Origin of the sequence: Flavobacterium sp. GSP6 (assembly GCF_003984855.1) — a bacterium.
Taxonomy (GTDB): Bacteria; Bacteroidota; Bacteroidia; order Flavobacteriales; family Flavobacteriaceae; genus Flavobacterium.
In genome coordinates this window covers 1-57,671 of the sequence record NZ_RYDO01000012.1, presented here as the reverse complement: position 1 = coordinate 57,671, position 57,671 = coordinate 1, and the positions used below count along the sequence as shown (strand labels likewise).

Sequence of the window (57,671 nt, the reverse complement as noted above, 5' to 3'; positions counted from 1 at the left end):
TATATTATCATAGATTGTGCGCCATCATTGGGATTACTTACCTTAAATGCGTTGACGGCCGCTGACTCCGTAATTATTCCTATTCAGTGTGAATATTTTGCATTAGAAGGACTAGGGAAATTACTGAATACCATAAAAAGTATCCAAAAAATTCACAATCCGGATTTAGATATCGAAGGATTATTATTGACCATGTTTGACTCCCGTTTGCGTTTGTCAAACCAAGTGGTTGAAGAGGTTCAGAAACATTTTAACGACATGGTTTTTGACACTATTATTCAAAGAAATGTCAAATTGAGTGAAGCACCCAGTTTTGGCGAAAGCATTATAAACTACGATGCAACAAGCAAAGGAGCTACCAATTACCTGCATCTAGCTCAAGAAGTTATAAAGAAAAACAGCAAATAGTTTTATGGCAAAAGCACTAAAAAAACAAGCCCTGGGAAGAGGATTATCTGCGTTATTGAAAGATCCGGAAAACGATATAAAATCCGTAAATGATAAAAATGCCGATAAAGTTGTAGGAAACATTATTGAGCTTGATATTGAAGCTATTGAAATAAATCCGTTCCAGCCCAGAAGCAATTTCAATGAGGAATCATTGCGGGAATTAGCAACTTCTATCAAGGAATTAGGTGTTATTCAACCAATCACTGTTAGAAAACTAGATTTCAATAAATACCAATTGATTTCAGGAGAACGCCGTCTTCGTGCCTCTACCCTTGTGGGATTGACTACTGTTCCTGCGTACATTCGGATTGCAAATGACAACGAATCGCTGGTGATGGCCTTAGTCGAAAATATTCAGCGCCACGATTTAGATCCTATTGAGATTGCCTTATCCTACCAACGTTTGATCGATGAGATTCAACTGACTCAGGAACAAATGAGTGAGCGAGTAGGGAAAAAACGCTCTACTATTGCTAATTATTTGAGGCTTTTGAAACTGGATCCTATAATCCAAACCGGAATTCGAGATGGTTTTATCAGTATGGGTCACGGTCGTGCGATAATCAATATTGAAGACCAGGATATTCAAACTGATATTTATCAAAAAATTGTCAGTCAAAATCTATCGGTTCGTGATACGGAAGCTTTGGTAAAAAACTATCAGGAAAGTTTAAAACCTAAAGTCGCCGGAAAACCAAAAACTGCATCCTTTGAAATTGCAGATACTCAAAAGAGCGTTTTTACAAATTATTTTGGAACTAAAGTCGATGTGAAAGTAGCCGGAAATGGTAAAGGAAAAATCACAATTCCATTTCACTCTGAAGAAGACTTCAAAAGAATCATTAAACTAATAAACGAATAGTGCATAAAATCATTTTCATAAGTCTGCTCCTTTTCACTTTAGGAAATCACACTGTTTTTTCCCAAACGGGAACAGAGGCGGTTTTGGTGGCAAAAGACACTTTGAAATCAAATGACATTGATCCGTTGACCCCAGCAAAAGCTGCTTTTTTTTCTGCAATTTTACCAGGATTAGGCCAGGCTTACAATAAAAAATACTGGAAAATACCGCTGGTTTATGGCGCCATAGGAACCAGTCTGTACTTTTACATCGACAGTAATAAAAAGTACCACCAATACAGAGACGCCTATAAAAGTCGCCTAGAAGGCTACACCACTGACGATTTAGCATTCTTAGACAACAATCGATTAATTGCTGGCCAAAAATTTTACCAGCGAAATCGTGATTTGTCCGCTTTGATAACAATTGCCTTTTACGCCCTGAATATTCTTGATGCGAATGTAGATGCAGCTTTATTACAATTTAATGTTGATGAAAACTTATCCGTAAGACCCGTTCTTTATCCAGATAATGTAACATTTAAGACGAATGTAGGACTAACATTTAATTATCAGTTTTAGACACAAAACCGGAAAGCTTAAATACAAAAAAAAGAACCGCTGCTTATGTTATTAGTTACTAAAATAGGAAAGAAATATTTTTTTATCCTCACTACCGTTTTACTGCTGCTCACCTTAGTGAATTATTCAGAAATTAAAGCGTTTGATTCGATCCGAATGAATGATTTCTTTTCTGGTTTTATCGCCGGTCTTTTAATAGGATTACTACTAATAGGAATTGTACACTATTCAAAAAAAAATAAAAAATGAAAATTGCGCTTTTAGGATACGGAAAAATGGGTCAGGTAATTGAACGGATTGCACTGGAAAGAGGGCATGAAATCGTTTTGAAAAAAGAGAAAAAGAACACTTTTGATGGACTTTCAGCAGCTGATGTGGCTATTGATTTCAGTGTTCCAACTGCTGCAGTGAGCAATATTTCCAGTTGTTTCCAGGCCAATGTGCCAGTTATTTCAGGAACCACAGGATGGCTGGAACAGTATGAGGAGATGGTGGCACTTTGTAATCAAAAAAAAGGCGCTTTTATTTCCAGTTCTAACTTTAGTTTAGGAGTAAATATTTTCTTTGAACTCAATGAATATCTGGCTAAAATCATGTCGAAATTTGACACGTACAAAGTAGCGATTGAAGAAATTCATCATACCCAAAAACTGGATGCACCTAGCGGAACTGCTATTTCATTGGCCAACGGAATACTTGCAAATAGTTCTTACACCAACTGGACCTTAGAAAAACCGGAAGCAAATCACTTGAGCCCAAACGAACTGGAAAAACAAATTCCTATAAAAGCCAAAAGAATTGGTACAATACCAGGCACGCATACCGTTAATTACAATTCTGCTGTGGATGCAATCGAAATGAAGCACACCGCGCACAATCGTGAAGGATTTGCGCTTGGGGCAGTCATTGCCGCTGAATGGATTGTAGGAAAGCAAGGCGTTTTCACAATGAAAGATGTATTAGAATTAAAATAAAATTATTCACCTGTTTGAGTACATTTCTAGCGAAACAATCTTAAATCTCAAACTTAAAACAAAAAACTATGTCAGTATACCAATGGTTTGTATTTTTTCTGCTAGTCCAGATTGTTCACTTTTTAGGAACTTGGAAACTATATGAGAGCGCCGGCAGAAAACGTTGGGAAGCCGCTATTCCTGTTTACAATGCAATTGTTTTAATGAAAATAATAGGACGTCCCACTTGGTGGACTGTATTGCTATTTATTCCAATCATCAATCTCATTGTATTTCCGGTAATCTGGGTAGAAACGCTACGCAGTTTTGGAAAACGATCCGGATTAGATACTTTTCTGGGAATAATTACTTTTGGATTATATATATACTACATTAATTATACCCAAAAATTAAATTATAATGCTGACAGAAGCCTTAGTCCTGAAAACAAAACGGCAGACACTATTAGCTCCTTGCTTTTTGCTGTAATTGTAGCCACAGTAGTTCATACCTATTTCATTCAACCGTATACCATCCCTACCTCCTCCTTAGAAAAATCCTTATTAGTCGGTGATTTTCTATTTGTAAGCAAAATGAATTATGGCGCAAGAGTTCCCATGACCACAGTAGCATTCCCAATGGTACACGACTCTATTCCTTTGACAAAAAGTAAATCATACCTCATCTGGCCACAATTGCCGTACATGAGACTGCCCGGCATTCAGAATATTGATCGTACGGATATTGTTGTGTTCAACTGGCCGGTTGATACCGTTTATAGATTTTTTGATACTTCAAAAAGACGTGCCTACAAGCCCGTTGATAAGAAATCGAATTATGTAAAAAGATGTCTGGGAATCCCTGGAGACAGCTTGTCCATAAAGGATGGCATGATTTATATTGATGGCAAACTCTTGCAAATGCCCGAAAGAGCTAAACCACAGTTCTCCTATAAAGTAGCTCTGGACGGAAAAACACCTATCGATTTTGAATCAATATTTAAGGATTTAGATGTGACGGATCCTGCTGGATTTATAGATCAAACAAAAAGAGACACCCTTTTTCTGAGTGCCTTGACTGAAGCAGGTGCAGAACGATTAAAAAACACACCAGGTATCACGGCTGTAATCAGACAGATAGCAAAGGATGCGGACAACACAATCTTCCCGCATATCAATAAATGGAATCGTGATAATTTTGGCCCAATTTACATTCCGGAAAAAGGAAAAACGGTTGCGTTAACCACTGAAACGCTGCCTTTCTATAAAGCAATCATTACTGATTATGAAATGAATGAGGATGGTAAAAAAAATGATCTAAAGGTTACAGGAAACGAAATCAGATTGAACGGTGCCGTTGTAAAAACATACACCTTCAAACAAAATTATTACTGGATGATGGGAGACAACCGTCATAACTCTGAAGACAGTCGTTATTGGGGATTTGTACCCGAAAATCACATTGTAGGGAAACCTATATTTATATGGCTCAGTATCGATCCTAATGGCAAAGGATTAGAAAAAGTACGCTGGGACAGGGTTTTCACAACGGTTAGCGGTGAAGGGCAACCGCAGTCGTATTTTAAATTATTCCTGTTAGGACTCGTTATTTTCTTCGTAGGAGAATATTTTTGGAAAAAAAGAAAAGAGGCAAAAAATTAGTCCAAAGTTTCAAGGTCGAAAGTCATCAAGTTAGAATCTAATCTAACTTTATGACTTTGGACTTTATAACTTTAAAAACTTTAGACAAATATGAATATTCTCATACACCCAACTTACTTCCCCTCTATTAGCAATTTTGCTGCCATGGTACAATCGGAGAGCATCACCTTTGAGATTGCCGATAATTTTCAAAAACAAACCAATCGCAACCGCGCTTATATTTATAGTCCCAATGGGATTCAGCTGTTGAATATTCCCGTGAAGCATTCAAAAGAAAGTCATCAAAAAACTAAAGACATCAAAATTGAAACCGACTTTGACTGGCAAAAACAGCATTTCAAATCATTGGAAGCCGCCTACAGAAGTTCTCCTTTTTTTGAATATTTTGAAGATGACATTCGTCCCATTTTTGAAAAAAAACAACTATTTTTATTGGATTTAAATTTTGAAATTGTAGCCCTTCTATCCAAATGTTTCCGAATAAAACTGGATTACACTACAACCACGGAATACTTTCACGAGGTTGATACCGAGACAACTACCGACTTAAGAGCTTTGGTCAACGGAAAAAAAGATCTTTCGATATTTGAAAACTACACACAGGTTTTTGATGATAAACATGGTTTTATCAACAATTTGAGTGTTCTGGATTTGCTGTTTAATGAAGGAAAATACGCGATGGATTATTTAAAAAAACAAGAATTGATTATCAAATAAAGCATTTTTCTACTTGCTACTCATAAGACAATCGTGCCATAATAGGAAAATGATCCGAGTTAATAAATCGAGGAAAGTTTTCAAATTTCTTTACTGACATTTTCTCATCGGCAAAAATATAGTCAATTCTGGCCGGGTAATACCTGAATTTATACGTCTCTCCAAAACCGGTTCCGGCTTCTTCAAAACTGTCTTTCATGTTGCCCTTTATGTTACGGTACACGTAAGAAAACGCACTATTATTCATATCTCCGCAAATAATTGTAGGGTAAATACATTTCATTTTGTGTTCCTTAAAAATCTCTGCTTGCTGTTGCTGTTGTTTGAACGCTTTGCTGATTCTGATAAAAAGCATTTGCGATTTTTGTTGATTAATGACCTCAATATTTTCATCAATTTCATCTACATCGGGAGAAATTTTGATAGATTGTAAATGCATGTTATAGACTCTGATAATGTCCTTTCCTTTTTTTATATCAGCAAAAATCACATTATTACTGGAGTTAGGAAACGTTATTTTCCCTTGATTAAGGATTGGAAATTTTGAAAATATTGCTTGTCCTGTTTTAATTTTATCACCATTCATAAAAATATAACGATGTGGATATACCTTTAAATCAATATTACCCGAAGATGAAAATTCCTGAATACACACTATATCTGGATTCTTATCATTTATAAAGTTTAAAATATCTGAGGGCACATCATCTCTATCGATCCACTTAAAAACATTTAGCAAGCGCACATTGTAGCTCATTATAGTAAAATCTTTTTCTTCTTTAATTACTTCCGGTGCTGAAAACTTATAGAATTTATTTATAAAAGTAATGCCAATCAATAATACTAAACCCGATACAATCAACTGTTTTTTGAATTGTATGGCCCAATACATAAAAAACAAGCCGTTTAATATAAAAAAAAGAGGCATAAAAAGTGTCAAAACTGACAAAAAAGGAAACGATTTAGGGGCTAGAAAAGGCAAAACATAGGCAGTAAAAGTCACAAGGGTAAGGACTATGTTCAAAAAAAACATTCCTTTATTAAACCATGAAAGATTTTTCATTTTTTTCTATATTTTATATTTAAACAAAAATGTTAACCACTTGAAAAAGCTTATTTACCTACTTTAAACAAGAACTCTTTCTCTTCTTTAGTCAAACTATCGTAACCGGACTGGCTGATTTTATCTAAAATCTCATCAATCTGTTGCTGTGCTTTATCTTTTTCAATTATTTTTGAAGCCGTTTTTTCAACAGGTTTACGGTAATTTTTGTGTACTTTTTTGAACGGTGTAGTAGGTTTTTTACGAAACAAATTTGTAAAAAAATCTAAACTACGAGATACAATTGTAATTAAATCCGTTCCATTTTGAAGCAATTTAATAAAAATAAAACCAAAAAGAGCTCCGGAAAGGTGAGAAATATGTCCACCCATATTTTCGGAACGCAGCTGCATCAAATCAATAATAATAATTACAGCGGTTATATGCCATAATTTGACATTTCCAATAATCAAAAGCTGTACGCTCATCAACGGATAATAAGTTGTAACAGCTACTAAAATACCCATGATAGCAGCTGAAGCCCCTACCATTGGCGCATTGATATTTAAAACATAAAACACCAGAATATAACAAATCCCCGCAAAAATGGCACTCAGAAGATACAAGCCCAACAACTGTTTGGAGGTAAAAAACGTCATAAACAATCTGCCTGAAAAATTCAAAACAATCATATTAAAAACAATATGCATGATGCCGCTGTGAAAAAAAGCATACGAAAGCAACGACCATGGTTTCCAGAGCAAATCCAACGGATTAGACGACAAACTCACATATTGAACATAATCAATATGGACACTCAACACGGATAAAAGTGCAAAAAACAACCACGGAAGCACAAACAAAGCGACATTCCAAAAGAGTAGCTGAGTCACTATTCCTCCCATTTTGTATTGTAATTTCAGGTCGTCGATAATATTCATAAGTTAATTGGGATTTAAGAGCTGCTGTTTAGGTTATATACTACTTTAAAAGCTGTTAGACTTTTAATTCCAACGGTTCTTATTGAACTGATTTTTCTTCCAGTACCACGTAATAATAAAACCAAATAAGGCGCCACCAACGTGGGCAAAATGGGCAATTCCGCCACCACCAAAAATTGATTTTCCTGAAATACCCAGGTACAAATCGATTAACACTAAACCCGGAACAAAATACTTTGCTTTTATGGGTACAGGAATAAACATCAAAGACAACTCAGCATTAGGAAACATAAAGGCAAAGGCTACTATCGTTCCATAAATAGCGCCAGAGGCTCCCACTGCAGTACCTACATAGGCACTTGTGAAATTCTGAAAATCAGAAACCGCTAAGATCTCCTGCCATCTGGTATCAATCTTACCTTCGTTCAAAATTTGCAAAATTTCTTGTTTAGAAAAACCATTAGCCATTAGCGTATTCAATCCGTCTTGAAAATAGTAATAATTGACTCCGGTATGCAACAACGCTGCACCTAATCCGCAGGAAATATAGAAAAACAAGAATTTCTTACTTCCCCACATTTGCTCTAAAGCAGATCCAAAAGAATATAACGCAAACATATTGAAAAAAATATGCATAAAACCGCCATGCATAAACATGTGCGTCACCGGTTGCCACAATTGAAAACTTGGGTTTTCCGGAAAATACAATGCTAATATTTTATAGGCGGGCTCTTTTATAATCAGTGTCCCTACAAAAAACAATACATTGATAATAATTAATTGTTTTACGGTTTCAGTAACGTTTCTCATAATGCAAATTTTTTATCTAAATCTTCCACACGCATAGTGATGAAAGTGGGTTTATAGAATGGGGAAACATTTGGGTCTTTACAGGCAAAAAGTCCGTTGACCAAATTTTCCTGTTCTTTTTCTGTCAGGTGTGTTCCTGTTTTCACGGCTAAACTTTTGGCCATCGATTTGGCAATCGTATCGTTCTGGCTGAAACTGCTTTCTGGAATTCCGTCCTGCAAATCACTTAATAATTGTTCTAAAACCAGTGAAACTTCACTCTCCGTTACATTTACCGGTATTCCTGAAATAACAATATGATCGGTGTTATTTTCTTCAAAAACAAATCCGGTATTCATTAATGATAATTGTAATTCCCCGATAAGCTCCATTTCGATTGACGAATAAAATAGGTTCAAAGGAAATAATAACTGCTGACTTGAGGCTTGATTAACCGTCATATTGACCAAAAACTGCTCATACAAAACACGTTGATGCGCCCGCTGCTGATCGACAATTACCATTCCGGATTTGATGGAGGAAACAATATATTTTTTATGTATTTGATACGTTTTATGAACAGAATGCTCCACTTCTTCGTCATTAAATAAAGACGAGGTAACTTCTTCATTTTCGAAAGTCAAATGCCCTATTTCATCCGTATCCTGTTTTAAGCCTACGTATAAACTTTCCCAATTAGCGGTTGGTTCTGGTTTTCTATAACTGGAAAATTGCTTACTGGGTTTTTCTTCAGAAAACGGATTGAAGTTGCCATCTACCTGAATCGTCGGTGTAGCACCTTCTAAATCTTTGTAATGATACGGCGTATCTAAATTTGAATCGCGATCAAAATCTAATACTGGAGCCACATTAAACTGGCCCAAACTATGCTTTATCGAAGATCGTAAAATAGCATATAAAGCATGTTCGTCATCAAACTTAATTTCCGTTTTAGTGGGATGAATATTGATATCAATAGTGTTGGGTGGCACTGACAAATATAAAAAATAACTGGGCTGCGCACCGTCTTTCAAGATTCCGTCATAGGCAGCCATAACCGCATGATGCAAATAACCGCTTTTTATAAAACGGTCATTGACAAAGAAAAATTGTTCTCCACGATTTTTTTTGGCAAATTCTGGTTTGCTTACAAATCCTTGAATTGTTACAATTTCAGTTTCTTCCTGAACCGGAACTAATTTTTCATTGGTTTTACCTGAAAAAATATTCACAATTCGTTGTCGTAAAGTTGATGGAGGCAAGTTGAACATTTCACTGCCGTTGTGATAAAATGTAAAATGTATTTTTGGATGAGCCAAAGCCACACGCTGAAACTCATCCACTACATGGCGGTATTCTACGGTGTCCGACTTTAAGAAATTCCGTCGTGCTGGAATATTAAAAAACAAGTTTTTCACGGCAAATGAAGTTCCTTTAGGCAAAACAGCTACCTCTTGAGATACAAATTTACTGCCTTCAACAATAATATGGGTTCCAAGTTCTTCCTGATCTTGTTTGGTTTTCATTTCCACATGGGCAATTGCCGCAATAGATGCTAATGCTTCGCCACGAAACCCTTTGGTATGCAGTGAAAATAAATCTTCGGCATGACGGATTTTGGAGGTAGCATGGCGCTCAAAACACAAACGCGCATCAGTAACACTCATCCCTAAACCATTGTCAATGACTTGAACCAATGCTTTTCCGGCATCTTTAATAATTAGTTTGATATCCGTTGCTCTGGCATCTACCGCGTTTTCGAGCAATTCTTTGACTACCGAAGCAGGTCTTTGAACGACTTCGCCAGCAGCAATTTGATTGGCAACATGATCCGGAAGTAATTGAATTATACTCGACATTAAAAAAATTAGGTTTAAAGTTTATCCCTTTGACTGTACTTCGACTTCGCTCAGTATAGACTTCTCCGGGCGACAATAGTTTATTATAAAACCAAGAAGCACAAATTTAATGAATTTCTACGGGGAATGGTAGCGTATTTAATCATAAATAAAACAAAAAACCTATACTATATATGCAATAGTATAGGTTAAAGAATTATAAATTTTTATTCTTATTCTTTTAATTCCAATGGCAAATTTTCAATTTGCAAAGCACCGGAAGACAATAACTGTTGGTTATCAAACTGATGATTCAAAGAAGCCTGCTGGCGGATATAAGCCATTTTTATAGCAGCAATAGCTGCTTCAGTCCCTTTATTTCCATGAATTCCTCCGCTTCTATCAATTGATTGTTGCATGGTATTATCTGTCAAAACACAAAAGATAACCGGAACATCCGTTTGAACATTCAAATCTTTTATTCCCTGCGTAACGCCTTCACACACAAAATCAAAATGTTTGGTTTGTCCTTGGATGACGCACCCTATAACAATAACAGCATCCACATTTTGAGTTTGCAACATTTTTTTGGCTCCATAGACAAGTTCAAAACTCCCTGGAACATTCCACCGTATGATTTGTCCGGAAGGAACTTCATTTTCTAATAATGTCTTGAATGCCCCATCAAAAAGCCCTTCGGTGATGGTGTCATTCCATTCTGCAACTACAATTCCGAAACGAAATTTTTTCGCATCTGGAACCATATTTTTGTCATACTCGGATAAATTTTTATTTTCGGTAGCCATCTTATTTAGTTTTCAGTCACAGTCGCAGTATGCAGTTTCTGGAAACTAAAAACTGTGACTATTAACTTTTATATTATTGTGCCAATCCTATTAAAACGTCAACTGAAGCAGCTTCTGGAGCGCCCTCATAATTTTCTTTGATGTCAGTAAAATATTTCAATGCTTCTTCTTTATTTCCTAGAGCCAAAGCTGTTTTTCCGGCCTTCAATAAGAAACGTGGTGTTGTAAAATCATTTTTATTAGATCCTGCCGCTTTTACATAATTCTCTAACGCTTCTTTTGGTTGATTTTTTTGAGAATAAGCATCTCCAATTGCTCCTTTTGCCAACGCACTTAAAACAATATCATCCGATTTAAATTTACCTAAATAATCAATCGCTTCAGTATATTTTCCGGTATTCAAATAGGCAATTCCCGCATAATAATTAGCTAAATTTCCAGCATCAGTTCCAGAATATTCATCTGCAATTTTCAGAAATCCAAATTTACCTTCTGAACCATTCAAAGACAGCTTATATAAGGAGTCACTTGCTACTCCATCTGTTGCTTTTTGAAAATTTTGTTGTGCCACGAACATTTCATTAGCGGCTTCCTCTTGTTGTGGCGCAGCAATAAATCTTTGGTAGGCTAAATATCCAATAGTAAATAGGGTAGCAGCGGCAACTAATCCAATAATAATTTTTTGGTTTTTAGCTACCCAATCCTCCGTTATTGTAGCGGTTTGATCTAATTTAGAAAATACTTCTGCTGTTGTACTGTCCTTATCATCAATTACTACTGCTTCAACGCCGTCTTTTGTTTCTTTTTCTTTTGGTGCTTTATATCCTCTTTTATTGTAAGTAGCCATTTAAATTTAATTTAGTGAGTCGCAAAAATAAAATTTTTATTCAAACCCACACAAAAAATATGCTTTTATATTTAAAAAAAATATCTTATCAGATTCTTTGTTTCCAAAGACAAAATAATTCTCATAGAAAAAACAGAAAAGACGGTTTTATCGATATTTTTCAATAATTTGCACCCACTTTGAAAAGTCTGTTCAAAAACAGCAAAGTTCTCAATACCAGCAAGCCTTACCCATGTATTTAAAAAAAATTTCACTGTTCAATTATAAGAATTTTTCTGAAGCTAATTTTGATTTTGACTCTAAAATAAATTGCTTTGTAGGTAAAAACGGTATTGGCAAAACAAATGTGCTCGATGCAATCTACCATTTATCGTACGGAAAAAGCTATTTTAATCCATTGGCGGTACAAAACATCAAACATGGAGCCGAATTTTTCGTTATAGATGCTGCATTTGAAAAAAACGAAAGAACGGAACAAATTGTCTGCAGCCTTAAAAAAGGACAGAAAAAAATATTGAAACGCAACGGCAAAGCCTACGACAAATTCTCAGATCATATTGGGTTTATTCCTTTAGTGATTATTTCTCCGGCCGATAGAGATTTGATTGTGGAAGGCAGCGAAACCCGACGGAAATTCATGGACAGTGTGATTTCGCAACTGGACTCCCACTATTTACAGCAACTTATTCAATACCAGAAAGTAATGAGTCAGCGCAATGCTTTGTTGAAATATTTTGCGTTAAATCATGTTTTCGATACTGACACGCTCTCCATATATAATGAACAACTCAATGGTTTTGGAAACTATATTTTCGAAAAAAGAAAAGCATTTATAGAACAATTCATTCCTATTTTCAATACCCATCATCAAGCTATAACGGGTTCACAGGAAACCGTGCAACTCGTTTACGAAAGCCATTTATTCGAAAAAGACTTGTTGACCCTTTTACAGGAAAATATCAATAAAGACCGAGCGTTACATTATACGAGTGTAGGAATCCATAAAGACGATTTAGCCTTTGAAATTGACCAACATCCAATAAAGAAATTTGGCTCGCAAGGCCAACAAAAATCGTATTTGATCGCTTTAAAATTAGCGCAATTTGAGTTTTTAAAAAAACAAAGCGGTGTAAAGCCAATTCTGTTATTTGATGATATTTTTGATAAATTAGACGAAAGTCGCGTGGCCAAAATAATCGAAATGGTCAACAGCGATACTTTTGGTCAACTTTTCATTTCAGATACCCATCCGGAACGTACGGAAGTTATTCTAAAATTGACCCATCAGAGCTATAAAATTTTCAACTTATAACTTTTATTTAGTACTTTATAAGGCCTGAAAATTGAAAAAACACCTAATTTAGCGTATTCAATTATAAATCAAATTACAATGAAATTCAGTTCAATATTCGTATTAATCATATCTTTTGCTTTTTTATCTTGTAATGGACAAGCATCAAAAGAAAGTCAAACTATCGATGCAAAAGTTTTTAGCGAAAAAATTGCAGCAACACCAAATCCACAAATTCTGGATGTACGAACGCCTGCGGAATTTTCGTCAGATCATATCGACAAAGCCGTAAATGTAGATTGGCTCGGAGACAGCTTTGTTGCAGGCACCGAAAAACTAGACAAAACAAAACCTGTTTTCGTGTACTGCAAAAGCGGCGGAAGAAGTCAAAGTGCCGTTGAAAAACTGGAAGAACTTGGCTTTACTAATGTTTACCAATTACAAGGCGGAATATTAAAATGGGACGCTGCAGGACTGTCTAAACCAAGCAACAAAATCACTGGAATGACTTTGCAGGACTACAATAAATCAGTAGACTCTGATAAAAAAGTATTGGTTAGTTTTTATGCAGAATGGTGTGCGCCATGCAAAAAAATGACGCCCTACATCACAAAAATGCAAACTGAACTAGCAGATAGCGTAACCATCATACGATTGGATGCCGACAAAAACAAAACCTTAATGACCGAAATGAAAATCAGTGAACTTCCTACTCTATTATTATATGAAAAAGCAGCTGTAAAATGGAGAAAATCCGGTTTCATTAGCGAAGAAGAATTAAGAAAACAAATACAATAGTACAAGATGCTTTCAAAAGAAACACTACAATTTCTTGATGATTTAAAAGCCAATAATAATCGGGATTGGTTTCTGGAAAACAAAAAACGCTACGAAAGGTTCAAGAAAGACTACCAACAACTAGTTGGGGATTTACTGGACGCGATGAAACCTTTGGATCCATCGCTGGAAATGCTAGAAGTTAAAAATTGTACGTTCAGAATCAATCGCGACATTCGGTTTTCTAAGGACAAAACGCCTTACAAATCGCATTTGGGAATCTGGCTTTCGTCTGGTGCCAAAGGGCTGAATCGTTCCGGCTATTACATTCATCTGGAAAAAGGCGCGAGTTTTATTGCCGGCGGATTGTACTGCCCGGAATCCCATGACTTAAAAAAAATGCGCAAAGAAATAGCATTTTTTCATGAGGATCTGGAAGCTATTCTTGAGAAGAAAGATTTCAAAAAAGAATTTAACAACTTTGATCGTAATGAAAAAAACACCCTGAAAAACCCGCCACGAGGGTACGAAAAAGAACATCCGGCTATTGAATTATTAAAACTAAAAAGTTTTGAGTCTTCACAGAAAATTGATTTTTCGGCAGCTGCCAAAAAAGATTTTGTTGCCGTAATGAGTCAAAAACTGATTGTGCTAAAACCATTGAACGATTTCATCAATCGAGCCTTAACTTCCGAGTAATTCAAATGATATCGACAAAAAAGAGAAGGATACTTTTTTTGGGGGAATCCTACAGAGCCGATGCCATCACCTGGATGAATGGACTCAAGGAATTTGGTGATTTCGAAATTATAACATGGGAATTAAAAACGCCTAGCGATAGTTTTAAGAACCGAATACTACGGATTTTCGAATTTGAACTTGCTGTTTTAAAAATCAGAAAAATAATCCAACTGCAAAAACCGGATATGGTAATTGCGGAACGAACCACCAGTTATGGTTTTCTTGCTGCATTGTCCGGAGTAAAACCAGTTGCAATCGCACAACAAGGCGGAACAGATTTGTGGCCGGAAAAATCTATTTCACTTCCATTAAAAAAAATAATTCAACATTACGCTTTCAAAAAAGCCGATTTAATTCACGCTTGGGGGCCCGCGATGACTTTATCTATGCTGGAGGCTAAAGTTGACATGAGTAAAGTTTTGGTATTACCAAAGGGAATTGATTTGGTGCAATTTGGCAATCAAAACACTGCCAATCCTGAAAAAATTTGCGCTATCGTCACCCGCTCTTTGATGCCGGAATACTGCCATGCTATTATTTTAAAAGCGTTTGCTGTTTTAAACCAAAAAGGGATAGATTTCGTCCTTACTATTGTAGGAGACGGAACACAACTTTTTAAATTAAAAGAGTTAGCTAAAAAGTTAAACATTGAAAATAAAGTCAATTTTACCGGAAGAATTCTGAATACGGAATTGCCAAAGCTATTGCAAGAATCAAACATTTACATCAGTATGCCCGTAACGGAAGGCGTTTCGGCATCCTTATTTGAAGCAATGGCAACAAATTGTTATCCAATTGTAAGTGCTATTTCCGGAAATAAAAGCTGGATTAAACACCGCAAAAACGGGCAATTAGTCCCCGTAGATGATTACAATAAACTTGCCGAAGAATTAATTTGGGCATTTGAAAACGATAAATACCGAAACGAAGCTGTTTTTATGAACAGAAAAATTGTTGAAAAAAATGCTGATTATAGTATTAACATGAAGATTATTGCCCATAAATACCACGAATTAATCAACCAAAATCAATCCAATTAATTATGTGTGGAATTAATGGAATCTTGCATTTACAATCTCAGAAAAAAGTAAACGAATGCGTTCTTACTAATATGCGGGATTCTCTGAAACATCGCGGTCCGGATGACAAAGGATTATTTATAGCAAACAATATTGGTTTTGGACACCGAAGACTTTCAATCTTGGATGTTTCAGTAGCTGGACACCAGCCTTTCCTATCCGAAGACGGAAGATATGTGCTCATTTATAATGGCGAAATTTATAACTACAAAGAATTTTATCCAGAGTTAAAAAGTAATGGATTTGATATCAGAACGACCTCAGACACGGAGGTTTTGATGAAATTATTTCAATTGTACGGTTTAAAAATGCTCCACCGCCTAAATGGTATGTTTGCTTTTGCTGTTTGGGATACATTAGAAAAAAAGCTGACTCTTGTTCGAGACAGAATGGGCGTTAAGCCTTTATATTATTCTTTTTACAACGAAACATTTTATTTTGCATCGGAACAAAAAGCACTTTTCACGGCTGGAGTTCCGCTTAAAATGGCGCAAGACGGACTGGAAGAATATGTTTTTAACCGATTTGTAGCTGGAGAAAACACGCTGTACCAAAACGTAAAAAAGGTACTGCCTGGCAATAGCCTAATTATTGAAGAAGGCGGAAAAACCACTACAGAAAAGTGGTGGAATCTAAAAAATGAAATTCGAAACCAACCTGAAATAAAAAATCCAGTCGAATGGTTTCGGGAAACCTTTGATGATTCTGTTAAAATGCGCATGGTAAGCGACGTGCCTGTAGGTGTTTTATTGAGTGGTGGACTGGATTCCTCCTCTATTTTAGCCTCGTTACACCACCAGAAATACAACGGCATCCAGACCTTTAATATGGGTTTCAAAGAGAAAGAACACAATGAAGCACATCTGGCAAAAATGATGGCCGAGAAGTTCAATTATGGATTTCACACCATGCAATTAGAAGATGAGAATCTTTATGATCAGTTAATACGTTCCACTTATTTTCAGGATGAACCCATCATGCATTTAAGCGAACCACATATTTTAGCAGTGTCTCAAATGGCAAAACCTGCCGTAAAAGTATTGCTTTCCGGCGAAGGTGCTGATGAGTTAATGGGTGGTTATGTACGCTACAAAGCTTTGAAATATCCGTCTTTGTTAAATTCAATTGCAACCATCAGCAACATCGAATTATTTTCTAAAAAACCGAGGTATGAAAAGCTGCGTCGTTATGCTCAAATTAGTAAAAAATCTGATTTGGTTATTTACAATGGCTCTAATATTTATCCAAATGATATTGCGGAAACTTTTGGTATTAATACCCCTCCTGAAAACGAATACCGAAAACAAATTTACAAAGAAGCGAAATCTTTGTATCCTGACAACTTACGGAGACAAGCCCTTTATTTTGACCAACACACCTATTTATGCTCACTACTGGACAGGAACGATCGCTGTACAATGGGCGCATCCATTGAGTGTAGAGAACCATTTTTAGACCCAAGATTAATTATTGGTCTAGGATCATTGGATGACAAGTGGCTCTTCTCAGGGAAAAAATGGAAATTCATTCTAAAAAAAGCAATGGAAGAACGTTTACCAAATGAAATTCTGAATTTCAGAAAAGTAGGTTTGAGTGCGCCGTGGGGTGATTATATCACAAAGAGTCAAGCCTTTAAAGATGAACTAGAGTCTTTTGCAAAAAGTGATCTGTTTCAAATCCCTTATTTTGAACATATTCACATCCAGAAACTGATAATGAATTTACAAAAAGGAGACACCAGAATGACGCCGTACTTAATGCCGTTGTTTATGATGCATATCTGGATGAAAACGTATGCAACTAAATTTTAATCCTTACTTTTGGTGCAGGATTCAACAACACAAAACGCCCTTTCTTTTATGGAAATAGTACCTAATTTCTCTTTAAAAAAATACAACACATTTGGTATTGAAGCCAAAGCAAAACAGTTTGTCGCCATTCATTCTATACAGGATTTGGCAACTATTTTACAAGAAAATAAAACGCAGCAAAAATTTATTTTGGGAGGAGGTAGCAACATGCTTTTGACAAAAGACATTGATGCCCTTGTGATTCATATCGATTTGAAAGGCAAAAAAATCCTTGAAGAAAACGAAGACTTTGTGTGGGTCAGAAGTCAGGCGGGCGAAAACTGGCATGAATTTGTGCTTTGGACCATCGATCAAAATTTTGGAGGATTAGAAAACATGTCGCTAATTCCCGGAAATGTAGGGACTACGCCGGTCCAAAACATTGGTGCTTACGGAACTGAAATCAAAGATACTTTTGTTTCCTGTGAAGCAATGACGGTAGCAAATCAGGAAATAAAAATTTTCACAAAGGACGAATGTCATTTTGGTTACCGGGAAAGTGTTTTCAAAAACGAAATAAAAAACCAATACATCATTACATCAGTTGTTTTTAAATTGACTAAAAAGAACCATAAAATCAATACTTCTTACGGCGATATTTCGGCTGAATTAACCAAAAATAACATCAGCAATCCGACTTTAAAGGACGTCAGCAATGCTGTAATTACCATTCGACAAAGCAAATTACCCGACCCGGCAGTATTGGGAAACAGTGGCAGTTTCTTTAAAAATCCGATTCTGTTAAAATCCGATTTCGAAAAAATTTACAAGAAATTTCCTGAAATGAAATATTTTGATATTTCAGAAACTGAAGTAAAAGTTCCTGCTGGATGGCTGATAGAACAGGCCGGTTTCAAAGGAAAACGTTTTGGCGATGCCGGAATCCATAAAAATCAAGCGCTGGTTTTAGTGAATTATGGTCATGCAACCGGACAGGAAATTTTGAATGTTTCTAAAAATATTCAGGACACTATTTTTAAAATTTTTGGCATCCATATTGAGGCCGAAGTAAATGTGATTTAGGTGCTAGGCATTAGTCCAATAAATTTTAAAATCGTTTTACTAATCCCTATTCCTAATTCCCAAAAACCCAATCCTAAAATGTACACTCCAGAAATCTACAAAAACGAAAATCAGGAAGAAATCAAAAAATTTCTGCAAGAGAATAGTTTTGGTATTTTAATCAATCAAACCAATGGGAAATTGTGTGCCACACATATTCCTTTGGAACTGGAAACCAACAAAGAAGGCAAGGAAATTTTATGTGGGCACATTTCTAAAGAAAACCCACAATGGAATGGTTTTATAGACAACGACGAAATTTTAGCTGTATTTTCCGGACCTCACAGTTATATTTCTTCTTCTTGGTACGATCATGAAAATGTTCCAACATGGAACTATATTGCGGTTCATGTGTACGGAAAAATAAAAATTATTGAAGGAGAAGCCATCATTGAATCCTTAAAAAAACTGGTCGATAAGTACGAACAGAATTCTGAAAACCCGATTCGTATAGCAGATTTATCTAAAAAAACCATGATGCAAACTCGCGGTATTGTCGCCTTTGAAATTGAAATAACTGAAATTCAAGCCACAAAAAAATTATCTCAAAACAGAGACGAAAAAAACCATCAAAACATCATTTCTGAGTTAGAAAAAACAAAAGATTTTCAGTCAATAGCAGTTGCAAATGAGATGAAGAAATGCCTACTATAAATTCTTTTAAAAATCATAATTTATAATTTACAATTCATAATTCTATTCATACCTTTGCACTCTGCCGTCCCGAAGCTTCGGGATCGGGGATTTAAACACTCATTAAACTCAGATGCTTATACTAATTCTTTACTTTTTTATTTTTATTATTGCGGTTCAAATTTTATATTATCTAGGTGTTTTTGGGAAATTTGCTTTCGCCAAAATCCAAAAAATAACACCAAAAAGAATCCCCATTTCAGTTATTGTTTGTGCCAAAAACGAAGAAGAAAATGCAGCAAATTTCATCCCTTTACTGGCGGAACAAAACTATCCTGATTTTGAAATTGTCTTGATTGACGATGCCTCAAGTGATGCTACTCTGGCTATTTTTGAAGGTTTTGAAAAACAATATCCAAATATTCGTTTGGTAAAAGTACAAAACAACGAAGCCTTTTGGGGAAACAAAAAATATGCGTTGACATTAGGAATAAAAGCCGCAAAAAAAGAGTATTTACTATTCACTGATGCGGATTGTTATCCCACTTCAAAGGACTGGATAACAGCCATGAGTTCTCAATTTACGATGCAAAAAACTATCGTGTTGGGGTATGGGAAATATGAAAAAATTGCCAATTCTTTCCTGAATAAAATAATTCGTTTTGAAACTTTGTTAACCGCGATTCAATATTTTTCCTGGGCAAAAACAGGACATCCGTACATGGGTGTAGGAAGAAATTTAGCGTATAAAAAAGAAGAGTTTTTCAATGTAAATGGTTTTATTGATCACATGCAAATTCGTTCCGGTGACGATGATTTATTTGTAAACCAGGCGGCAAATGCTAGAAATACCACTATTGCTTTCACGCCGGAAAGCATTACGCTTTCCAGACCAAAAAAAACTTACAAAGACTGGCTGATTCAAAAAAGACGACATGTGGCTACGGCAAATTATTACAAACCTTTTGATAAATTACAATTAGGTCTGTTTTACTGTTCGCAATTGTTATTCATTTTATTGCCCATTGTATTGCTGTCTTTTCAATTCCAATGGATATTAGTGCTTAGTTTAATTGCGCTTCGGTATCTTGTAACATGGATTGTCATCGGATTTTCGGCAGGCAAATTAAAAGAAAAAGATGTTGTATATTGGTATCCAATAATTGAATTGGTATTGCTATTTACTCAAATCAATATTTTTATAACAAATACATTCTCAAAACCAGTCCATTGGAAATAAACGAACAGATAGAAAAAGCAAAACAAGGCGATCAAGTTGCCTTCACTTTTCTGTTGAATCATTACTGGAATGAAGTATATGGTTTTATGCTGAAACGCACCGAAAACGAAACCAATGCCGAAGATATCACCATTGAGACGTTCTCGAAAGCTTTTGATAAAATAGCCACTTACAATGCGGAATTCCAGTTCAACACCTGGCTTATTGCTATTGCAAAAAACGTTCACATCGATTTATTGCGGAAAAAAAAATCGAGTCTTTTTGTAGAAATTACCGATGAACACGACCAGCAAGCCTACAATATTGCCGACACTACTCCATCTGCGGAAGATGAATTGATAACGGAACAAAATCTTTCCCGATTACTGCAATTCATTAAAGAATTGAAACCCCATTATCAAGAGGTGATACAGTTGCGTTATTTTCAGGAAATGAGTTACCAGGAAATTGCTAACAAGATTGATGAGCCGCTAAGTAATGTCAAAATTAAGTTGCTTCGTGCCAAGAAATTATTGGCAGAAATCATTAAAAGTAGAAGGTAAATTTATCTTAAAGAATATAGCAAATCTATTTTTTGATTTTCAAATTTATTATCTAAACCAAAAGAATATAAAAGCCTCAAAATTATTATTGGAAATATCAAAAAGGGTAACTTACTTAAAAAGTTTATCTTGTTTTTTAAATTCAATATATGTCTATTATCAGACTCGTCACTATTCCAAAAAAAGTAAAATAAACTAACGGTCTTCCTATAATATCTCCTTCTTTATAATTACTTACATATCCTTGAGAATTTTCTACATCTTCACAACCATGAAAAACATATACTTCATTATTCCATAAAACTCTAACAAATTGAATAATTCCAAAAATGAAATAGAAAACAAATAGCAGATATAAAAAAGATTCCATTCATTTTGAAGCTTTTTTATACCTGATTTTTTTTACGAGTGTACCTTAATCTAATTGAGCTCTGATGGTAGTGGTATCCCTTGCCGCCATTTCGAGAAACATAGCAAAAAGCATGGATATACCGAAAATCAGAACGACTACTTCCTAAGAAAAGCGACTCTAGTACTGCCAAAGTATCCGTATCTCTTTATTCAAATAAACAACGAAACGAATCTACAAATAAACTCTATTCCTTATCTTTGTACTTTGAAAATTTAAATATGGAAATAGTTTTAGAAAATACTTTACCAACTGCAAAGCCAAAATGGTTGAAGGTAAAACTCCCAATAGGAAAAAAATACACTGAGCTTCGTGGCTTAGTGGACAAATATAGCTTAAATACAATTTGTGCCTCCGGAAGTTGCCCTAATATGGGTGAATGCTGGGGTGAAGGAACAGCAACTTTTATGATTCTGGGAAACACTTGTACGCGCTCTTGTGGTTTTTGCGGGGTAAAAACAGGAAGACCCGAAACCGTAGATTGGGATGAGCCCGAGAAGGTAGCGCGTTCTATCAAAATCATGAATATCAAACACGCCGTGATTACCAGCGTTGACAGAGATGACTTAAAAGATGGCGGCTCAATCATTTGGATAGAAACCGTAAAAGCCATTCGAAGAATGAACCCCAATATAACACTGGAAACGCTGATTCCTGATTTTCAAGGTATCGAAAGAAATATTGACCGTATCGTAGAAGCCAATCCTGAAGTAGTTTCGCATAACGTAGAAACGGTACGCCGATTAACCCGTGAAGTCCGCATTCAGGCAAAATACGACAGAAGTTTAGCCGTATTACGCTACTTGAAAGAAAAAGGAATTAAGAGAACAAAATCAGGTATTATGCTAGGTCTGGGCGAGCAGGAAGCCGAAGTTTTTCAAACCATGCGGGACTTGCGGGAAGCCAATGTGGATATTGTTACAATAGGTCAGTACTTGCAACCCAGCAAAAAACATTTGCCGGTAAAAGAATTCATAACACCCGATCAATTTGCAGTATACGAGAAATTTGGTTTAGAACTAGGGTTCCGTCATGTAGAAAGCGGACCATTAGTACGTTCCTCATATAAAGCACAAAAACATATTTTATAAATAGTTTATTCGTTTATTTGTTTAATCGCTTAACCAAATAAACGAATAAATGAATAAACGAATCCATTTGAAAACAAGAATTGCCATAAATGGTTTTGGAAGAATCGGCCGAAATTTATTCCGATTACTTTTAAACCATCCCTCAATAGAAGTTGTTGCCATAAATGATATTGCCGACAAGAAAACGATGGCCCATTTAGTGAAATATGATAGTATTCACGGGGTGTTACCCTTTACGGTCAGCGATGATGAAAAAGGAATTCTGGTAGACGGAAATCATTTTTTGTTTTTCCATGAAAAAACCATTTCCAATCTGGACTGGAAAAGTGTAGACATTGATTACGTAATCGAATCCACAGGTAAATACAAGACTTTTGAAGCGCTGAATGCCCATATCTTGGCTGGGGCCAAAAAAGTAATCCTTTCCGCACCATCAGAAGTAGACACTATCAAAACAGTCGTTTTAGGTGTCAATGACTGTATACTTGACGGAACGGAAACCATTATATCAAATGCCAGCTGTACTACCAATAATGCCGCTCCAATGATCAAAGTAATCAATGACCTTTGCGGTATAGAACAAGCCTACATTACTACGATTCACTCGTACACCACAGACCAGAGTCTGCACGACCAACCACATAAAGACTTGCGTCGCGCCAGAGGAGCAAGTCAATCTATTGTACCCACAACAACTGGCGCTGCAAAAGCGTTGACAAAAATATTTCCCGAGTTTGAAGGTAAAATTGGCGGTTGCGGCATCCGGGTACCTGTCCCTGACGGCTCCTTGACTGACATCACATTCAATGTAAAGCGCACAGTAACAATACAGGAAATAAATGCCGCCTTCAAAAATGCTGCACAAACTACTTTAAAAGGTATTTTAGATTATACCGAGGACCCAATTGTTTCAGTTGATGTCATTGGCAATAAAAATTCTTGTATATTCGATGCTCAACTCACTTCGGTTATTGATAAAATGGTAAAAGTAGTTGGATGGTATGATAATGAAATTGGTTATTCATCCAGAATAATTGACCTAATACTATTGACAGAAAATAACTACGAAAAAATTTAATTACAAATGAATTATTTTTTCGTGTTTATTATTGTTTTTTACTCCTCACTGTTTCCTCAATCTACAGAGAAAACGGACAGTATTTTATATTACACTAGTTAAGGAACTCCAGCATTCAAACTAACAATTAAAAGAGGCACTGCTACACCCTCAAAAAGCAATCCTTTATGCGACTCGAAATAAAAACATAGAAGATCAAGCACTTCAGAATTATAATCTGGGTAAAATTTATTTTGATTTAAAAGAGTATGATAACGCCATAGAAACGTTCTCTAAGAGCGCGACTTTATTTTCAAGTTTTAAACCCCTCTGAATGCCATCAACGGAATTACCCATTTGTTATTGGTAGAAAACCCAAATGAAATTTAATCAACAATGCGCTAAAATTTACACAAAACGGAGCCGTACACGTAATTACCAAACTGCATTCTTTGCAGAATGAAAATGCAACTTTATATTATGAAATTACTGATACCGGAATTGGAATCCCCGAAGATAAACTGGCAAGTGTTTTTGACAATTTTTCCCAAAGTCCCATAGAAGTAAATCAAAAACATGGCGTCACGGGGCTAGGATTAACTATCGTAAAAAATTAATTAAAATACTGGGCGGCCAAATTAAACTAAAAAGTACTGTTAGGAGAAGGATCTACATTTTCATTCCTGCTGGACTTTAAAATAAGCGAACAACCACTACAAGAAGAAACCAAACCAAAAGCAAACTATGATTCAAAATTGTTGAATAAAAAATACTTTGGTAGAGGACAATAAAATCAACCAAATGATCACTAAAAAGATACTCATCAATAAAGGAATCATTTGTGAATTAGTTGACAATAGGGAAGATGCCATTGATTTAGTTCGAAAAAGCAAATTTGACTTGGTTCTTATGGACGCTCATTTACCGGGTATCAACGGCACAATCGCTACAGAATTGATTAGAATATTTGATAAAACCACCCCATCATAGCGTTTACGGCGATCACATTGCATGAAAACCGCAAAATGCTCTTGTCTTTTGGAATGAATGAAGTCATTACAAAACCGTTCGCCCCAGAGGAATTTTACATAACAATCGCTGAATACATCTAGTCATTAATAGTTTAAAATCAATTCTTTAATAAGACTCCTCACTTGCGGTTCAGCTTTTTTTGCTGCTTCCAATACTTCATCGTGTGAAATAGTGCCAATACTTTCTTCATTACCCATATCCGTAATTACAGAAATTCCAAAGGTCTCCAGATCCATGTGACGGGCCACAATTACTTCAGGAACGGTTGACATCCCAACACAATCTGCACCAAGAATCTTGACCATTCTATATTCAGCCAAAGTTTCAAAAGTAGGCCCTTGAAGCCCCAGATAAATTCCTTCATGAACCTCGATATGAAGTTGCTTAGCTAATTCAGTCGCTTTTGCAATCATTTTTCTCGAATACGGCTCACTCATATTTACAAAACGAGGTCCAAAACGTTCGTCATTTTTCCCACGTAAAGGGTGCTCCGGCGTCATATTGATGTGATCCGTAAGCATCACAATAGAGCCTACTTTATAAGCCGGATTCACACCGCCTGATGCATTTGAAACCACTAATTTCTCAATCCCTAAAAACTTCATCACTCGCACCGGAAAAGTCACTTCAGTCATCGAATAGCCTTCGTAAAAATGAAACCGTCCCTGCATTGCCACTACTTTCTTACCGCCTATTGTTCCAAAAACCAAGGCCCCTTTATGACCTGATACCGTCGATACAGGGAAATTTAAAATTTCATTGTAGGGCAGTGTATATTCTACCTTCATTTCATCGGTAAAACTCCCTAATCCTGATCCTAAAATCACACCATATTCTGGCGTAAAATCAATCCTTTGCTTAATGTAACTAACGGTTTCCTGTACTTGTTCCCACATAATCTGTAATTGTTTTATCAAAATTTTCACTCCCGAAAATAAAAGTACTTTTTATAGGCAGATAAAAGAGTTGTCCGCTTGGTAAACTTCCTTTCAATCGCATATAATCTTTTTCGGTAGTGATAATCATGTTGTTTTGAGCTAACTTTTTAATTTCTAAAATGTCTTTATCGGTAAAATTATGATGATCCGGAAAAGACAAACAGACCTCATTAGTATCCTTAAAATAGGCGAAAAATGGTTCCGGTTTTGCAATTCCTGCCACTAGTACCTTAGCAGCATCTTGAATTTCATTCCCCTTTATCTTTAAATTTTCACCATAAATATAACCATCGTATGCTATAAAAGTAAAGTATAATTCTTGATTTTTACCAACTTTTAGCCTCTTTTTAATGTCATCCTGCTCCTCAAATGAAAGGTTATGAGGACATTTAGTCACCATAATCACATTCGCTCTTGCCGCTCCGCTTTGGCTTTCGCGTAAATTCCCGGTTGGCAACATACAATCATCCGAATATAAATCACCATAAGAAGTCAATAAAATATAAAAACCCGCTTTTACTTTTCGATGTTGAAAAGCGTCATCAAGCAAAATCACTTCTGGTTTTATGGATAGCGAAAGCAATTGCTCTATTCCATTTTTTCTGTCGGCATCAACCGCAACTTGAATCGATGGGAATTTTTGACAAAACTGAAAAGGTTCATCTCCCAAGGTTTCTGCATTCGAAGTGGCTTCTGCCAAAATAAAACCTTTAGATTGCCTTTTATAGCCTCTACTTAGTGTAGCAATTTTATATTTATCCGAAAGCAAGCGAATCAAATATTCAATTTGGGGCGTTTTTCCGGTTCCTCCAACACTAAGATTCCCAACAGCAATAATGGGCAATTCAAACGAGTATGATTTTAAAACCCCTTTATCGAAAAGAAAGTTTCGAATACACGTTACTAAACCATACAAAACGGCAAAAGGGAATAGTAATTTTCGAAGTAAATTCATTTTACGAAAGTAGAATAAATTATCTTTGATTTAAAAATCTAACACAGATTTCACAAATTTTCGCAAATTAAAAATAACTTTAAATCTGTGTATAAATATATATCTGTGTAAATCAGAGTCAAAAACATGAAAATCAAAGAAATAATAGACGTACTCGAAGAAATGGCGCCACTCGCCTATGCTGAAGATTTTGACAATGTAGGACTATTGGTTGGCGATCAGGAAACGGAGGCTACAGGTATTTTAGTTTGCCATGATGCTTTAGAAAATATAATTGACGAAGCAATTGCAAAAAAATGCAATCTGGTGGTTTGTTTTCATCCCATCTTATTTTCTGGATTGAAAAAAATAACGGGTAAAAACTACGTGGAACGCGCTGTTATCAAAGCCATAAAAAATGACATAGCTATATATGCCGTTCACACTGCGCTAGACAATCATCAAGAAGGTGTAAATAAAATATTTAGTGATGCATTAGGATTAATACATACTAAAATCCTGATTCCAAAGCAAAACTTCATTCGGAAATTAGTAACCTACACGATTCCTAAAAATGTGGAAGAAGTACGAAATGCCCTCTTTGACGCAGGAGCGGGAACGATTGGGAATTATGCTAATTGCAGTTTTAATTCGAAAGGAATTGGAACCTATATGGGAAACGAGCACAGCAATCCGCAGGTTGGAGAACGATTTGAATTTGTACAAGGTGACGAAATCAAAATCGAAGTCACTTTCGAAAAACATTTAGAAAAAAAAATCCTGAAAGCCTTATTCAATAGCCACGCCTATGAGGAAGTGGCCTATGAAATTTATGAATTGCAAAACCAACACCAAAATATTGGCTTAGGCATGATAGGCGAATTAAAAAATCCCATGAATGAAAAAGAGTTTCTGCTTTTTGCAAAAGAAAAAATGGAGTGCGGCGGAATTCGGCATTCCGGTTTTACAGGTGCAACAATTAAAAAAGTAGCTGTGCTTGGCGGAGCGGGAAGTTTTGCCATAAAAAATGCAATTCAGGCCGGAGCAGACGCCTATTTGACTGCCGATTTGAAGTACCATCAATTTTATGAGGCCGAAAACAAGTTGCTTTTGGCCGATATAGGACATTTTGAAAGCGAACGTTATACAAAAAATTATATTGTTGAGTATCTTCGGAAAAAAATCCTTAATTTTGCAGTTATTTTATCAGAAGAAAATTCAAATCCAGTTAAGTACTTATAGAATATGGCGAATACGAAAGAATTAAGTGTTGAGGACAAGTTAAGAGCAATTTATGATTTACAACTTATTGACTCTAGAATTGACGAAATCAGAAACGTAAGAGGAGAACTTCCTTTAGAAGTAGACGATTTAGAAGATGAAGTTGCAGGTTTAAGCACCCGTTCAGAAAAACTGAAAGGAGAACTCGAAGTTGTTGAGGATCTAATCAAAGTAAAAAAGAATGCAATTGATGAGCACAAAGAGTCCATCAAAAAATATACTAAGCAACAAGAAACGGTTCGTAACAACCGAGAATTTAATTCGTTGACTAAAGAAATTGAATTTCAAGAATTAGAAATTCAGTTGTCTGAAAAACAAATTAAAGAAATGAAAGCTTCAATCGAACACAAGAAAGAAGTAATTTCTAGTTCTAAAGAAAGATTAGAAGCGAAGTCAAATCACTTAAAGCATAAAAAATCAGAGTTAGACGCCATTATGGCAGAAACAGCTAAAGAAGAAGCGTTCTTAACTGAGAAATCACAAGAATACCAAGCTTTAATAGAAGAACGATTGCTAAAAGCATACACTAGAATCCGAACAAGTGTTCGCAATGGTTTAGCTGTTGTTTCTATCGAAAGAGGAGCCTCTGCAGGATCTTTCTTCACGATACCCCCACAAACACAGGTAGAAATTGCTTCCAGAAAAAAAATCATTACTGATGAACACTCCGGAAGAATATTAGTCGACAGTGTATTGGCTGACGAAGAAAAAGAGAAAATGGAACAATTGTTTTCTAAATTCTAATTATAGTTAAGTCCCGATACCAATCGGGACTTTTTTTTTATGAAAAAAATACTTTATTATCTGTTTACTAAAACTATTGGATTATACGTAAATTTATTAAGCTACGTATTTCTTGACAAGGCAACCCAACTTGCTTATTCTCTTTTTAGCGAACCCCGAGAAGGCAGGCTTACTGCTGCAAAACTTCCTAAAATACTACAAGAAACAGATGCGGAAACTTTTCAGCATAACGGACACGACATTCAAACCTATACTTGGAAAGGAAATAATACTGTAATACTCCTCGTGCATGGATGGGAAAGCAATGCCTCACGCTGGAAAAAAATGGTACCCTATTTAAAAAAATCCGGTAGTACAATCATAGCAATCGACGCTCCTGCTCATGGCTTATCAAGTGGAAAGGAATTTAATATTCCCCAATATGCTAAATCTATTGATTTTATAGTTCAAAAATTTAAACCGCAATACCTAATTGGCCATTCCTTAGGAGGAAAAACCTGCTTGTATTATCAATCTGTTTATCAAAACAACACTATTGAGAAAATGGTGATTTTAGGATCGCCGAGTGATTTCAAAATTATTCTCGATAATTATATTGCAATGTTGAGTTTAAACTCTAAAATTTCAAAAGGACTTGAAGCACATTATCTACACCATTTTAAACTAAAACTTGAAAAATTCTCAGCCAAGCATTTTGCTACTAAAATAAAAACAAAAGGATTAATCGCTCATGACACTAATGATACAGTTGTTTTATTTGAAGAAGGAAAAAAAATAGCCAGCACCTGGAAAAATTCTATTTTCATTGAAACTAATGGGTTAGGGCATAGCATGCATGACGATGGGTTGTATAAAAAAGTCTCCCACTTTTTATTTGAAACAGAGTAGAACAAACACCATCAGAATAGTATGATCGTTATGCCATTTCTGCTTTGTCCAAATGACAAAGATTATACAAAACTCCTATAACTATTTCCAAATTCATTACTTTTGTATCATGGAAGAAAATCTAAAACGACTCAATAAATTCATAGGAGAAACCGGGTATTGCTCCCGCCGCGAAGCTGACAAAATCATTGCAGAAGGTCGAGTAACCCTCAATGGAGTCGTACCGGAATTAGGCACTAAAGTTTCACCAAATGATGAAGTGCGTATTGACGGTAAACTAATCCGTGAGAAAAATGAAAAACCTGTATATCTTGCTTTCTACAAACCGGTAGGAATTGAATGCACCACAAATCTGGAGGTTCGCGATAATATTGTAGATTACATTAATTATCCCACACGTATTTTTCCTATAGGACGATTAGACAAAGCCAGTGAAGGATTGATTTTTATGACCAATGACGGCGATATCGTCAATAAAATACTACGTGCAAGAAACAATCACGAAAAAGAATATACCGTAACGGTCAACAAACTCATCACCGATCGTTTTATTGAAAAAATGGGAAATGGCATACCAATTTTAGACACCGTCACCCGAAAATGTAAGGTAGAAAAAATTAGTTCTACCATTTTTAAAATCGTGTTGACACAAGGTTTAAACCGTCAAATTCGTAGAATGTGCGAATACCTGGGGTATGAAGTTACGGCATTAAAACGCATCCGAATTATCAATATTTCGCTGGACATTCCTGTGGGTCGTTTCCGTGATTTGACTGATGCCGAAATCAAAGAATTAAACGAACTCATCGAACCTTCGATCAAAACCGAAGAAGCCAGTTTACCAAAAACAGAAGTACCAAAAAGAAGAACGGAATTTATCAAAAGAGATGATCCTAGATTTAAAGGACGAGGCGATTATTAAACAAAAAAAATCCCATTCACATCTGAATGGGATTTTGCTTTTACTTACTAGTTACAAATTCATAATACAACGCTTTAGACAAAAAAGAATTGGATTGCATGCGACTAATTTCCTTCTCTCTCGTAAGTTCAATGTATTGACCATTTAAATTATTTCGTAAAAAATAGTCTCTACGTATTTCATCATTAAAATTTAATCCGGATAAAAACATAGGCTCTACCCCTTTGTTTACTGAAATGTTATAATTTGTAATTAGATTCCCCCAATTCACAAAACTGCATAAAAGAATCGTTCCGTAAAAATACCAAACCATTTGACTGAAAAGATAGGCATTCGTTTTTTGATTTATAATTTTTAAAAAGGTAAAAATTAATCCAATAATTGCCGAAATCAGAAAAGCAAATACACCCACTCTTTTATAGGTAAAACCAAAATTAGAAATATATTCGGAGTTTTTGATGAGCGTACTAATAATTAAAATTCCATTTAGAAGAATCCAAATTTTAGCTAATCGTTTCAAATTATTTGCTTTTACATCAAAATTAAATCCTCCTTTAAAATAAAACAAGACCACACCTACCGCCATAACGATAGAAAAAATGACAGCATTTACTCTTTCGTGAGTAGCTGCGCTTAATGTGGATGTTTGAATTGTTTCAAAAAACTGCTCGTAGTTATAGGTCGCTATAAACACCAAAAGCATAACATTCAAAAGCACTAAGGTAATCTCGCCACTCTTTCTTTCGAAATCCAAATCAAGAAATGAAAATGAATTTAGATTTTGCATTTTGGCTTCATCCTTAAAATCATTGTCCAGTAAATCATTCTTTTTATAACAAACCTCCGGAATCCAATAATTCCATAAAGTGAATGAAATAAAAAAACCTAAAACGGTCAGTACAAATACTTGCCAAGGATCTATATCTAAATAATAATCAGTAAAGAAAGAGGAAAAATGATCGCTTCCAAAAGAATATACAATTAAGAATAACCCAAGAAATAGGAATGGAATAACAAAATAAGCAATCAGTTTTTTAGCAAAACCGTTGTTTATTTTTGGCTTAGGAAGATATTGGCTGAACATAAATATGCGCCATAACGAAGCGATTCCGTTGATAAACACCAAAGGAAGAGCCTGTAACAATTTAAGTTTTGGCTCCTGAGTTTTGAATTGTAAAAAAATAATCGACAAAGCCATGGCAAAAAATGATGAAAGGTCTCCATACCAGGCAAATGCAAAGCAAGACATAACCGATGTCACTACTAAAAGCAAATGCATCCTGCTGGTGAATTTCTCTTGAAAAAAATAACATATTAAGACGGTTTGCACCATCCCGAAAATGGCCCAATTGAGACCCAAATCCTCGTTGTAAAAAAGCAGTGTAAAAACCAAACTACTGGTTAAAATAAAATGTAATTTTTTCATAATAAAAATTTAAAGTACTTTGTAATTCAAAGTACAAAGTTAAAAAAACGAGTTATTTGGATTTGATTAATTTTTCAAGACTATTCAAGTGCGAAACAAAAGCAACTCTACCCCTATTGGTAACACGATATGAGGTTTTTGGTTTTTTACCGAAAAATTCTTTTTTTATCTCTATGTATCCTGATTTTTCTAATGCCGAAGAATGACTCGCTAAATTTCCATCTGTGCTATTCAATAACGATTTCATTTCTGTAAAATCAATCCAGTCGTTTACCATCAGAACAGACATAATACCTAATCTGACTCGACTTTCGAAGCTTTTATTTAATGTGTCAATGATTCCCATTTCTATTTATATTTTTTGAACATAACTAATCCGTATAGAACATGCAAAATTCCAAATCCTATTGCCCAAAAAACAAGTCCAAATCCAAGATAAAAAAGGGAAATACATCCTAAAATAATCTCACATATACCCAAGTATCTTATATCCGAAAAAGTATATTTTCCAGCATTAACAAGTGCTAAACCATAAAATAATAAAGTAACAGGAGCAATTAAAGCAAATAATTGATGGTATAAAAGTGCTGTACAAAATACGCCTCCAACTAATAAAGGAATCGCTAGATTTAGTACCATCTTCTTTGTAGTAGTAGTCCAAACCGGCAAATCAAACTTTTTACTTTTTCTCAAAGTAAAAAACATACCGGATCCCAATGCTAAGATCAAAATCACCAAAGCAATGAAAACTAATTCGGTTATTAAATCATAGCTATACATCTTTTGACTACCATCAAAATATTCAATACCATTATTTTTAAACAATTGATACACATAAAATGATCCCGCTAATGCAAATAACCCGGCAAATACTCCTGACAGGCCACTTAATGAAATAAATCTGGAAGAGCGCTCCATCATGGAACGAATATGCGATAAATCTTCTTGATGTTTTTGGCTCATAAATAAAGTACTTTGGAATACAAAGTTAGTTATTATTTTAGATTTTAAAATATAAACCGATTTAATTTTAATATAATTTACAGAATAAATGTTTATTAAATGGAAATGTCTTCTATTTAAAGGAAAAGATTAGTGTCAAAAATTTCGTTTTCTACAAATCTATTTTGAGCCCGCATCCCAACCTCTTTTAATCGAACCAATAGTAGAATCCCAGTCGTAGATTGTTTCGGTAATAAAAAAGGTAGCAAATCCTAAGAAAAATATTTTTATATCTCTATTTGTAATTTTCATTTTTATTGTATTTAATAATTTTTCTCAACATATAAACTATTCTATCAAAGACATAGAAGAAATAAGATTATAAATATTAATGACGTTATTTTTTTATAATTTCCATTCAACATCAACTCTTCAAAATAAAAAAGGAGGTTATCAAAATTAACTTTTAATAATCTCCTTTTGTATAAGTACATTATCTATTTTACTTTTTCAGAGACTGTTCCGCCTTTGGCACTGGAAACGTTTACCGTTGCTCCTGAAGGATTTCCTTTAACGATCCATCTTACTTTTACATTACCCATCCCTTCAATAATAGGTACTGCAATGGTCTCTGGACTGAATTTTTGTTCTGTAAATAAATTCAAATCTTCGTTTTGAACTGTCATACCCGCTACAACGGTACTACCCGCTAAACTGATATAATTAGGACGCTCTATCTTGTTTTTTACATCATGTCGCGAATGGGTTGGAATGATCCTTGTATTCATAATTGTGGCAGTCACTGCAACTAAATCCCCTGAAAGCTTTTCAGTTTCAATACCTACAATTTCTAATTTTGGAGTCTGATACGCATGGTACAATGAAAACGCCATGTTTCTGTGTGCATCTTCCTGAATCATGAACCCCGGATGATTCCGAATGTAATTCTTTTTAGGACCGCCTATTTCAATATCGCCAAACTGCGGATGATTAAACTCCTTCCATTCTACATAGCCATCACCAAACAACAGGTATTTATCAAATTCATTGAATTCATCATTATCCCATCGTCCAGCGGTATTTTTTTGGTTAAATAACTTATAGGAAGTCATCAATTCATTACTAAAAGTAAATATCCCTCGAGTCAAAGACAAAAAATCAATTTCTCCACCATAAACAGTGTACAAGTCTTTGTGAATTACAAAATAATTATAACCGGGAATCATTTTTTCCCCTAACTTTCCAATATTATCGTACACTTCAATATCTTGTGGAGCAAATAACGCATCGTCTTCTGCAGCGCCAGGACCTCTTAAAAACATTCCGCCGTAATTATGGTAGCTTTGTGCTCCGGCAATATTGGGATGATTGATAATAAAGGCTTTTATAGCACGGGTTTCAGGAAGTGTGCCTGGATAAAACAATGCCCCATTTTGAACATAATTAGGTTGCCAATTCCATCCCCAATCTCGGTTTGGATCATACGTCCCAATCAAATCCTCATTTACTAAACCATCTTTATCGTTATCTAAACCTTCATACCCTAACATTTCATAGTCTCCTATTTCATCTCCTTTGACCTGATACATGCGAGTAGGATATTTAGGATCTGTTTTCCATCGTCCTGTTTTTGATTTTCTGCGCATCATCACGATATTCCCGTCGTTATCTAAATCATCAAGCGTATCTTCATTCACCAGACCATCACCATCATTATCAAAAGGACGCATTCCTGAACGAGAGGTATTAGAGTTGTTCGGTTTGTAAATAAAATTTTCCCGCCCGTCAGGACTGATAGTCATTACAATATAAAACACCTTTTCTTTTAATAAAGTATTTATGAATTTAATAGTTTGAAAACTCTCCGCTAAATACCATGCCGTATACATGGCAACCTCAACACCTTGCATTTCATTTGCGTGAATTCCGCCATCGATATAAAAACCAGGCTTGTTTTCAACTTTATCGGAATCGAAATCAGAGATCGTTAATACCCAAAGATCTCTTCCTTCATAGGATTTCCCTACGGATTCCATTTTAACTAAATTTGGATAGGCCTTCACCAAATCTCTTCCTAGCTGAGTCACCTGTGCATAATCATGGTACTGATCCCAAGTCATTTTTACTTTGGGATTAGCAGGGGAACCAATGGCACGGATGCCATTTAAATCTTGTGGAGCAATACCATTTTTTTGAGCATTAGTAACCCAAAAAACAAAACTGAACAAGCTGAGTAGTATGTATTTTTTCATTTTTTTACTTTTTATCGGTGAGGATTCAATATCCTTTTTTATTTTTTTGAAGTCAACTTATTATTTCAAATCAGCAATTACCTCTTTAAATCCTGCAGTGGCACAACCTGTAGTGATCGTCACTTTTCCTGTACCTGAAATCAGCCATGAATATTCCTCTGATTCATCCGCTTGCATACTATTACGGATAAAATATTTCCTGCCAGAAACCATGATTTGATTTTTTTGGAGTAGAATTTCTGTTTTCATTTTAGAAACAAATCGGATTTTATCTCCTATTTCAGTATAAGTAGGCAGCAACCCTTTATTGGCCACTTTTATAGTGACGCGGTATAAGTTCTCCTTTATCTTTTCTACTTCGGGAACATTTGTTTCAATTTTTGGCATGGCTGCCAAAAGTTCTTCCACAAAAAGCACATGTTTATTCGCTGTTTCTTCTAAAAATTTCACAGGTGGATTGTTCAGAGCATAAGGGATAAAACCTCCTACTTCTACTTTTTGATTTGGAAAATCAGGATGTTTAATAACTGACCAGTCAACAAAAACATTTTTTATATTTTGGCTATCAGCCCATTTTAAAAAAGAGACTTCTGAATTCAATTCCTCTTTATCTTTTTCTGCTGGCTTTTCTAATTTAGAATACAGCGAATCTTTTTTAGCTTCTACTTTAGGAACCCACCAGCCTGGTGTTGAAAAACTGAATCTCCCTGCATGGAAATAAGCGGTTTGCGCAAAATTTCCTTTGGTCATCGGCATTTTAGGGCCGCCTTTGATTGTCGCTTTTTGGGTATATAATTTAGAAACCTGCTCTGCTGCTTTACTATCTTTTTCTAACCATCCTTTAATAATTCTAGAACTAGCTAACTTACTATCATACTTTGGAGTCTCAGATAAATTATTGTGCATCCCAAAAGTAAGTACACCATAAATATTCTGATTCAAATATAAAAAATCAAGAAGTGCCCTGGTTTCTGGCTCAGAAGCTACATAAACTCCTGCCCCTTTTTCGAAAGCAGGATAATCAAAAGTAAAATTTTTGTCGATATTGACTCCTTCTGAAAAATCTTCATTAAACATTCCGTCTTTATCGGTATCAATTCCCTCTGAAATTAAAACATACTTGCCAACCTGATTTTTTGTTGGATCTGCTTTTATTAAAACACGGGAATCCTCTGGGCTTTCAATGAAACTTCCTGTTACATCTTCAATCCGAAGTTGCGTAATTAAACCATCTTTATTTAAATCTTCAAAAGGGTCTTCGCCTATTTTACCGTCTCTGTCATCATCTGTTTTGGTATCGTTACCGCGCTTTTCCATTTTTACAGCACCAAAAGCAGCATCTATGGCATCCGGATTTACAGCAGGAACAAAATAAATCGTTTTTTCTTTTAAAATCGCAGCTAACTTCTCGTTTTTCAATACGTTATCAATCATTTTTAAGGTGACCTGTGTACCAGCACGGTATTTTCCGTCAAGCCCGGCTGTGATAAGCAAAGCTGGTTTTGGAGTGGTTGATTCGGAAATTGTTACTACCCATATTTCTCTACCTCCACTACTTTTACCAATTGATTTTACAGTGCAATATTTACTTTTGGCGTCAAGCTCTTTTAGACTTTTAGTAAGGTTTTCATAGTTCAAGTAGTCCTTTTGAGCGTGAGTGATACCAAAACAAAGTACGAATAAAAACAGTAATTTTTTTCTCATTAGATAGTAATTTATTTGAGAAATAAATGTAGTTTATAAATTTGGCCTATCCTAAATTATGCGAAAAATATTTCATAAAGCCATCATTAACAAGGCGCTTTAACTCTAAAAAAGACCATTATTTGGTGTATACAGCTATTATTTAACCCTAAACATAGTATTATACTTTTATTTCAAAATCATTATTTTGGAAAATTAAAACTTTTTGATACACTATTAAAGTAAATCCATAGTCTCAGGAATAGTGAAATTTAAAGTTGAAATCTATTTCTATCAAAACCATCTTTTTCTTTTGAACAAAAACACACCAAAAGCAGATAATAAAACAGATACAGAAATGACAATCCAGATTCCATAACGATTGTCTTGTAAATCATTAGGCACATTCATTCCGTACAAACTGGCAATCAATGTTGGAATCATCAGAATAATCGAAATCGAAGTCATCTGCTTCATAATCGCATTCATGTTATTAGAAATCACAGAAGCGTACGCATCCATAGTTCCCGTTAAGATGTCGCTATAAATATTAGTGGTTTCCTGTGCCTGACGCAATTCAATTTCAACATCCTCCAGTAAATCTAAATCAAAATATTCTTTTTGGGACTTTATATTCTTGATTCGATGCAATAGGATATCATTCCCTTTCAAGGAAGTCATAAAGAATACCAAACATTTTTCTATTTGAAGCAACGCTTGTAATTCTTCATTTTTAATTGACTTTTCTAAATTGTCCTCGGCTAATCTTATTTTTTGATTGACTTGCTTTAAATATTTCAAAAACCAAACACTGGAAGAAAGCAATAATTTGAGCACTAAATCGAAGTTGTCTTTAATGTTTATATTCTTACGTTTGGTATAGGTTACAAAATCAGTAAGCATTTCCGTTTTATGAAAACTGATGGTAATACAAACTTCTCCTTTAAAAACAACTCCAACAGGAATCGTATGAAAAGGCAACTTCACATCATTACTTTTCACAGGAATTCGCATGATAATCAAAGTCCAACCATTTTCAATTTCTATCCTTGGTCTTTCGTCAATATCTTCAATGTCGTTATAAAATGCTTCGGGAATTTGTAATTCGTCGAGTAAATATTTTTTTTCGGCTTTGGTAGGACATTCAATATTTATCCAGCAGTTTGGAGTCCATTCAGCGGTGGCAATTAATCCGTTATTGTTTTTGTAAAAAGCTCTCATTTCAAAAATTCTATAGGTTTATGTACAGCCTCTTGAAAATCGTTCAAGCGCTATATTAGTTCAACATTTCCGAATAATAATCGTCCATTTTAAAGGTCTTTTTTTAAGTGGTACAAAAGTATTCTTTAAATTCTATTTCCGCATCAATTATCAGAATTTTATACATTTTTAAACTAAAAAAAGCCTTAAACTGGTGTCTAAGGCTTTCAATCAAAACTATTTTCTCTTTATTTATTTCTTTTCATTTCCCGTGCCAAAAGCGTATTTTTCAATAACATTGCAATGGTCATAGGTCCTACTCCACCCGGAACCGGAGTAATAAACGATGCTTTTTTACTTACATTTTCAAAATCAACATCACCGGTAATCACATATCCTTTTGGATGTGAACTATCTTCCACTCTGGTAATACCCACATCAATAACCACAACACCTTCTTTCACCATATCTGCTTTTAGGTAATTAGGAACTCCTAAAGCCGTAATAATGATATCGGCATTTTTAGTGTATTCTTCTATGTTTTTGGTTCTACTGTGCGTAAGAGTTACAGTTGAATCCCCTGGATAACCTTTGCGACTCATCAAAATACTCATTGGTCGACCCACAATATGGCTTCGCCCAATAACGACAGTATGCTTGCCCGCTGTTTCTACTTTGTAACGTTCTAACAATTCCATTATTCCATAAGGCGTTGCGGGCAAAAACGTTTCCATTTCTAAAGCCATTTTTCCAAAATTGGTTGGATGAAATCCATCCACATCTTTATCAGGATCAATAGCCATCAGGATTTTCTGCTCGTCGATGTGTTTGGGCAAAGGCAATTGAACAATGAAACCGTCTAATTCATCATCTTCATTGAGGTCTTTGATTTTCGCCAATAATTCAACTTCCGAGATGTCTTCCGCTAAAGAAACCAATGTAGATTCGAATCCTATTTGTTGACATGATCTTACTTTGCTGCCAACATAAGTCAAACTTGCGCCGTTTGATCCAACAAGAACCGCTGCTAAATGGGGCACTTTCTGCCCGTCAGCTTTCATTTTCTGCACTTGAATAGCAATCTCGCTTTTTATATCTTCCGCAGTTTTTTTTCCGTCTAGTAATTGCATTTTTATTTAGTTTAATGTATTAAAGCCGAAAGTCTTAAAGTCATTACAACTTTAAGACTTTCGGCTTTTGACTCATTTTATCTCATTCCTGGCATTCCACCTTTCATACCACCCATCATTTTCATAAGGTTTTTACCTCCTGGCCCTTGCATCATTTTCATCATCTTGCTCATTTGTTCGAACTGTTTCATCAATTGATTCACCTGTTCGATTTTGGTACCGGAGCCTTTAGCAATTCGGGCTTTTCTTTTCACGTCAATTAGAGCCGGCTTGCTCCTTTCAACTGGAGTCATCGAGTGAATAATGGCTTCAATATGTTTGAAAGCATCGTCTTCTATTTCCACATCTTTCATGGCTTTTGAAGCACCTGGTATCATTCCAACCAAATCTTTCATATTACCCATTTTCTTTACTTGTTGAATTTGAGAAAGGAAATCATCAAAACCGAATTCATTTTTGGCAATTTTCTTTTGTATTTTTCGTGCTTCTTCTTCATCAAATTGCTCTTGGGCTCTTTCGACCAAAGACACAACATCTCCCATTCCCAAAATTCTTTCGGCCATACGAATTGGATAGAACACATCAATGGCATCCATCTTTTCCCCTGTACCTACGAATTTGATTGGTTTATTAACAACTGATTTGATCGAAATTGCTGCTCCACCACGCGTATCTCCATCTAATTTAGTCAAAATAACCCCATCAAAATTTAATCTTTCGTTGAAGGTTTTTGCTGTATTCACAGCGTCTTGTCCGGTCATTGCATCCACTACAAACAAGGTTTCTTGTGGCTCGATGGCTTTATGAACACGTTCTATTTCGTTCATCATTTCCTCATCGACAGCTAAACGACCAGCAGTATCGACAATCACGACATTGAATCCATTTGCTTTTGCATGTTTGATTGCGTTTTGAGCAATTTCAACCGGATTTTTATTTTCTGGCTCGGAATATACCTCCACTCCTATCGAATCTCCAACTACATATAATTGTTGAATTGCCGCTGGACGGTAAATATCACAGGCCACCAAAAGTGGTTTTTTGTTCTTTTTTGTAAGAAGATAATTCGCTAATTTCCCCGAGAAAGTAGTTTTCCCCGAACCTTGCAAACCAGCCATCAAAATAACCGTTGGATTCCCGGAAAGATTGATTCCGGCAACATCACCACCCATTAATTCTGTCAATTCATCTTTTACTAACTTTACTAGTAATTGTCCAGGTTGAAGCGTTGTCAATACATCCTGTCCAATTGCTTTTTCTTTTACTTTGGTGGTAAAATCTTTGGCGATTTTAAAGTTGACATCCGCATCAAGCAAGGCTCTTCGAACTTCTTTCAACGTTTCGGCTACATTTACTTCCGTGATTTTTCCGTGACCTTTAAGTATATGAAAGGCTTTATCTAGTTTATCGCTTAAATTATCGAACATACTTTTTTTTCTCTTTAATTAAGGCGCAAATTTAAGCATTTGATTTTGAAGTTTAAATAGTATTATAAATAAAAAGAGGCTATCTTCTTCAGATAGCCTCTTTTATTATACGATCAATTAACTTTAGATTAATCGTTGTCGTCTAAATCTGTTTCATTTTCTAGTAAATTTTTTATGAAGTCGCCAATATCGTTGTGACTATCTTCATTACCAGTACTAATTTCGATAACTCCGTCTCCATCGGTATCTAATAATAGGCCTTGGTCTGCCAAAGTTGTTAATTTATTCATTAAAGCATCAAGATGTATTTTAATGTTTAAAGACAAATCATTACTGTTGATAGTGAAATCTTTGTTTTGGTCTTCAAAATCCAATTCAAGTTCGGCATCCTCATCGCTCCAGATAATAAATGGTTTCCCATTTATGGTTCCTTTAATCAAATAAGTCTTACCATTCATTTCATCAAGTAAAGTAGATTTTTCGAATTTAAATTCGATTTCCTCATATCTCGCATTCGGAACATTTACAGAAGTAATAAATGGACTTAACGTTAGGTTTGGATCAAGCAAGTCTAATAAAAAAGGCCCATTAAGTTTAACGTCATCATATTTAGGATCCATACTGTACATCGCATCTTCCATGTCGGTTTCAAATTCGATATTCCCAATATTAATTTTAAAATCAGTAAAAACTACTGTAGAGGCAGCAGTACGAGCATTTAGAGAAGTCTTAGCTGTTGTAGACACCGCGGAGGCTTTCAAGGTTACATTCCCTCCTGAAGCGGGATCATTTGTACAAGAACTTATTACAAGTGCAAGTAAAGCTAAGATTGAAATTTTTTTCATAATCGTATTTTTAAATTATTAAGTAATTATTAACGCAAAAAATATGCCATTATTACATTCTTTCTGGCACACTAATACCCAATAGTTTAAAGGAAGCCGCTATAGTATCTGCTACTTTTTTAGATAATTGAACTCGGAAAATTTTCTTTTCAAAATCTTCTTCGCCAAGAATAGGAACCGCCTGATAGAATGAGTTGTATTCCCGAACTATATCATAGGTGAAATTTGCAAGCAAAGCCGGACTGTGATGCTGTGCTGCATTTTGTATCACTTCAGGAAACAACGCTAACTGTTTCACCAATTCTTTCTCTTTTTCATGAAGTATTGCAACTTTTGATTTATTCGAAAAGTCAAAATTCGCTTTACGAATAATAGATTGAATTCTGGCATACGTATATTGAATAAACGGACCGGTATTTCCGGCAAAATCTACCGATTCTTCGGGATTAAATAGGATTCGCTTTTTAGGATCTACTTTCAAAATATAATATTTCAAAGCACCCAAACCAATAGTTTTATATAGCTCACTTTTCTCTTCCGCAGAATAGGTGTCTAATTTCCCTAAATCTTCTGCTATTTTTTGCGCTGTATCTATCATTTCCTGCATTAAATCATCGGCATCAACAACCGTTCCTTCACGGCTTTTCATCTTTCCAGAAGGCAAATCTACCATTCCGTATGATAAATGAAATTGGTTTTTAGACCAATCAAAACCTAATTTTTTCAAGATAAGAAACAACACTTTAAAGTGATAATCCTGCTCATTTCCTACGGTATAAACCATTCCGCCTACATCTGGATAATCTTTCACACGCTGGATTGCCGTACCAATATCTTGCGTCATATAAACTGCAGTACCGTCAGAACGCAATACAATTTTACGGTCTAAACCTTCGTCCGTTAAATCAATCCACACGGAACCATCCGGATCTTTTTCGAAAACGCCTCTGTCTAAACCAATCTGAACAACATCTTTTCCTAATAAATAGGTATTACTTTCGTAATAATATTTATCGAAATCGACTCCAAGGTTTTTATACGAAATAGCAAAACCGTCATAAACCCATTGGTTCATAGTTTTCCAAAGCGTGATTACCTGTTCATCTCCTGCTTCCCATTTTAGTAACATTTCTTGCGCTTCCAAAATAATTGGTGCTTGTTTCTTTGCTTCTTCTTCTGTTTTACCTGCGCTTATTAATTGCGCTATTTCTTCTTTGTACTTTTTATCAAAAGCAACATAATAATTACCAACTAATTTATCTCCTTTTAATCCTGTTGATTCTGGAGTTTCTCCGTTTCCGAATTTTTGCCAAGCCAACATCGATTTACAAATATGGATTCCTCTATCATTAATGATTTGAGTTTTGTACACTTTTTTACCAGAAGCTTTAATAATCTCTGCCACCGAATATCCTAAAAGATTGTTGCGTACGTGACCTAAATGCAATGGTTTATTGGTGTTTGGTGAAGAATATTCCACCATTACGGCTTTGTCTTCAGTCCCGACGCTTCGGGATGGAGTAACGAAACCAAAGCGTAAATCGTCTTTTATTTCATTAAAGAAATCCAAATAATAGTCATCAGAAATAACAATATTTAAAAATCCTGAAACAACATTAAATCGACTCACTTCTACCATGTTTTCGACCAAATAAGTTCCTATTTTATTCCCTAGCTCTACAGGATTACTTTTGACTACTTTCAATAATGGGAAAATAACCACAGTGATATCTCCTTCAAATTCTTTGCGTGTAGTTTGAAATTCTACTTTGTCAATAGCAATGCCAAATATGGCTTGAACCGCTTTTTCGATCGAAGGCGTAAGAATTTGTGATAATGTCATTTTATGTGTTTATTTTAAGGTTACAAATATAGTATTTAATTAGAAAAATCATTTAGAAAATCGATATGGAAACTCATAATAGCATTACTAAAGATTCTATTCTTCAGAGAAGAATTTTTAGTAAATTATAGGATTAAAATTACAAATATGTTTAAAAATACTATTGCATCGTATTAATTTACTTTTTATCGGTTTTTTGTATATTTGAAATATGCAATTAATTAATAATATGAAAAAAATTCAACTCCTGTTTTTATTATTATTTAATGCCGTTTGTTTTTCACAATCGGTAACAATCAATACATCTACTTACACGGCGGATCAATTGATTAATGATATCTTAATCAATTCACCTTGTGTATCCGGAACCAATGTCACTTATAAATCCGGTTCGTTTTATGGCTCAACAAATGGTATTGGTTACTTTGAAAACAGCAATGCAAATTTCCCGTTCGCAAATGGTGTCGTTTTGAGTACCGGAGATGTTAATAAAATTATCAGTCCCAATACTACTATTTTAAGTGATGGTAATTCAGCTTGGCTGGGCGATACTGATTTGGAAAGAAATTTACTTTCTCAATCAGGAATAACTATTAATTCTATAAATGCGAGTTACATTGAATTTGATTTTCAACCAAAAACACCTAATTTTAATTTCTCCTTTGTTTTTGCTTCAGAAGAGTACGGAACCTCCCAATGTAACTTCTCTGATGCATTTGCATTTCTTTTAAAAGATGTAACGGCTGGAAGTTCAAATATAAATTTAGCCGTAATTCCAAATACAACTGTTCCGGTTTCTGTGGAGACAATAAGAGATGATGCCTATAATCAGAATTGTCCTTCTGCCAATCCTAACTATTTTGGAGCTTTTAACGGCAGTGGATTTGGTCCTGCAATAAATTTTAATGGACAAACTGTTTCAATGTTAGCTTCAGCGACCGGTTTAGATATCAACCATATTTATCGCATCAAATTAGTTATTGCCGATGGAGGAAATAATACAGGTTATGATTCTGCCATTTTTTTAGAAGCAAATAGCTTTAACATCGGACAAGATGTATTAGGATTTGATTACACAGTGGCGAACAATACTGCTATTTGTCCTGGAAATACTTTACCAACATTATCTGCAATGGGTTTAAGTCCCGGAACCACTTTTGTATGGAAAAAACAAGGAATAGCATTTTCTCCGGCACAAACAGGAGAAACATTAGACCTCAACACAATTACTCCACTGGTTAGTTCCGGAATTCATACCTACAGTGTCACGTATAAAGAACCTGAATGCATCGCGGTTACCGATGAAATCATTATAGAAATTTATCCTAAGATTGGTGTATTAAATACCGTTCCTAACATTTACGCCTGTGATACCGGAGCTTCATCCTCTGATTTTGATTTAAATAAAAACAGCATAATCATTCTAGCCGGCGTTAACCAATCGTCCGGAACAGCTGGTGTTTTAGATGATTTGCCCGCAGACACTATTATTTCCTATCACCTAACTAATGGAGATGCCATTGGGAATACTGGCGCAGTACCAATCCTTCAGACGATTGCGAGTATTGAAAGTGGCAAGCAAATTTTTGTCAGAATTGAAAACCCAAATACATTATGCTATGAAATCAGGTCTTTCCAATTGCTTATTGTTCCGCCACCACAAATTGCAAATACCCCGGTAGCTGCAACATTATGCTCCAGAAATTTATCTGAAAGCCCTTTAAAAGCTAATTTCAATTTGACGTCACAAATTGCATCGATCATAGGTTCTCAAAATACCTCGGACAAGATACTTACTTTTCACTCCTCATTAGTAGGAGCTAATAACAATGCAAACATCATAACTCTAAATTCGAGCAACCAATTGTTATCGCCAAGTGCAACGTTGTGGGTGCGTTTACAAAATATTACAAATCCTAATTGTTATGTTGTTACTAGTTTTCAATTATTAGTATCTCCATTACCTAAAGTCGATGTATTAAACGATGTGTTTGTTTGTACGTCTTATACCTTACCTGTATTGCTAAATGCCGGAGCACAATATTGGACTGGAACTAGTGGAACTGGAACACAACTTTTTGCCGGAAACGTGATATCTACAACGACAACTAATTTATATGTTTTCAATCAATCCGGAGTGTGTACCAACCAAGATTCTTTTAATATTACTATTGCAAATTTAAGTACTATCACACCCGCTTCTGAAACCTATTGTACAAAATATAAGCTTCCGCCTTTGTCCTATGGTAAATATTTCACTCAAAGCGGAGGCAGTAGCGCCCCAGGAAACACACAATTAGCTGCTGGATCCACAATAAATACTCCGGGAATAAACAGGATATATGTATGGTTTGAGGACACTACGGTTACCCCGTCTTGTACACAAGAAAACCCTTTTGATATCACAATAATACCCTTTACTGCATTGCCGAATTATGTAAATCAATTTGCATGTACATCCTATATCCTGCCGGCGGATCTCAATGGTGGCGTCTACTATACAGGCAGTAGCAAGAGCGGATCTCTTTTGTCTGCAGGAACAGTAATAAATACAACTACTCAAATCTACGTCTATAAAGAAACAGCTACGTCTCCAAAAAATTGTGCTGATGAAAAAACATTTAAAGTTTTTATTAATCTATTAAGCATCACGCCTCCAACAGATGTAAATTCCTGTTCTGCCTACAAACTGCCTGCATTAACAGTAGGAGAATATCGAACTGCTCCTGCGGGTGGCGGAACAGTTATTCCTGCCGGAACATTCATTAATGCCACTACAACACTTTGGTTTTATGTCACAGGTCAAACGTGTACCGATAATTTACGTTTTACCATTACGGTAAATATTGCACCTTTACCAGTATTAGCAGATACAGATCCGCATTGCGACGTCTATTATTTACCTGCAGTAGCACATTCAGGAAATTATTTCACGGGAACTTTAGGAACCGGTGCGCTTCGGCCAGTGGGCTATCCTGTAACGACAACGCAAATCATGTATTTTTATGACAAAGCTACTTCCGGACCCTGTTATGTGCAAGAAGAGTTCTTAATTACCATTAATAAATCGCCTGCAATTGATGCAAAACCGGTTGAAGTTATTCGATGTGGCCAAAATTATATTTTAGATAATTTGATAAACGGAGAATATTACGAATTTGCAGGCGGACCATCGCCCACAAATCCTGTTTTACCTCCCGGTACCATTTTGAAAACCTCAAAAACAATCTATGTTTATGCTCCTGCTACCGTCACTAACAGCTGTGTATCGGAATACAGCATATATGTTTTAGTCACTTTTGTAAATGACATAGCAGATCAATATGCCTGCAATAGTTTTAATTTACCAACCATAGTAGGGATTGGAAGTTATTACACCGCTTCAAATGGTCCCTATGGAACTGGAGTGCAATTACTGCCTCCTTATTCCCCAATAACTACCACAGCAACGCTTTTTGTATATGTAGAAAACAACAATAGAGTTACCTGCATTGATGAAGACCCTTTTATTGTCACCATTTATAACACTCCAATTATAACACCTATTACTCCTGTCACCAGATGTGAATCTTTTGAACTTCCTTCGTATACAGCTCCTGTAACACGATATTTCACTAATCCAGGTGGTCCAGGAAGCAACAACACTGAAAAATTCCCAGGGGATTTCATCACTGTTTCAACCACTATTTATGGCTATGCCCAATCAGGAACATCAGGAACAGTGATTTGTCCTGCCGAAAAACCGATGGTAATTACTATCACCAAAAAACCAAAACCAGTCCTTATCGTTCCTACCATTTGTATCGATATTGATACCGGAATCACTACCGATGCCTTGATTGAAAGTGGATTTACTGCACCACAATATTCCTTTGAATGGAAAAGTGAAGATGGAACTTTAGTAGGTACAGCTGAGAATTTGTCAACAAATGAACCTGGAAACTATACGCTCACTGTTACGAACTTATCCATTTTTGGCTGTACTGCTGACAGCGTCCCTTTTACGGTTATTGAATCTTCAAAACCAGCCTCTGTAACTTATACAACCAGTGGGTGGTTCACGGACAACCAAACCATAACTGTTATTGCCATCCCATTTGTAGGTGATGGAAGCAATTTCTTATATTCATTAGATGGAGGTTCCCCTCAAGAGCGTAATGTATTCACCAATGTGAGTTCCGGAATTCATGAAATAACGGTCAGCGATGCCAATTGCGGAACTTTCACCATTCCAGTAACAGTGAAACTTATCAACAGCCCTAAATTCTTTACTCCAAACGGAGATGGATTTAACGATACCTGGAACATCACCGGAATACCAAATCAAGAAAATTTAAAATTATATATTTTCGATCGTTATGGAAAACTATTGAAAGAACTATTGCCTAACGGTTCCGGTTGGGATGGAACTTTCAATGGATATGCACTCCCAGCGGATGATTACTGGTTTTCAATTTCCTATACTGAGGACTCTGTTTTAAAAGAATATAAATCCCATTTTTCTTTGAAACGATAAAAACTTCTCTATTATTTTATAAGGTTTTTATTAATATAAAACCTTTTTTTTGTTATTTAAATAAAAAAAGCAAAATGCTTGTAACAAACTAGCCTTTCCTTAGTCTACTCTAAATCAAAAGAAACTCATTTTAATAGTTTGTTACAAAAAGAAAAACCCGGAGTATGCCAACTCTGGGTTTTTTGATTTATAAAGTTTTACAGGGATTCTAAATTTGCTTTTAGGGCTTGGATCTCCAACTGATTTGCTAGTTCCCCTGCATCAATAATTGCGGAAGAATGATAGAAAATAGCTTTTGTTTTTTGTTTTAATGCGGTAATATTAACAGAACGCAAACCGCCGCCCGGCATAATTATAATTCGGTCAGTTGCTTTTCTAACTAAGGCTGCCAAAACATCGATACCGTCAACTACATTTGTTTCTTGTCCAGAGGTCAAAATGGTTTTAAAACCACATCCGATTAGCGATTCAAGTGCTTGAAATTTATTTTCTACTCCATCAAAAGCACGATGAAACGTACAAGGCAATGGGTTTGCCAAAGCAACTAAATCCTTATTTTGTTGTTCACTGATACTACCGTCTTCGTTTAAAATTCCAAAAACAAAACCATCAACCTGAAGTTTTTTGAATGCCAAGATTTCTGATTTCATTTGTGCCACTTCAGAATCAGAATAAACGAAATTCCCACCACGAGGCCGAATCATAACATTCAAGTCGATGGTGATTTTATCGCGAACAATTTTAGTAAGTTCTAAATCTGGCGTTGTTCCGCCCGCTGTTCTATTGACACACAATTCAACCCTGTCAGCACCACTATTTTCAGCAATTATAGCCGATTCTAAATTAAAACAGGCAATTTCCAGTTGTGCTTTTTTCATTTATTTCAAAAAATAATCGGCATCAATTAATCGGTTTCCAGATGTATCATGGACAGCATAGTTGAAACCGCCCTGAATGCAATACGAGCCATATTCTCCTTTTTTATTTAAGGCAATGAAACCAACTTGGATATCTTTTACATTTTTATTTCTTTTACGGGTCAAATTTACGATTCGGGCAACCGCTTCCTCACACGCTTTTTGTGGTGATTTTCCTTGGCGCATCAGCTCAACCACTAAGTGACAACCAGAAATCCGAATCACTTCTTCTCCATGTCCTGTGGCCGTGGCCGCACCAATTTCATTGTCTACATACAATCCAGCGCCAATAATCGGGGAATCACCCAAACGTCCGTGCATTTTAAAAGCCATTCCGCTAGTGGTGCATGCGCCAGAAAGATTACCGTCAGCATCCAATGCAATCATCCCAATGGTATCATGATTTTCAATATTGGCAATGGGTTTGTATTGGCTGGTTTTCAACCACTCTTTCCATTCTTTTTCAGATTCTTCCAACAATAAATTTTCTTTTACAAAACCTTGCGACAACGCAAACTGCAAAGCACCATCACCTACCAACATGACATGCGGTGTTTTTTCCATCACAGCGCGAGCCACCGCAATGGGATGTTTTATAAACTCCAAACATCCTACTGAGCCTATATTGGCGTTTTCATCCATGATACATGCATCAAGTGTGACGCGACCGTCTCGATCTGGTCTTCCGCCATAGCCTACGCTCCGTTCCGTAGGATCGGCTTCTGGAATTTTTACTCCGGCTTCGACAGCATCTAAAGCTCGTCCGTTATTTTTTAAAATTTCCCAAGCGGCTGCATTCGCTTGGATTCCAAAATTCCATGTCGAAAGCACAATAGGTTTACTTCCTTTTTTAGATGAAAAATCATTTTCTTCCTCTGGTTTCCCTTTGAATGAATGTAAAGCCATAGCTGCGGAAGCGAAAGCAGCTGTTTTCAAAAAATTTCTACGATTAGTCATTTTGATTGTATTACTATTGGTTGCATCAATTTTGAACTATAAATATAACGGTTCCTCTTTAAATAAAAAAAACCTGCACAATAATTTGCGCAGGCTTAGACTATTTATCAAAGAACAATTGGAATCGACATACGATTTATTGTACTACTATTTACCATTTAATAATGGCGCTACCCCAAGTAAATCCACTTCCAAAAGCGGCTAATACAACCGTATCTCCTGATTTTATTTTGCCTTTTTCCCATGCTTCAGTCAAAGCGATTGGTATAGAAGCGGCGGTAGTATTACCGTATTTCTGAATATTATTATAGACCTGATCATCGGTCAAGTTGAATTTCTTTTGGATAAACTGTGAAATTCTCAAATTTGCCTGATGCGGAATCAACATATTAATATCCGAAACCTGCAAATTATTCGCTTGTAATCCTTCATTAATTACTTCGCTAAAACGAACCACTGCATTTTTAAATACAAATTGTCCGTTCATGTACGGGAAATAACTCTCATCATCCGGATCATTATCTGCCAAGATATCTGTTATCCAACGGCCTCCCATTCCGGGCGCTTTTACAATTAATTCTTCGGCGTGCTGCCCTTCAGAATGCAAGTGTGTGGATAAAATTCCTTTGGTCAAATCCTCTTCTCTGCTCAAAACAGCCGCTCCTGCACCATCTCCAAAAATTACTGAAACCCCTCTTCCGCGCGAGGTCATATCCAATCCGGTAGAATGAACTTCTGATCCAATTACCAATACGTTTTTATACATGCCAGTCTTGATATATTGATCTGCCACTGATAAAGCATAAACAAATCCAGAACATTGATTTCTTACATCTAATGCGCCTACGGTTCTTAACCCTAAATCCCGTTGCACTAAAACGCCTGGACCAGGGAAATAATAATCAGGGCTTAATGTGGCAAAAACCACAAAATCGATGTCTTCCTTAGCAACACCAGAACGCTCAATAGCAATCTTGGCAGCTTTCACTCCCATAGAAGTCGTCGTGTCTTCTCCTTTTATAATATGTCTTCGCTCCTGAATTCCAGTTCTTTCCTGAATCCATTCATCATTAGTGTCTATAATTTTGGACAAATCGTCATTAGTCACTACGTTTTCGGGAACATAATAACCCAATCCTGCTATTTTTGAATGATACATATATTATTGTTATTTTATTAAAATACGAGTACAAATTTAAAACATACTTGAAAATATGAGCACACAAATTACTACTTTTTTAGCAATTTACAACTTTTATGCTTTTTTGCGCAATTTCTTGTTATACTTACAAATACAATCTGTTGAAGTGCTTAAAAATAATACTATTGTGACCTCATCCGGATCTGACTCAAACGTTAAAAAAAAGTTTTTGTTTCCAAATGTAACAAGATTCATTTATTTTAGACCAATTATTGATACTGCCAATGCTAATTTAAAATCATTCAAATTATGAAGTTAAAAATTCCATTTTTTTTATTTCTTGGACTGAGCTTAACCACTTTTGCACAAGAAAACTTAACCTATCAAAAACCATCTCAGTCCATATTGGATTTAGCGGATTATGAAAGAGCACCTTCAGTATCGATGGATACTAAAAAAGAATACATGTTGCTTACGTACAGAAATACGTATAAATCACTGGACGATTTAAACCAAGAAGAACTGCGTTTGGGTGGATTGCGGATTAATCCAATTACAAATATTTCCAGTACTGTTACATACGTGAACAACCTGAAATTACGCAAAATAAAAGACAAAAATGAAGTACAGGTTACAGGTTTGCCAACGAATCCTCGTATCAGTACTATCGGTTGGTCTCCAAATGATACAAAAATCTCATTTTCGCACACCACAGCTTCCGGAGTAGAACTTTGGGTTATCGATGTTGCTTCGGCGAAAGCCACCAAATTAACGGAAGCAACAGTGAATGCTAATATTGGAAGTCCGTTCAGCTGGATGAATGACAACGAAACTATTTTGGTGAAAATGTTACCAAAAAACAGAGCAGCTCTTTTGGATGCCAAAAAAGATTTACCAACCGGTCCGATAATTTCAAACGCCGATGGTGTAAAATCGCAGAACAGAACTTATCCGGATATGTTGAAAAACAAGAATGATGAAATCAATTTTGAGAACATCATGACTTCTGAATTGTACAAAGTAAACCTGAACGGAACAGCAACTTTATTCAAAAATGCAGCTATGTATGCGGGAGAAAGTTTTTCCCCTGACGGCAATTATCTAATGCTGACTACGATTCAAAAACCCTTTTCATACATTGTCCCGTTGAGTCGTTTTCCTTCAAAATCAGTAATCTATGACAAAGCTGGAAACGAAGTAAAAGTAGTCAATGAAGTGCCGCTGACGGAGATTATTCCTAAAGGATTTATGGCCGTTCGAAAAGGAAAAAGAAACATGAGCTGGAGAACCGACAAACCCGCAACATTAGCTTATGCTGAAGCTTTAGACGGTGGAGATCCTGCAAACAAAGTGGAATTCAGAGATGAAGTTTTTCTTTGGAACGCACCTTTTAATCTTTCCGCTACTTCATTGGTAAAAACACCACAACGCTACGACCGAATAATTTGGGGAAATGATACCGTGGCTATAATTACAGATGAATGGTATGATACCCGTAATACCAAAACGTATGTAATAAATCCCTCGAATCCAAGTCAGGCTCCAAAAGTAATTTTCGACAGAAATTCACAGGATGTATATTCTGATCCTGGAAATTTTGAAACCAGAAAAAACCAATACAACAGGTATGTTTTGGCTATCGAAAATGACAATGCATATCTTATTGGTAATGGATTTACTAAAAACGGGCAATTCCCGTTTATAAGTGAATTTAATCTGAAAACGTTGCAAGCAAAACGGTTGTATACTTCGACTTACACCGATAAAAAAGAAGACGTTTTGGAGATTGAAGACTTCAAAAAAGGAACGGTTTTAGTCCAAATCCAGTCTAAAAATGAATACCCTAATTATTACCTTAGAAATATTAAACAAAAAAACAAACTAACACCAATTACCGCATTCAAAAATCCTTTTGAAAGTATCAAAAACGTGAGTAAAGAAGTGATTAAATACAAGCGTAAAGATGGTGTTGAATTATCCGGAACGTTATATTTACCTGTTGGTTATGACAAAATCAAAAAAGAGAAAATGCCATTGTTGATTTGGGCTTATCCAGCTGAATATAAAGACAAAAATTCAGCAGGACAAAGCACACAAAACCCGAACGAATTTACATTTCCTAGTTATGGATCGTTCGTATATTGGGTAACCAAAGGCTATGTAGTTCTTGATGACGCAGCTTTCCCCATAATTGGCGAAGGAACAACGGAGCCCAATGATAATTTCATGACACAATTAGTTGACAATGCTGAAGCGGCCATCAATGCCGTGGATGCTTTAGGATACATCAACAGAAAAAAAGTAGCTGTGGGCGGTCATTCCTATGGTGCTTTTATGACCGCTAATTTACTAACGCATTCTAATCTTTTTGCGTGTGGAATCGCTCGAAGTGGTGCTTACAACAGAACGCTAACACCTTTTGGTTTCCAGACCGAACAACGCAACTACTGGGAAACTCCTGAAGTGTATAACACGATGTCACCATTTATGAATGCGGATAAAATGAAAACTCCCATGCTTTTGGTACACGGTGAAGCAGATAATAATCCGGGTACTTTCACTTTGCAAACCGAACGTTATTTTCAAGCTTTGAAAGGGTTAGGTGCTCCGGCAAGAATGGTAATTCTGCCAAAAGAAGCACACGGTTATGTAGCCAAAGAAAATATTTTGCATTTGCTTTGGGAACAAGACCAGTTTTTAGAAAAGTATTTAAAGAATTAATTCTAAAAAGGGTTCAGTGATCAGTTATTGAGTGATCAGTAAGTTGTACAAAAAAATTAACATAGCACAAAACCCCAAATTCACTTTGATTTTGGGGTTTTTGTTTATTACTACTTTTATAAAAGTTGAAAACGACTTCTACTTTCGATAGTTATCAGAACTGAAAATCACTGAATACTGAGCACTGTTTACTGAATACTAATCATCAGGATAACATCAAATATACTTCCTGATTTAATGCTAATTCCGAATCATGTTCAAAAAAAATCGCTCTTCTTTCAAAAGCTGCTTTGACTAAATAATGACTTCCTTTAAAATAACATTGTTTTACGACTACTTTCATAATGGCGTTGTCCACCACTTTTAATTGATGCGGATACAATAAAAGCGGCTGATCCGCTTCATCCACAAGTTCAATTAATTGAGACAATTTTAACTCATTTACCTCTCCAAAAAGAGAAGCAATATATTTGTTAGCGGGGTTTTCATACAAGGATTTAGAATCTCCTTTTGCTACTACTTTTCCGTTTTGCACCACTATTGTTTCATCCGAAAAGGACAAAGCATCAGTACTGTCGTGTGTGGCAATTATGCAGGTTACGCCTTTATCTTTTAAATACCGGAATAAATTGCGACGCAAAGAATTCTTTCGGAAAGAATCAATTTGACTGAAAGGCTCATCCAGCAAAATAATTTCGGGTTCCAAAGCTAAAACTCTGGCCAAAGCCACTCGCTGTTGCTGTCCACCACTTAGGAATTTCGCTTTTACTTTTGCGAAAGCGGTCATTTCGACCATTTCCAATAACTCTTGAATGCGGGCGTTCTTTTCGTCAGGATACATATTCGACAAAAATTTACCCACATTTTCTTCAACGGTTATGTACGGCATCAAATCGAAATCTTGTGCTAAATATTTAATATAATCTTCTCCCGGTATCAGATTGTATTTGGGACCCAAAATAGGTTTGTCATTATAAGTAATTGTTCCGTTATCCAAATCATATAATCCGTATATGAGTTTTAGCAACGTACTTTTACCGCAACCGCTTTCGCCAATAATAGCGGCGTTTTCCCCTTTTGCAATGGCAAAACTAACCTCTTCTATTACGGGCTTTTCAATGTAAGTAAAGGATATGTTTTTTATCTCGAGCATCATCTGTAATTAAGACTGCAAATTTACAATGTTTTATTGCAATTTGGACACAAAAAAAGGCTGCTTCTTGACGAAACAGCCTTTGTTTTTTGGTATTTTATACTTAATTTTTTCCTTCGGATTCAGCATCTTTAATCATTTTATCGTTTGCAGTAATCGCAAATTCAACACGACGGTTTTGACTTCTGCCATCAACTGTTTCGTTGGAGGCAATTGGATCTGCAATTCCTAAACCAGTCACTTGAAATCTACTGGAAGAAACCCCTTTGCTAGTTAAATAATTTCTAACTGATGCCGCTCTTTCTCCTGAAAGTTTCAAATTGTAATCCGCTGGACCTGTGCTGTCAGTATATCCGTAAATCGTAATATCAGTATCCGGATATTCTGAAAAAACAGGAACTAATTTATCTAAATTTGCTTTAGCACTGGCCGTCAATGAAGATTTATTAGTATCAAAACGCACTGCATTTTCATTCAAAACCAGTTTAATACCTTCTCCTACACGAACGACTTCAGCTCCAGGAAGTACTGCATCTATTTCTCTTGCTTGTTTGTCCATTTTGTTACCAATAACTCCACCGGCAACTCCACCAACAACTCCACCAAGTACAGCTCCCATTGCTCCATTACCGCCTTTTCCAAGATTGTTTCCAAGAACACCTCCCAGAACGGCTCCGGCAACAGCACCTATTCCAGCTCCTCTTTGGGTTTTATTGGTGTTTTTGATTGCTTCACAACTGGTAAACATTGAACCTATAATCATTATTGTTGCCATTGCAACTATTGAAATCTTTTTCATATCGCTATTTTTATTAATTAATTAACTTTCTGGAACTGATACACGACATCCGTCATTTTTCCTCCTACATCGATTTTATCGATCAATTGAAAAGAAGTTTCCGTTTGGTTTGCAAGGCGTAAAATATAACCGTCTCTCACTTTTCGCGCTTTTTCACCTGCATCAAGTACTTTCAATACAAATTGCTCGTCATTGTTAACAAACCATGTAATTGGGGAGCTAAATGCAACACAATTTACTTTGGTCAAAGCCATATTCCCTTTGTTATTATTCGAAATAAACTTCCACGTACTTCCAATAAAGCATTCGGAATCGGCAAGTTGAAACGTATTCACTTTAATATATTGTGAACCTGGATAGGTTACTGCGCTAATCACCCAGTCTCCTTTCATCATAACCTGAGCTTTTCTATCGGTGTTCGTACTCGTTACCGATGTTGACTTACATGCAAACATTAAAACCGCTAATGTGCATAATAAAATGATTTTTTTCATCGTTTGAAATTTATGTAATTAATGTTTTAACAAAGATACAAAGCAATAAAAACAAAATAGTTTCAAAATTAAATTATTTTATATCATAATTAACGCCTGCGCCAATTTGTCACTTCAACAATAATTGGTATTCTATTTGAAAGGATTTTATTCATAAAAATAAACTTAAAAATTCAAAATATGACAACAGGTAAAATTAATGTTTCGGTAGAAAACATCTTTCCCTTAATCAAGAAATTCTTATACAGCGATCACGAAATTTTCTTGCGTGAATTGATTTCGAACGGGACAGATGCAACTTTAAAACTGAAGCATTTAACCAGCATTGGCGAAGCCAAAGTAGAATACGGAAACCCAATTATCGAGGTAAAAATCGACAAGGAAGGTAAAAAACTGCACATCATCGATCAAGGTCTGGGAATGACAGCTGATGAAGTAGAAAAATACATCAATCAAGTTGCTTTTTCTGGAGCTGAAGAATTTTTGGACAAATACAAAGATTCTGCTAAAGATTCTGGAATTATTGGCCATTTTGGTCTTGGTTTCTATTCTGCTTTTATGGTTGCTGAAAAAGTGGAAATCATCACTAAATCTTTCAAAGACGAGCCAGCTGCGCACTGGACTTGTGATGGTAGCCCGGAATTTACTCTAGAACCTGCTGACAAAACTACTCGCGGAACAGAAATTATCTTGCATATAGCCGAAGATTCTTTGGAATTTTTAGAAGATTCAAAAATCAATCAGTTACTGAACAAATACAATAAGTTCATGCCTATTCCAATTAAATTTGGAACCAAAACAGAGAAAATAGAGCAAAAAAAGGGTGAAGAAGTTGCTGCAGAAGATAAAGACAAAATTTTTACTGAAGTAGAAGTTGACAACATCATCAACAACCCAAACCCGGCTTGGACGAAACAACCAACGGAGTTATCAGATGCTGATTACAAGGATTTCTACAGAGAAGTATATCCAATGCAATTTGAAGAACCGTTATTCCACATCCATTTAAATGTAGATTATCCGTTCAACTTAACCGGTATTTTGTATTTTCCAAAATTAGGTTCGGATTTACAAATTCAGAAAGACAAAATCCAGTTGTACCAAAATCAAGTGTACGTAACGGATAATGTTGAAGGAATTGTACCTGAATTTTTGACTATGTTAAAAGGGGTTATCGACTCACCGGACATTCCGTTGAACGTTTCTCGTTCTGGATTGCAAGCAGATGCTGCGGTGAAGAAAATCTCTAATTACATTACGCGTAAAGTTGCCGATAAATTAAAATCGTTGTTCACTGAAAACCGCGCGGATTTTGAACAAAAATGGAACGATATCAAAATCGTTTTGGAGTACGGAATGCTTTCCGAAGATAAATTCTACGAAAAAGCTGGAGCGTTTGTCTTGTATCCAACAGTGGATGGCAAATATTACACATTAGAAGAATTAAAAGAAAATCTTGCTGCAAATCAAACGGATAAAGACGGGAAATTAGTGGTTTTATATGCTGGAAACAAAGAAGCGCAACACTCTTATATCGAAATTGCAAAAGACAAAGGATATGAAGTTTTATTGTTGGATTCTCCAATTATCTCGCATTTAATTCAAAAAATTGAAGGCGACAACAGCAACATGACTTTTGTACGTGTGGATTCGGATCATATTGATAATATAATCAAGAAAGAGGAAACTACTATTTCTAAATTATCGGAGGAAGAGCAAACCAACTTGAAAACTGTTTTAGAAGCTATTGTTCCTAAACAAACGTATTCCGTACAACTGGAAGCTTTAGATAGCAATGCTTCCCCATTTATCATCACGCAACCGGAATTCATGCGTAGAATGAAGGAAATGAGTCAGTCTGGTGGCGGTGGAATGTTCGGTATGGGAAATATGCCCGAAATGTACAATTTGGTTGTAAATACTAATTCTGAATTGGCAACCAGCATTCTAAACAACAAAGACAAAGACGCTCAGGAAAGTTTGGTCAAACAAGCGCTTGACTTAGCGAAGTTATCACAAAACCTATTAAAAGGAGAAGCATTAACGGCTTTCGTGAAAAGAAGTTTTGAGCTGATCAAATAAGCAGCGAACCCATTTTATCAACTAAAATTATGTGAATCGCTTATTCCGAACGTGCTTCGGAATATCCAACATACTAAAGCTGTCCAACCTTGAACTGCCCCCAAATAATTAGACATTATCTGGGGGTATTTTTATGGAAAGAAAAGTCAGTTACAATTATGAATTT

General features: G+C 35.6%; 52 protein-coding genes (1 of these 52 running past the window's edge). 27 read left to right on the top strand and 25 right to left on the bottom strand.

The window, feature by feature from the left end:
- The 6 genes from EKM03_RS12185 to EKM03_RS12160 form a co-directional block, all read left to right on the top strand.
- Positions 1-408, top strand: the 3' portion of a protein-coding gene (locus EKM03_RS12185) for a ParA family protein (protein ID WP_126453649.1). Its footprint begins 360 nt before the window's first position; 408 of the gene's 768 nt are visible here — the last part of the coding sequence; its start codon lies beyond the left edge, outside the window; its stop codon occupies positions 406-408.
- 4 nt (positions 409-412) lie between these two features.
- Entirely contained in the window at positions 413-1,312 is a 900-nt protein-coding gene (locus EKM03_RS12180) for a ParB/RepB/Spo0J family partition protein (protein ID WP_126453647.1), read from the top strand.
- Entirely contained in the window at positions 1,312-1,872 is a 561-nt protein-coding gene (locus EKM03_RS12175) for a DUF5683 domain-containing protein (RefSeq protein ID WP_126461437.1), read from the top strand. The genes EKM03_RS12180 and EKM03_RS12175 overlap by 1 nt, the downstream gene beginning before the upstream one ends.
- 245 nt (positions 1,873-2,117) lie before the next feature.
- Positions 2,118-2,846 (top strand): 4-hydroxy-tetrahydrodipicolinate reductase, encoded by a 729-nt coding sequence (gene dapB, locus EKM03_RS12170; RefSeq protein ID WP_126563864.1) that lies wholly within the window; start codon positions 2,118-2,120, stop codon positions 2,844-2,846.
- A 68-nt stretch (positions 2,847-2,914) separates the two neighbouring features.
- Positions 2,915-4,486 carry a signal peptidase I gene (lepB, locus tag EKM03_RS12165; protein ID WP_126516515.1) on the top strand — a complete coding sequence of 524 codons (1,572 nt, stop codon included), beginning with the start codon at positions 2,915-2,917 and terminating at the stop codon, positions 4,484-4,486.
- A gap of 90 nt (positions 4,487-4,576) precedes the next feature.
- Complete coding sequence (locus tag EKM03_RS12160; protein ID WP_126740492.1) at positions 4,577-5,203, top strand: WbqC family protein; 627 nt, start codon at positions 4,577-4,579, stop codon at positions 5,201-5,203.
- Between the two features lie 16 nt (positions 5,204-5,219).
- Here the strand turns inward: EKM03_RS12160 and EKM03_RS12155 are convergent, their stop codons facing one another.
- The 6 genes from EKM03_RS12155 to EKM03_RS12130 all read right to left on the bottom strand — a co-directional run bounded on the left by EKM03_RS12155 (position 5,220) and on the right by EKM03_RS12130 (position 11,466).
- A complete protein-coding gene (locus tag EKM03_RS12155; protein ID WP_126461469.1) occupies positions 5,220-6,266 on the bottom strand; it encodes an endonuclease/exonuclease/phosphatase family protein in 1,047 nt (348 codons plus the stop codon).
- 50 nt (positions 6,267-6,316) lie between these two features.
- Positions 6,317-7,186, bottom strand: a complete 870-nt coding sequence (locus EKM03_RS12150; RefSeq protein ID WP_126740491.1) for a rhomboid family intramembrane serine protease — start codon at positions 7,184-7,186, stop codon at positions 6,317-6,319.
- 63 nt (positions 7,187-7,249) lie between these two features.
- Positions 7,250-7,996, bottom strand: coding sequence for a rhomboid family intramembrane serine protease (locus EKM03_RS12145; RefSeq protein ID WP_126453633.1), 747 nt, complete (start codon positions 7,994-7,996; stop codon positions 7,250-7,252).
- On the bottom strand, positions 7,993-9,834 hold the full coding sequence (mutL, locus tag EKM03_RS12140; RefSeq protein WP_126740490.1) for a DNA mismatch repair endonuclease MutL: 1,842 nt from the start codon (positions 9,832-9,834) through the stop codon (positions 7,993-7,995). Before mutL ends, EKM03_RS12145 begins: the two co-directional genes overlap by 4 nt.
- Positions 9,835-10,046: 212 nt before the next feature.
- The gene (ribH, locus tag EKM03_RS12135; RefSeq protein ID WP_126453629.1) at positions 10,047-10,619 is read right to left on the bottom strand and encodes a 6,7-dimethyl-8-ribityllumazine synthase; all 573 of its coding nucleotides are present in this window, start codon (positions 10,617-10,619) and stop codon (positions 10,047-10,049) included.
- A 73-nt stretch (positions 10,620-10,692) separates the two neighbouring features.
- Positions 10,693-11,466: a tol-pal system YbgF family protein gene (locus EKM03_RS12130; RefSeq protein ID WP_126555043.1), complete on the bottom strand. Its 774-nt coding sequence runs from the start codon at positions 11,464-11,466 to the stop codon at positions 10,693-10,695.
- A gap of 232 nt (positions 11,467-11,698) precedes the next feature.
- Between EKM03_RS12130 and EKM03_RS12125 the strand changes: the two genes are divergently transcribed.
- The 14 genes from EKM03_RS12125 (at position 11,699) to EKM03_RS12060 (ending at position 24,228) form a co-directional block, all read left to right on the top strand.
- The gene (locus EKM03_RS12125; protein ID WP_126461484.1) at positions 11,699-12,778 is read left to right on the top strand and encodes a DNA replication/repair protein RecF; all 1,080 of its coding nucleotides are present in this window, start codon (positions 11,699-11,701) and stop codon (positions 12,776-12,778) included.
- A 78-nt stretch (positions 12,779-12,856) separates the two neighbouring features.
- Positions 12,857-13,555, top strand: a complete 699-nt coding sequence (locus EKM03_RS12120; RefSeq protein ID WP_126562324.1) for a thioredoxin domain-containing protein — start codon at positions 12,857-12,859, stop codon at positions 13,553-13,555.
- A 6-nt stretch (positions 13,556-13,561) separates the two neighbouring features.
- Complete coding sequence (locus EKM03_RS12115) at positions 13,562-14,233, top strand: DUF2461 domain-containing protein (RefSeq protein WP_126555047.1); 672 nt, start codon at positions 13,562-13,564, stop codon at positions 14,231-14,233.
- A 5-nt stretch (positions 14,234-14,238) separates the two neighbouring features.
- Positions 14,239-15,315, top strand: coding sequence for a glycosyltransferase family 4 protein (locus EKM03_RS12110; RefSeq protein WP_126740489.1), 1,077 nt, complete (start codon positions 14,239-14,241; stop codon positions 15,313-15,315).
- Between the two features lie 2 nt (positions 15,316-15,317).
- Positions 15,318-17,165: an asparagine synthase (glutamine-hydrolyzing) gene (asnB, locus tag EKM03_RS12105; protein ID WP_126740488.1), complete on the top strand. Its 1,848-nt coding sequence runs from the start codon at positions 15,318-15,320 to the stop codon at positions 17,163-17,165.
- 48 nt (positions 17,166-17,213) lie between these two features.
- Entirely contained in the window at positions 17,214-18,227 is a 1,014-nt protein-coding gene (gene murB, locus EKM03_RS12100) for a UDP-N-acetylmuramate dehydrogenase (protein ID WP_126740487.1), read from the top strand.
- Positions 18,228-18,305: 78 nt separating this feature from the next.
- The gene (locus tag EKM03_RS12095) at positions 18,306-18,920 is read left to right on the top strand and encodes an FMN-binding negative transcriptional regulator (protein WP_126740486.1); all 615 of its coding nucleotides are present in this window, start codon (positions 18,306-18,308) and stop codon (positions 18,918-18,920) included.
- A gap of 112 nt (positions 18,921-19,032) precedes the next feature.
- Positions 19,033-20,139, top strand: coding sequence for a glycosyltransferase (locus EKM03_RS12090; RefSeq protein WP_126461505.1), 1,107 nt, complete (start codon positions 19,033-19,035; stop codon positions 20,137-20,139).
- Entirely contained in the window at positions 20,130-20,681 is a 552-nt protein-coding gene (locus tag EKM03_RS12085; RefSeq protein ID WP_126461508.1) for an RNA polymerase sigma factor, read from the top strand. Before EKM03_RS12090 ends, EKM03_RS12085 begins: the two co-directional genes overlap by 10 nt.
- Before the next feature lie 630 nt (positions 20,682-21,311).
- Complete coding sequence (gene lipA, locus EKM03_RS12080) at positions 21,312-22,181, top strand: lipoyl synthase (RefSeq protein WP_126453603.1); 870 nt, start codon at positions 21,312-21,314, stop codon at positions 22,179-22,181.
- A 67-nt stretch (positions 22,182-22,248) separates the two neighbouring features.
- A complete protein-coding gene (gene gap / locus EKM03_RS12075; RefSeq protein WP_126740496.1) occupies positions 22,249-23,259 on the top strand; it encodes a type I glyceraldehyde-3-phosphate dehydrogenase in 1,011 nt (336 codons plus the stop codon).
- A gap of 139 nt (positions 23,260-23,398) precedes the next feature.
- A complete protein-coding gene (locus tag EKM03_RS15505) occupies positions 23,399-23,572 on the top strand; it encodes a tetratricopeptide repeat protein (protein WP_126562342.1) in 174 nt (57 codons plus the stop codon).
- A 55-nt stretch (positions 23,573-23,627) separates the two neighbouring features.
- Entirely contained in the window at positions 23,628-23,855 is a 228-nt protein-coding gene (locus tag EKM03_RS12065; protein WP_126563856.1) for an ATP-binding protein, read from the top strand.
- A 184-nt stretch (positions 23,856-24,039) separates the two neighbouring features.
- Positions 24,040-24,228 (top strand): response regulator, encoded by a 189-nt coding sequence (locus EKM03_RS12060; RefSeq protein WP_126740485.1) that lies wholly within the window; start codon positions 24,040-24,042, stop codon positions 24,226-24,228.
- A 125-nt stretch (positions 24,229-24,353) separates the two neighbouring features.
- On the opposite strand, the gene EKM03_RS12055 is transcribed toward EKM03_RS12060, so the two are convergent.
- The gene (locus EKM03_RS12055; RefSeq protein ID WP_126740484.1) at positions 24,354-25,166 is read right to left on the bottom strand and encodes a purine-nucleoside phosphorylase; all 813 of its coding nucleotides are present in this window, start codon (positions 25,164-25,166) and stop codon (positions 24,354-24,356) included.
- Positions 25,138-26,163, bottom strand: a complete 1,026-nt coding sequence (gene lpxK, locus EKM03_RS12050) for a tetraacyldisaccharide 4'-kinase (protein WP_126740483.1) — start codon at positions 26,161-26,163, stop codon at positions 25,138-25,140. Before lpxK ends, EKM03_RS12055 begins: the two co-directional genes overlap by 29 nt.
- Positions 26,164-26,289: 126 nt before the next feature.
- Between lpxK and EKM03_RS12045 the strand changes: the two genes are divergently transcribed.
- From EKM03_RS12045 to rluF, 4 genes are all read left to right on the top strand, one after another.
- Entirely contained in the window at positions 26,290-27,384 is a 1,095-nt protein-coding gene (locus tag EKM03_RS12045) for a Nif3-like dinuclear metal center hexameric protein (RefSeq protein ID WP_126740482.1), read from the top strand.
- A gap of 3 nt (positions 27,385-27,387) precedes the next feature.
- Positions 27,388-28,167 (top strand): zinc ribbon domain-containing protein, encoded by a 780-nt coding sequence (locus EKM03_RS12040; RefSeq protein WP_126453591.1) that lies wholly within the window; start codon positions 27,388-27,390, stop codon positions 28,165-28,167.
- A gap of 39 nt (positions 28,168-28,206) precedes the next feature.
- Entirely contained in the window at positions 28,207-29,055 is an 849-nt protein-coding gene (locus EKM03_RS12035) for an alpha/beta fold hydrolase (protein WP_126740481.1), read from the top strand.
- A gap of 109 nt (positions 29,056-29,164) precedes the next feature.
- Positions 29,165-29,977, top strand: a complete 813-nt coding sequence (rluF, locus tag EKM03_RS12030) for a 23S rRNA pseudouridine(2604) synthase RluF (protein ID WP_126461529.1) — start codon at positions 29,165-29,167, stop codon at positions 29,975-29,977.
- 40 nt (positions 29,978-30,017) lie between these two features.
- Here the strand turns inward: rluF and EKM03_RS12025 are convergent, their stop codons facing one another.
- The 11 genes from EKM03_RS12025 to argS all read right to left on the bottom strand — a co-directional run bounded on the left by EKM03_RS12025 (position 30,018) and on the right by argS (position 42,725).
- Positions 30,018-31,403 carry a DUF4173 domain-containing protein gene (locus EKM03_RS12025; RefSeq protein WP_126740480.1) on the bottom strand — a complete coding sequence of 462 codons (1,386 nt, stop codon included), beginning with the start codon at positions 31,401-31,403 and terminating at the stop codon, positions 30,018-30,020.
- A gap of 52 nt (positions 31,404-31,455) precedes the next feature.
- Entirely contained in the window at positions 31,456-31,749 is a 294-nt protein-coding gene (locus EKM03_RS12020) for a transcriptional regulator (protein WP_126555067.1), read from the bottom strand.
- Positions 31,750-31,751: 2 nt separating this feature from the next.
- A complete protein-coding gene (locus tag EKM03_RS12015; RefSeq protein ID WP_126453584.1) occupies positions 31,752-32,366 on the bottom strand; it encodes a hypothetical protein in 615 nt (204 codons plus the stop codon).
- A gap of 159 nt (positions 32,367-32,525) precedes the next feature.
- Entirely contained in the window at positions 32,526-32,657 is a 132-nt protein-coding gene (locus EKM03_RS15410; protein WP_255416280.1) for a hypothetical protein, read from the bottom strand.
- A gap of 185 nt (positions 32,658-32,842) precedes the next feature.
- The gene (locus tag EKM03_RS12010; RefSeq protein ID WP_126740479.1) at positions 32,843-34,597 is read right to left on the bottom strand and encodes a M14 family metallopeptidase; all 1,755 of its coding nucleotides are present in this window, start codon (positions 34,595-34,597) and stop codon (positions 32,843-32,845) included.
- Between the two features lie 60 nt (positions 34,598-34,657).
- A complete protein-coding gene (locus EKM03_RS12005; protein WP_126740478.1) occupies positions 34,658-36,301 on the bottom strand; it encodes a M14 family metallopeptidase in 1,644 nt (547 codons plus the stop codon).
- Positions 36,302-36,574: 273 nt separating this feature from the next.
- Positions 36,575-37,501, bottom strand: a complete 927-nt coding sequence (locus EKM03_RS12000; RefSeq protein WP_126516494.1) for a magnesium transporter CorA family protein — start codon at positions 37,499-37,501, stop codon at positions 36,575-36,577.
- A gap of 227 nt (positions 37,502-37,728) precedes the next feature.
- On the bottom strand, positions 37,729-38,610 hold the full coding sequence (locus EKM03_RS11995) for a bifunctional 5,10-methylenetetrahydrofolate dehydrogenase/5,10-methenyltetrahydrofolate cyclohydrolase (RefSeq protein WP_126453576.1): 882 nt from the start codon (positions 38,608-38,610) through the stop codon (positions 37,729-37,731).
- 77 nt (positions 38,611-38,687) lie between these two features.
- Positions 38,688-40,037, bottom strand: a complete 1,350-nt coding sequence (gene ffh / locus EKM03_RS11990; RefSeq protein ID WP_126461544.1) for a signal recognition particle protein — start codon at positions 40,035-40,037, stop codon at positions 38,688-38,690.
- Between the two features lie 128 nt (positions 40,038-40,165).
- Complete coding sequence (locus EKM03_RS11985; RefSeq protein ID WP_233584089.1) at positions 40,166-40,882, bottom strand: hypothetical protein; 717 nt, start codon at positions 40,880-40,882, stop codon at positions 40,166-40,168.
- A gap of 52 nt (positions 40,883-40,934) precedes the next feature.
- On the bottom strand, positions 40,935-42,725 hold the full coding sequence (gene argS / locus EKM03_RS11980) for an arginine--tRNA ligase (protein WP_126555075.1): 1,791 nt from the start codon (positions 42,723-42,725) through the stop codon (positions 40,935-40,937).
- Positions 42,726-42,954: 229 nt separating this feature from the next.
- Here argS and EKM03_RS11975 point away from each other — a divergent pair, with 229 nt between their 5' ends.
- Entirely contained in the window at positions 42,955-47,241 is a 4,287-nt protein-coding gene (locus tag EKM03_RS11975; protein ID WP_158616372.1) for a T9SS type B sorting domain-containing protein, read from the top strand.
- 197 nt (positions 47,242-47,438) lie between these two features.
- On the opposite strand, the gene EKM03_RS11970 is transcribed toward EKM03_RS11975, so the two are convergent.
- The 3 genes from EKM03_RS11970 to EKM03_RS11960 form a co-directional block, all read right to left on the bottom strand.
- Positions 47,439-48,119, bottom strand: a complete 681-nt coding sequence (locus EKM03_RS11970; RefSeq protein WP_126576467.1) for a copper homeostasis protein CutC — start codon at positions 48,117-48,119, stop codon at positions 47,439-47,441.
- Complete coding sequence (locus EKM03_RS11965; RefSeq protein ID WP_126562284.1) at positions 48,120-49,115, bottom strand: isoaspartyl peptidase/L-asparaginase family protein; 996 nt, start codon at positions 49,113-49,115, stop codon at positions 48,120-48,122.
- Between the two features lie 151 nt (positions 49,116-49,266).
- Positions 49,267-50,274 (bottom strand): 3-oxoacyl-ACP synthase III family protein, encoded by a 1,008-nt coding sequence (locus tag EKM03_RS11960; RefSeq protein ID WP_126453562.1) that lies wholly within the window; start codon positions 50,272-50,274, stop codon positions 49,267-49,269.
- 291 nt (positions 50,275-50,565) lie between these two features.
- On the opposite strand from EKM03_RS11960, the gene EKM03_RS11955 reads away from it, so the two are divergent.
- Positions 50,566-52,977, top strand: coding sequence for a prolyl oligopeptidase family serine peptidase (locus EKM03_RS11955; protein ID WP_126740476.1), 2,412 nt, complete (start codon positions 50,566-50,568; stop codon positions 52,975-52,977).
- Between the two features lie 205 nt (positions 52,978-53,182).
- On the opposite strand, the gene EKM03_RS11950 is transcribed toward EKM03_RS11955, so the two are convergent.
- The 3 genes from EKM03_RS11950 to EKM03_RS11940 form a co-directional block, all read right to left on the bottom strand.
- Complete coding sequence (locus EKM03_RS11950) at positions 53,183-54,130, bottom strand: ABC transporter ATP-binding protein (RefSeq protein WP_126740495.1); 948 nt, start codon at positions 54,128-54,130, stop codon at positions 53,183-53,185.
- 103 nt (positions 54,131-54,233) lie between these two features.
- Positions 54,234-54,929, bottom strand: coding sequence for an OmpA family protein (locus EKM03_RS11945; RefSeq protein WP_126461562.1), 696 nt, complete (start codon positions 54,927-54,929; stop codon positions 54,234-54,236).
- 17 nt (positions 54,930-54,946) lie between these two features.
- Positions 54,947-55,423 (bottom strand): lipocalin family protein, encoded by a 477-nt coding sequence (locus EKM03_RS11940; protein WP_126740475.1) that lies wholly within the window; start codon positions 55,421-55,423, stop codon positions 54,947-54,949.
- Between the two features lie 180 nt (positions 55,424-55,603).
- Here EKM03_RS11940 and htpG point away from each other — a divergent pair, with 180 nt between their 5' ends.
- On the top strand, positions 55,604-57,505 hold the full coding sequence (htpG, locus tag EKM03_RS11935; RefSeq protein WP_126568750.1) for a molecular chaperone HtpG: 1,902 nt from the start codon (positions 55,604-55,606) through the stop codon (positions 57,503-57,505).
- Positions 57,506-57,671: the final 166 nt, after the last annotated feature.

Excerpts from the sequence above, each read along its gene's own strand:
- EKM03_RS12180 (WP_126453647.1), top strand. The coding sequence starts at position 413 with ATGGCAAAAGCACTAAAAAAACAAGCCCTGGGAAGAGGATTATCTGCG.
- dapB (WP_126563864.1), top strand. The coding sequence starts at position 2,118 with ATGAAAATTGCGCTTTTAGGATACGGAAAAATGGGTCAGGTAATTGAA.
- lepB (WP_126516515.1), top strand. The coding sequence starts at position 2,915 with ATGTCAGTATACCAATGGTTTGTATTTTTTCTGCTAGTCCAGATTGTT.
- EKM03_RS12160 (WP_126740492.1), top strand. The coding sequence starts at position 4,577 with ATGAATATTCTCATACACCCAACTTACTTCCCCTCTATTAGCAATTTT.
- EKM03_RS12155 (WP_126461469.1), bottom strand. The coding sequence starts at position 6,266 with ATGAAAAATCTTTCATGGTTTAATAAAGGAATGTTTTTTTTGAACATA.
- EKM03_RS12150 (WP_126740491.1), bottom strand. The coding sequence starts at position 7,186 with ATGAATATTATCGACGACCTGAAATTACAATACAAAATGGGAGGAATA.
- EKM03_RS12145 (WP_126453633.1), bottom strand. The coding sequence starts at position 7,996 with ATGAGAAACGTTACTGAAACCGTAAAACAATTAATTATTATCAATGTA.
- mutL (WP_126740490.1), bottom strand. The coding sequence starts at position 9,834 with ATGTCGAGTATAATTCAATTACTTCCGGATCATGTTGCCAATCAAATT.
- ribH (WP_126453629.1), bottom strand. The coding sequence starts at position 10,619 with ATGGCTACCGAAAATAAAAATTTATCCGAGTATGACAAAAATATGGTT.
- EKM03_RS12130 (WP_126555043.1), bottom strand. The coding sequence starts at position 11,466 with ATGGCTACTTACAATAAAAGAGGATATAAAGCACCAAAAGAAAAAGAA.
- EKM03_RS12125 (WP_126461484.1), top strand. The coding sequence starts at position 11,699 with ATGTATTTAAAAAAAATTTCACTGTTCAATTATAAGAATTTTTCTGAA.
- EKM03_RS12120 (WP_126562324.1), top strand. The coding sequence starts at position 12,857 with ATGAAATTCAGTTCAATATTCGTATTAATCATATCTTTTGCTTTTTTA.
- EKM03_RS12115 (WP_126555047.1), top strand. The coding sequence starts at position 13,562 with ATGCTTTCAAAAGAAACACTACAATTTCTTGATGATTTAAAAGCCAAT.
- EKM03_RS12110 (WP_126740489.1), top strand. The coding sequence starts at position 14,239 with ATGATATCGACAAAAAAGAGAAGGATACTTTTTTTGGGGGAATCCTAC.
- asnB (WP_126740488.1), top strand. The coding sequence starts at position 15,318 with ATGTGTGGAATTAATGGAATCTTGCATTTACAATCTCAGAAAAAAGTA.
- murB (WP_126740487.1), top strand. The coding sequence starts at position 17,214 with ATGGAAATAGTACCTAATTTCTCTTTAAAAAAATACAACACATTTGGT.
- EKM03_RS12095 (WP_126740486.1), top strand. The coding sequence starts at position 18,306 with ATGTACACTCCAGAAATCTACAAAAACGAAAATCAGGAAGAAATCAAA.
- EKM03_RS12090 (WP_126461505.1), top strand. The coding sequence starts at position 19,033 with ATGCTTATACTAATTCTTTACTTTTTTATTTTTATTATTGCGGTTCAA.
- lipA (WP_126453603.1), top strand. The coding sequence starts at position 21,312 with ATGGAAATAGTTTTAGAAAATACTTTACCAACTGCAAAGCCAAAATGG.
- EKM03_RS12060 (WP_126740485.1), top strand. The coding sequence starts at position 24,040 with ATGATCACTAAAAAGATACTCATCAATAAAGGAATCATTTGTGAATTA.
- EKM03_RS12055 (WP_126740484.1), bottom strand. The coding sequence starts at position 25,166 with ATGTGGGAACAAGTACAGGAAACCGTTAGTTACATTAAGCAAAGGATT.
- lpxK (WP_126740483.1), bottom strand. The coding sequence starts at position 26,163 with ATGAATTTACTTCGAAAATTACTATTCCCTTTTGCCGTTTTGTATGGT.
- EKM03_RS12045 (WP_126740482.1), top strand. The coding sequence starts at position 26,290 with ATGAAAATCAAAGAAATAATAGACGTACTCGAAGAAATGGCGCCACTC.
- EKM03_RS12040 (WP_126453591.1), top strand. The coding sequence starts at position 27,388 with ATGGCGAATACGAAAGAATTAAGTGTTGAGGACAAGTTAAGAGCAATT.
- EKM03_RS12035 (WP_126740481.1), top strand. The coding sequence starts at position 28,207 with ATGAAAAAAATACTTTATTATCTGTTTACTAAAACTATTGGATTATAC.
- rluF (WP_126461529.1), top strand. The coding sequence starts at position 29,165 with ATGGAAGAAAATCTAAAACGACTCAATAAATTCATAGGAGAAACCGGG.
- EKM03_RS12025 (WP_126740480.1), bottom strand. The coding sequence starts at position 31,403 with ATGAAAAAATTACATTTTATTTTAACCAGTAGTTTGGTTTTTACACTG.
- EKM03_RS12020 (WP_126555067.1), bottom strand. The coding sequence starts at position 31,749 with ATGGGAATCATTGACACATTAAATAAAAGCTTCGAAAGTCGAGTCAGA.
- EKM03_RS12015 (WP_126453584.1), bottom strand. The coding sequence starts at position 32,366 with ATGAGCCAAAAACATCAAGAAGATTTATCGCATATTCGTTCCATGATG.
- EKM03_RS15410 (WP_255416280.1), bottom strand. The coding sequence starts at position 32,657 with ATGAAAATTACAAATAGAGATATAAAAATATTTTTCTTAGGATTTGCT.
- EKM03_RS12010 (WP_126740479.1), bottom strand. The coding sequence starts at position 34,597 with ATGAAAAAATACATACTACTCAGCTTGTTCAGTTTTGTTTTTTGGGTT.
- EKM03_RS12005 (WP_126740478.1), bottom strand. The coding sequence starts at position 36,301 with ATGAGAAAAAAATTACTGTTTTTATTCGTACTTTGTTTTGGTATCACT.
- EKM03_RS12000 (WP_126516494.1), bottom strand. The coding sequence starts at position 37,501 with ATGAGAGCTTTTTACAAAAACAATAACGGATTAATTGCCACCGCTGAA.
- EKM03_RS11995 (WP_126453576.1), bottom strand. The coding sequence starts at position 38,610 with ATGCAATTACTAGACGGAAAAAAAACTGCGGAAGATATAAAAAGCGAG.
- ffh (WP_126461544.1), bottom strand. The coding sequence starts at position 40,037 with ATGTTCGATAATTTAAGCGATAAACTAGATAAAGCCTTTCATATACTT.
- EKM03_RS11985 (WP_233584089.1), bottom strand. The coding sequence starts at position 40,882 with ATGAAAAAAATTTCAATCTTAGCTTTACTTGCACTTGTAATAAGTTCT.
- argS (WP_126555075.1), bottom strand. The coding sequence starts at position 42,725 with ATGACATTATCACAAATTCTTACGCCTTCGATCGAAAAAGCGGTTCAA.
- EKM03_RS11975 (WP_158616372.1), top strand. The coding sequence starts at position 42,955 with ATGAAAAAAATTCAACTCCTGTTTTTATTATTATTTAATGCCGTTTGT.
- EKM03_RS11970 (WP_126576467.1), bottom strand. The coding sequence starts at position 48,119 with ATGAAAAAAGCACAACTGGAAATTGCCTGTTTTAATTTAGAATCGGCT.
- EKM03_RS11965 (WP_126562284.1), bottom strand. The coding sequence starts at position 49,115 with ATGACTAATCGTAGAAATTTTTTGAAAACAGCTGCTTTCGCTTCCGCA.
- EKM03_RS11960 (WP_126453562.1), bottom strand. The coding sequence starts at position 50,274 with ATGTATCATTCAAAAATAGCAGGATTGGGTTATTATGTTCCCGAAAAC.
- EKM03_RS11955 (WP_126740476.1), top strand. The coding sequence starts at position 50,566 with ATGAAGTTAAAAATTCCATTTTTTTTATTTCTTGGACTGAGCTTAACC.
- EKM03_RS11950 (WP_126740495.1), bottom strand. The coding sequence starts at position 54,130 with ATGCTCGAGATAAAAAACATATCCTTTACTTACATTGAAAAGCCCGTA.
- EKM03_RS11945 (WP_126461562.1), bottom strand. The coding sequence starts at position 54,929 with ATGAAAAAGATTTCAATAGTTGCAATGGCAACAATAATGATTATAGGT.
- EKM03_RS11940 (WP_126740475.1), bottom strand. The coding sequence starts at position 55,423 with ATGAAAAAAATCATTTTATTATGCACATTAGCGGTTTTAATGTTTGCA.
- htpG (WP_126568750.1), top strand. The coding sequence starts at position 55,604 with ATGACAACAGGTAAAATTAATGTTTCGGTAGAAAACATCTTTCCCTTA.